We start from the raw sequence: 51,354 nt of genomic DNA on the forward strand, positions 1-51,354 counted from the left end.
CCGTGGATCACTTCGGAATTACGCGACGAGATGCCGGTGCCGATGGCCCCCTGCGCCTCCGCCACGATCACCGAATGGCCGCGCAGGGCCAGAGCCCGCGCGACGGCCAGTCCGACAATCCCGGCGCCGACGACCAGAACCTCCATCAGGGCCGCATCCGTCGGCATGAGAACGGCGCCGATCCGGCGTCAGAACGCGCTGCCATCATGGGAGCCGGCCCACTCTCACCTGAATATGCATCAGGGACTGAAGATCAGGACGAGATAGACGAAGAACACCGCGAGGTGGACCGCACCCTCCAGCACGGTGGTGCGAAGGCCCGAAAAGGTCAGAGTGCTGAGGATTAGTGTGACCACGAGCAGCGCCATCTCGGTGGGGGCGAGGCCCAGCACGACCTCCTGGCCGGAGAGCAGCCCGACGGCGAGGATCGCCGGTACGGTGAGACCCACCGTGGAGGTCGCGGCCCCGAGGCAGAGGTTGATCGCCCGCTGCAGCTCGTTGCGCGCCACCGCTTTCAGGGCACTGATACCCTCGGGGGTGAAAACGATGGCGGCGATCAGGACGCCGCCGAGGGCCGAGGGGGCACCGAGCGCCTCGATCCCGTGGTCGAGGATCGCGGCCAAGCTCTTCGACAGCAGCACGATGGGCAGGATATTGGCGACCAGCAACGCGACGTGCGTGAGGATCGGCGCGAGCTTGCTCGGGGCATCCGGGTCGGGCGCCCGCACAACCGCTTTCTCGGGCATTTCGCCTTCGTAGACGAAGAAGCTGGAATGCCGCTTGGTCTGGATCAACAGGAAGATGCCGTAGAGCACCACCGTAAAGACAGAGAACGAGATCGCCTGGAGCGGCGTCAGCGTGCCGCCATGGGTCGATGTCGTGAAGTTCGGGATGATCAGCGCGATGGTGGTCAGCGGAATGATCACCGACAGGAAGGCCGCGGCGCCCTGGAGATTGTAGGATTGCTGGTGGTGGCGCAGGCCGCCGATCAGTAATCCGAGACCGACGATGCCGTTGAGGACGATCATCAGCACGGCGAACATCGTGTCGCGCCCGAGGGTCGGCGCCGCCTTGGCCGAGAGCATCACCGCGGAGACCAGCACCACCTCGATGATCACGATGGAGAGGGTGAGGACGAGGGTGCCGAGCGGCTCGCCCAGGATCTCGGCGAGCTCCTCGGCTTCATGGACGACGCCGAAGGCCATCCACATGATGACGGCGAACAACCAGAGGAACAGCCCCGTGGCCCAGAGCGGTGAGGACAAGTCTCCGAGCCAGGATGGACCGAACACGAAGAAGGCGGCGACGCTCGCCCACCCCACCACCAGACGCAACGCAGCCGCCATCACCCGCCCTTGTTCGACCCATCGCCTTCGCCGGGACGATAGCCGCGGCGCCGGACTTGGTTGTGACACTCGCGCAGGCCGTGCAACAACCCACAAGCACGGCCAAGCGACAGGAATTCCGCTCAGCGGAGTTTGTCGTGCGAGGTCATGCCCCCATTGCACCAGGGGACATGGCGCCGGAGCCCGCTTCGGGCTAGAAGCATCCCTATCCGTAACCGTTCGAGGCCGGAATCACGTCCGGTCGAGTCGTTTCGCGCACACTGCGCGATCGCCGACCGGCGGGTTGTCCGCCTGTTTGCCTGCAAGGCTTCCGCTAAGTGCCATTTCCGACCCTGCCGGCCCCGCTCTCCCGAGCGCTGGCCGCGCGCGACTACGAAGACCCGACGCCGGTTCAGAGCGCCGTAATCGAGGCTGTCGCGCAAGGCCGCGACCTCCTCGTCTCGGCCCAGACCGGCTCGGGCAAGACGGTGGCCTATGGCCTCGCCTTTGCCGAGACCCTGCTCGACGGGCAGGAGCGATTCGGCCCGGCCGGCGCGCCGCTCGCCCTGATCATCGCGCCCACCCGGGAACTCGCCCTTCAGGTCGAGCGGGAGCTGGCGTGGCTCTACGCCGAGACCGGCGCACGGGTGATTTCCTGCGTCGGCGGCATGGATCCGCGCCGCGAGCGGAGCCAGCTCAACGACGGCGCCCACATCGTCGTCGGCACCCCGGGCCGCCTGCGCGACCACCTGGAGCGTCGTAACCTCGCGACCCAGGATCTGCGCGCCGTGGTCCTCGATGAGGCCGACGAGATGCTCGACCTCGGCTTCCGGGACGATCTCGAATTCATCCTCTCGGTGACCCCGAAGGAGCGGCGCACGCTGCTGTTCTCCGCCACCCTGCCGAAGGCCATCGCGACCCTCGCCGAGCGCTACCAGAACGACGCGCTGCGCATCGCCGTGAAGGGCCAGGAGCGCGGCCACTCGGACATCACCTACCGGGCGGTGCGGGTGGTTCCGCGTGAGCTCGAGCACGTGGTGGTCAACACCCTGCGCTTCACCGATGCGCCCACCGCCATCGTGTTCTGCAACACCCGCAACGCCGTGCGGCATCTCCAGGCCGTTCTGACCGAGCGTGGCTTCTCCGCTGTCGCCCTTTCGGGCGAACTTGGGCAGGGCGAGCGCAACGCCGCGCTCCAGGCGCTCCGCGATGGACGCGCCAAGGTGTGTGTCGCGACCGACGTCGCCGCGCGCGGTATCGATCTCCCCACCGTCAGCCTCGTCATCCACGCCGACCTGCCGCACGATGCCGAGGTGCTCCAGCACCGCTCGGGCCGTACCGGCCGCGCCGGGCGCAAGGGCACCAGCGTCCTGCTGATCCCGGCGTCCAAGCGCCGGCGCGCCGAGCAGATGCTGATGATCGCCAAGATCACGGCGGAATGGGCCGGCCCGCCGACCGCGGACGAGATCCGCCGCCTCGACGGCGAGCGCATGTGGCAGGATCCGCTGTTCACCGAGGCCCCGGCCGAGGAAGACGTGGCGATGGCCGAGACCTTGCTCGCCCAGCGCACGCCGCAGGAACTCGCAGCGGCGCTGGCCCGCATCTACCGCTCGCGCCTGCCCGAACCGGAGGAGGTCACCGATCCGGGTGCCGGCCCCGAGCGTAAGGCACGGCCACTGTACGACCCCGCCGATTCGGCGCGGATCGATGCGGAAGGCCCGTCGGTGTGGTTCCGGCTCAACCTCGGCCGGCGCGACAATGCCGATCCGCGCCGTCTGCTGCCGATGCTGACCCGTCGCGGCAATATCGGCCGCCAGGAGATCGGCGCGATCCGCATCTTCGATCGTGAGACCAAGTTCGAGGTTCGCGGCGGAGCGGCCTCCCGCTTCGCGCAGACGTTCGCCAAGAATGGCTCCCCGGAAATCCAGGTGGAGGCTCTGCTCGAAGGTGGCGAGTCCAGCCAGGACAACGAAGGCCCCAAGGGTTTCAAGAGCCCCCGCGCCAACCGGCACGAGCGGGAAATCACCAAGAAGCCGCGCCGGGTGAAGTGAGACACGCGCTCGGCTCTCCCTCCTGCGGAGATAGCCGAGCGTTTTCGGTCACAAACGGCACGGTGTCTCTCAGGGCCGCCCTGCTCGTCTGATACCGGATTCGACTAAACAGCTCGGATCGTCCGGGCACACCGGGCTCCCTCCCCCGTCGGGGTGAGGGCTGCGCACGCTCCGGATAGATCTCACACCTCAAACCAGCCCTCAGAGGGGCCTGTCGCGACGTCCCTATTGGGCCGATCAGCAGGAAGCCGTCTCGAAGGATGTGCGGGCGCGCTTGCCGTCAGAACTTGTCGGGCCAGCTCTTCACTGCGTCGCCGAGCGCCTGGACACCTTCGACGAACTTGCGGCCGGCCGGTGCCAGCGACGGCACTTTCATGCCGAAGACTTCCGTCTCTTCCGCTTCGGGCTCAGCGCTCGGCTGAGCACTCGGCGCGGCAGTGGCGACGTGCGTCGGTGGGGATACCTTTGCGCGGACGATGGCCGGAGCGGGCTTCTTGCGCGGGCTCGGGGTCTCGGCTGACGCCGGCTCTGGCGGCAGAGCGGCAAAACTCGTCGTGGTCGAGATCCGCGCGCGCTTGGTCTCACCGGACGACGGGACGACCAGAGCGGCCGTGCGTGCTGCGGGGATGAGCGGAGCAATCCGCGCAGGCGGCACCAGCGCGGCATTTTCGAGTGGTAGCACGCGCGCAGTTTTCGCCGGCAGGTCCGGCTTGGGCGCCTCTAGCGTGACAGGCCCAGTGCCGGGGCGATCGGGGACGATCGCCGCCAAGGTCGTGATCGGCGAGGCGGGACTGACTCCAGCCTGCAACGTAACGGGCTCGGATGGCGGCGGCGGTCGCGATGTGGTGACGATCGGTGCCAGGGCCGGAACCCCGTCGCGCAAATCAGGCATATCGACGGCCATCGGGCCGATCTTGATCCTTGCGGCCTGATTCTTGATCACCTGAGGACCCGCAAGCCCGGACAGCATGGCGTAACACCCGGCCGAGAGACCGACGAGGCCGACGCAGCCGAGCAGTGCCAGAGCGATCGGACGGCCCACCGCGCGGCGCGGAGCAGGCGCTTTGGCGGGACGTGCCGGAGCGCGCATTTCGGAAGGATCGATGGCGAGGGGCATCATCGGATGAGACATCTCGAACGCTTCGGAACGATACGATTGACCGTGTTGGGTCGATCACGAAGCATCGTTGGCGAAGACGGTCTTCAGCCTGTCGCAACCGATGCGCCGTGGTACCGAAAGAGGACTGTCAATGGGGCACGAAGATGTCTTCGTGCCTTGCGCCACTGAGGGAAGAAGCGGGCTACCGGCATATCTGAATACGGCTCACAGGTTTAACGTGTCGTATTCGGTCACGCTTCACGCCGTCCCACGCCGGAGCAAGGCCGATCTATCGTGGCTCGCCGGCCAGGGCTGCGGATTGCGCGCGCGCGATGCGGGCCAGTGCCCGCGTGCGGCGGTTGGCGTGAGACGGCGCGAGCGGCGCACCCATCAGGAGACTGTGTTTCAGGGCGACATGTTCGGGATCGCCCCAGCGTGCATAGAGGGCCTGGAAGGCTGCGTACCGCTCCGACTGGAACGGCATCGGGCGGCCTCCGCCGTCGCGGCAGGGATGGGGTGGCTGGAGGTAGGCGCAGGGTACGAGCCCGTGCGGAATCGGCGCCGTAGCCACATGGGTCCGGCGCGCGGCGAGGATCTGTGGAACCACGAACCCGCGCGGGGCGCCTGCTCGAATCGGAGCACGGCGCGCGAAAACCTCGATGCGACCGAGTGGGGTCACCACGACGAAATCCAGCGCACCGACCGCGAGGAGTTCCGCGACCGGGCTCGAGGGCGCATGCGCCGGGTGGCCGCAAACCCTGCGCAGTGACGCCAGATCGGCCGGATTTTCGGTGCGCAGATGAATATCGGCCTGCGGCAGTGCCAATCCGAGATCGAATAGGATCGCACCGGCATCCCGCGCCCGCAGCGCACCGTGATCCGGCCCGATCTCTGTGACGGTGAGCGGCCGGATGGCACTGCAGCGATCGTCGGGCAGGCAGAGCGCCACGGCATGACTCCATCCGCCCGGCAAAGCCGTCTCATAGGCGATGGGGACGATCGGGGCCCGGGGATCGAATGCGAGACCGCCGCGCGGGGTCACCAGGCCGAACCGCCCGCCGACGACGTGTTCGGTCGGTTCGTCGGCATCACGACGGAACTCCGCGAGGGCACCGAAGCCGCCGAGGGTCCAGACCGTCGCTGTATCGGCAAGCGCGGTGGCGAGGAGCGCGCGGACGTCGTCATTCATAAGGGCGACCCGATCCAGAGCACCCTGTCTCCGCGATCCCCTCGGGTATTTCAACGCCCTGCAACTTCGCTACAAGCAGGCCGGGTGGCCGCCAGAGTGCCGCTTTCAGTTCCTCAGCGGCGATCCTTGACAGAGATGACGCAGACCACAGGCCTTCTTGCGCTGGACGCCACTGCCCCATCGCGATGGGCGGGCTGGCCCACGCGCCGACGGATGATCGCCCTCGTCATCGCCATCGACGTGCTGGCAGCCCTGGTGTCCTGCGCGGTGATCGTGCTCAACGCACGCTCGGCCGTTGAGGTGGAGATGCGGGCCGCGCTCGCCAATGTCGAATTGCTGGTCTCAGACACCATCGACCTCGCGCAATCGGCTTCTCCCAGCAGTCTGCTGCAGACTCTCGACTTGCGGGTCCAGGGCCTACGCCACGTCAGGGTCGCGGTGCTGGATGCGGCGGACGCGCCCGTTGCCACGGCGCCGGCGCGCCGGCGGGGAGAGCACCATGCGGCGCCGGCATGGTTCGCCGCACTGATCGCCCCCGCGCCCCGGCAGCACGCCCTGCCGATCGTGGCTCAAGGCCGCCACATCGGCACCGCGCGCATCACCACCCAGCCCCTCGACGAGATCGACGAGGTCTGGGGCTACACCGTCTCGCTCTCGCTCGCGAGCCTGTGCGTCAGCCTCGGGCTGCTCGGTGCCCTGTATGTCGCTTTCGGCCGGGTTCTCGCCCCCCTCACCCAAGTCGCCGAGGGTCTGACCCACTTGGAGCGCCACGACTACACCGTCCGCATCACGCCACCGGCCTCGCGTGAACTCGCCGTCATCGCCACGCGGTTCAACAGCGTGGCGCAGGCCCTGGCGGAGGCGCGCGCCGCCAACGGTCGGCTCAACCGCCAGCTTCTCACCGCTCAGGACGACGAACGCCGCCGCACCGCCCTCGAACTGCACGACGAGTTCGGCCCCTGCCTGTTCGCCCTGGAAGCGAACGCCGCCTCGGTCACCCGCATGGCGGATGCGGACGCCCCCCTGGACCGGGACCGGCTACGGCAGCGCGCGCAGGACATCGGCAGCATCGTCGGGCAGGTCCAGACGCTGAACCGCGACCTCCTCAACCGGCTGCGCCCGCACGCACTCGGACAGGTACCGTTGGCCGATTGTCTTCGGCTGCTGCAGCGTGATTTTGGCCGGCGTCACCCCGGCACGATTTTCACGGGCGATTTCGACGGGCTCGGGCGTGGCTACGGCGATGTGGTCGACCTCACCGTGTTCCGTTGCATCCAGGAGAGCATGACCAACGCGGTGCGCCACGGGGCCGCGCCGCACGTGGCGGTGCGGGCGTCCGAAGAGGCCGATCCGACGGCGCACGGCGGCACGATCCTGCAGATCGCCGTGCAGGACGACGGCATCGGTGTGGCGCCCGGACACGGCGTCGGACTCGGTTTGTCGGGGATGCGCGAGCGCGTCGAGGCCCTGAGCGGCACTTTCGTGCTTGACAACAGCGTCCCTGGGACGGTTGTCCGGATCATGATCCCGCTCGACCACGAGCGGCCCGAGGATTCGAGCGCGATCCCCCAGGCATGAACGCGATAGCCACGACCACGACCCGGGCCCCTGCCCTCGTCATCGACGATCATCCGATCGTTCTCCAGGGCTGCCGCCGGGTGCTGGAGGATGCCGGTATCGAGCGGATCGCGGAGGCCACCAGCGTCGTGGCTGGCTACCGCGCCTTCCTGCGCCTGCGACCTTCGATGGTGATCTGCGATCTCACCTTCCAGGGCAGCGGGCTCGCCGGCCTGCATCTGATCCGGCGGATGCGCGGCGTGGATGCCAATGTCCGCATCCTCGTCTTCAGCATGCACAACGATCCGGTGATCGTCTCGCGCGCGCTGGAGGCCGGCGCGCTCGGCTATGTGCTCAAGGACCATGCCTCGGGCGAGTTGTTCGAGGCGTTCGAGCGGGTGCGGGCCGGGCAGGTCTATCTCGACCGGCGCCTGGCGACCGAAGTGGCGATGCTGCGCACCGATCCGCGCCGGACCCCGGAGGCCCAGCTCACCCCGCGCGAACAGCAGATCCTGTCGCGATTGGCGCAGGGCAAATCCTACGGGGCCATCGCAAGCGATCTGTCGGTGAGCTACAAGACGGTGACGAACGCCTGCTCGCAGATGCGCCAGAAGCTCGGCGTGCGCACTTTGGCCGAGTTGATCCACGTGGCGGTGACACAGGCGCAACGTCAGGGCTGAGCACAAGCTTCGGCGGCAATGCAAGCGACCGCCCGTCAATAACCGGAGCGTCCCCGGCGACAAGCCGATCAACGGGATTGCGGAAAATCAATAATCACGCGATCGCGCGTCAATCTGAATTGACACATCTGTCGGACGCCATAATATCCACGCGGTCCTTACCTCCATCGCTTCAATAAGTGCGGCGATCGACGTTCGGACATTGGTCTCCGTTGGCGGCCCTGCGAGGCGTTTCATGGTGGCGGGCGTTCTTCTCGTACCGATTGCTGAGGCAGCGGCGTTCACTGCCGGATGCGCGATGCTCCAGGCACAGGCCATTCACGCTGAGCGGATCGGCGTTGCCCTGATCGTCGCCATCGGAATCCTCCTATTGGTCTTCGCCGTCCTCGCCACCCCCGCGACCCTCATCGAGGCAGCACCCTTCGACGACGCGGCTACGTGGATGGGTGCGCCCTCACTGCTCCCGGCGCCCCCCGCGAATCACGGTTGACCCTTACGCATCGGAGGCTTCCCATGAGCGGCACCCCGCGTCTCGTCGTCTTGATCGCTCTGACGGCTTTGAGTTTTCTGGCGATTGCGGGCGCCTTGCCCGGCCGCGCGCTCGCCTGCGGCTTCGTCGAGGCACCCTCCGATTGTGACGAGGGCTCCGAGGGCGGAGGCGCGCGCTGGATGCTCAAGCGCGTCGCCGCTGCCGTGGCCGCCGACGAACCGAAGGCACTCCAGGATTTTACGAGGGGTGAGGCCGGGTTCCGCACGGCCGACAACTATGTCTTCTGCGTCGGCCCGACCGGCACGATGACCGCTCATCCCAACCCGATCCTGCGCGACCACGACGTGCGGGACCTGCATGACGAGACGGGCCACTACTTCATCGCCGACATGCTGCGGACGGCCAAACCCGGTGAGGTGTCGGAAATCCACTACCTGTTTCCGCGCCTCGGCAGCACCAAAGCGGTGCCCAAGACGACGTTCTACACCCGCGCCGGAGATCAGGTGTGCGCGGTGGGGAGCTATGACGGCGATGCGTCGGCGCATGACCAGACGGTCGAGACGAGTGCGGTTCAGTTGCGGGACCGCCTCGACAAGACCTTGCCGGTCGCGCTTCGTCCCACCTGGAACGCCTATCTCGAGGCCGTGGCACACGAGGCGGCCGAGCGGGACGCGACGATGGATCGCTTACGGGACAGCGTGCGCCGGACGCAAGCGCTCCTCGCGGGCACGTCGACCGGCGCAGCCTCGCCGGCTCCTTGAGAGCCGGGATTTACGGCGTTCACCTCAGAGGCCGCCCATCTCACGCACGATCGCCCATTCTGCGGCGCTCACCGGCTGCACCGAGAGCCGTGAATTGTTGGCCAGAACCATGTCCTTCAGGCGCGGCTCGGCCTTGATCGCCTCCAGGGTCACGGGCCGCCCGAGCGGCGCAACGGCACGCAGGTCGACCATGCCGAAGCGCCCGGTCTCGTCCGAATCGTCCGGGTAGTAGGGCCTGATCACCTCGACGATTCCGACAACCGCCTTGCCCTCGTTGGAATGGTAGAAGAAGCCGCGTTCGCCCACCTCCATGGTCTGGAGATGCTTCTTGGCGACGTGGTTGCGGACTCCGTTCCAATGGGTCCCGGTCGGTCCGGCTTCCACCTGCTGGTCCCAGGACCAGGTCGAGGGCTCGGACTTGTAGAGCCAGTAGGCCATGCGCTTCTCCATCGAAGCGGCGTCCTTACCACCGGTCCAGCCTGCCCGTCAGGCTCTGGCGCAGTCACCTTTGGCGAATTCGCTGACGCTCAGCGCAGCGCATCGGCCCAGTAGCGCAGGCTGTCCTCGTTGACCGGCGCGCCGGCGGCTCGGTTGCGGGCCGCGACGAAGGCGTGGAACTCGGTTGCCGTCCCAGTGCCGATGAGGTCGCGCACGGCCGAGAGAATGCGGGTGATCCGCAGATGGTTGTGGTCGTGCGCGCGCAACCAGCCCTCGGTCTCGGCATAGAATCGCGTCATCCGACCGAGCGCGGCGCGCAGGCCGGACAAGGCGGCGGGGTCGGAGCGGATCGCCTCGGCCTCGATGCCGGTGAGCACGGGCGTCCCCGGAACGGCCGCGCTCAGGGAATGGAGCGGGAAGCACCATTGGACGAAGTCGTGAATTCCCTCGATCTGCGCGTCGTCGAAGGCGAGGATCTGACGCAAGGTTCGGCCGGCGCCATCGTGTCCGGTGCCGGCGAGGAAGGCATGGAGCCGACCAGCGCTCACTCGGCCTCACCCTTCAGCGGCCGGGCCAGCAGAGCTGCCACCACCGCGTCGACACTGGCCTCGCCGGCGATGATGGCGGCCACGGCCTGCGCCACCGGCATCTCGACATTGCGAGCCCGGGCGAGGTCCACCAGGGCGGCGGCCGTGAAGGCACCCTCGGCGAGCTTGCCGCCGGACGCGTCCTGAGGCGAAGCCCCGGCGCCGAGCCGCTGGCCGAAGGCGAAATTGCGCGATTGCGGCGAGGAGGCGGTCAGCACGAGGTCGCCGAGGCCCGACAGACCCATCAGCGTCTCGGGCCGGCCGCCATAGGCGCGGGCGAACCGCATCAGTTCGGCGAAGGCACGGGCGATCAGAGCGGCGCGCGCGCTGTCACCGAGGCCGCGCCCGGCGACGATGCCGGAGGCGATGGCCAGAACGTTCTTGCCGGCGCCCCCGATCTCGACGCCGCGAACATCGTCGGTGTGATAGACCCGCAGGGTCGGCCCGGAGAGGGCGGCGGCGAGTCTGGCTGCGAGCGCCGCATCGGCTGCCGCGAGGGTCACGGCGGTGGGCAGACCGCGGGCGACGTCCACCGCGAAGCTCGGCCCCGACAGGATTGCCACCGGCGCCTCGGTGCCGCGAACCTCGGCGGCCACGGCGCTCATGAAGGCGTCGCTGCCGCGCTCGATCCCCTTGGCGCAGAGCACGATGGCGGCATCGCGAGCGATGACGTCACCAAGATCGGCCAGTACCCCGCGCAGGGTCTGGGCGGGCGTGACCATGAGGACGATACCGGCAGTCTCGAGAGCCTGCGCCCGGGCGGTCGCCCGGATCCGCGGGTGAAGCGGCACGCCGGGCAGGTAGCGCGCGTTCTCGCGGGCGCCTTCGAGGCATGCGGCGGCCTCGGCGTCGCGCAGCCAGAGGGTGACGTCGTGCCCGGCCGCGGCGGCCGCGTTGGCGAGCGCCGTCCCCCAGGCGCCACCGCCGACCACCGCGATCTGCGTGCTCATGCCGAACCTCCTCGCTGGCCCGACGGCGTCACGCGACGGCCGCCGGCTCCGCGAACGGCCAGCGGGCCCGGGCCGGAGCGGTGAGGTCGTCGACGAGGCCGAGGCGCAGGCGTTCGACGCCCGCCCAGGCGATCATGGCGCCGTTGTCGCCGCACAAGGCGAGTGGGGGGGCGACGAAGGCGAGGCCCGCCTCGCCGGCCTGGGTGGTGAGCGCGCGCCGGATGGCGCCATTGGCCGCCACGCCGCCGGCGGCGACCAGGGCGGTGGGATGGCCGGCGACGGCCGCGAAACCACGCATGGCCACACGCAGCCGATCGACCACCACGTCGACCACCGCCGCCTGGAAACTGGCGCACAGGTCGGCGACATCGGCGGACGAGAGCGGCGCCAGTTTCTCGGCCTCGATTCGGAGGGCGGTCTTGAGGCCCGACAGCGAGAAATTCGCCTCGCGCCGGCCGAGCATCGGCCGCGGCAACGCAAAACGCTCGGGATCACCGGTCTCGGCCACGCGCTCGACCTCGGGACCGCCGGGATAGCCGAGCCCCAACAGCTTGGCGACCTTGTCGAAGGCCTCGCCGATGGCGTCGTCGATGGTGGTGCCGAGACGAACGTAGTCGCCGACGCCCTTCACCGCCACGAGCTGGGTGTGGCCGCCGGAGGCCAGCAGCAGCAGGTAGGGGAAGGCGATCCCGTCGGTGAGACGGGCGGTGAGGGCATGCGCCTCGAGATGGTTGACGGCGATCAGGGGCTTGCGCGCCACCAGCGACAGGGTCTTGGCGGTCACGAGGCCGATGAGGACACCGCCGATGAGGCCGGGGCCTGCCGCCACCGCGATCCCGTCGACCTGCGCGAGGCGGAGGCCGGCACTGTCCAGCGCGCGGGCGATGAGCCGGTCGAGCACCTCGACATGGGCGCGCGCCGCGATCTCGGGCACGACGCCGCCATAGGCCGCATGCTCGGCGATCTGGCTCAGCACCTCGTTGGACAGGATACGCCCGCGCCCGTTCTCGCCGGGTGCGACGATGGCGGTGGCGGTCTCGTCACAGGTGGTTTCGATGCCGAGGACGTTCATGCGGAAAGGACGGTCATGCGGGGTGGGTCATCCGGCGGGCGAGCGCGTGCGATAGGTAGGGCTTCGTCGTATTCGAGTTCGGCGGACAGGACACCGTATCCGGCACGATGCACGAGCGTCTAAGAGTCGACGCGAGTGCCCGAAACCGAAAGGCCCGATTCCGTCTCCGAGGCTTCGGCTCCAGACTCACCCTAACCGGCCCGGCGGCATCAGGGCAAACGGGAGCGACGACGATGCGGATCTGGGTCGCGCGGCCCGAACCGGGAGCGACACGCACGGGCGAACGATTGGCGGCACTCGGCCATGTTCCTTTGGTCGCACCGGTGCTCACCGTCTCGGCAACCGGAGCCGCACTGCCGAGCGAGCCGTTCGGCGGCCTGCTCCTCACCAGTGCCGCCGCCGTGGCAGCGCTTGGTGTCACGGATCGCCTGCAGCTCGGCACCGTTCCGGTCTTCGCGGTCGGCACCCGTACGGCGGACCTGGCACGGAAGGCCGGGTTCGCCGATGTTCGCGACGCCGACGGAGACGCCGCGGCTCTAGCGGCCCTGGTACGCACGGCACTGCCGCCGGGCGCGCGGCTCCTTCATATGGCGGGAGCGGACCGCAAGACCGAGCCGGCGGCCTCGCTCCACGCGGCGGGGCACCACGTCGTGACCGTCGTGGCCTACGCCGCCGCGGCGATCCCGGTTCTACCCGCGGCGGTGGCCCGTGCCCTCGACGGCGCCGGGGAACCGCGCCTCCAGGCGGTGCTGCACTACTCACGCCGCAGCGCGGCGACAGCCCACGATCTCGCCGCTGCGGCCGGGCGAAGCGGAGCCTTCCGCGTGCTCAAGCATTACTGCTTGTCGGCGGATGTGGCCGTGCCCCTGGTCGCTGCCGGGATCGCGGTGCATTTTGTGCCCGATCGCCCTACGGAGGATGCTCTCCTCACGGGGTTGTCGGCGGACGATCCGGCCGGAACCTGACAAGGGTCTCGCTCCGGCGGCGGACGTGGTGCTAGGACGAATATCGCGAAGAAGCTGCCCCGCCGACATCGCACTGCCCAGGCGCCATCCGCGCCGGACGGTCCGGCCGAAGGCGGCAGCAGACGGAAGGGAGCGACGAGCCGTGACAGCCAGCAGCGACACCAATCGCCCGGGGACTCCGAGCGGCCCGCGCATACCGGATTCCACAAAAGCGGATACGCCCGTATCGACACCAAAGACGGCCGTCACCGGCACACCCGATCCCGTCAGGGATCCGGTCAAGGTCGAGCCTGCAAAGCCGGACGCTTCGAAGGTCGAACCCTCAAAGGTCGAGGCTGCCAAGCCTGAGATCGGAAAACCCGAGACCGGCAAGCCCGACGCGCCGAAGCCGGACGCTTTCAAGCCGGAGCCGATCAAGGGGGACATTCCCAAGGCAGAGCCGCTCAAGGCTGAGCCCGCCAAGGGCGAAGCGCCGAAACCGAGCGGCTTCTCCGGTGGCCCGCAACCCACGCCGCGCGCCAACCAGTCGGTCACAGAGGGCCCGATCATCGATCTCAAGGCCAAGCGCCTGCCCGATCCGGTTTCGGCGTCGAAGCCGTCGGCGACCGGTGCGGGCCTGACGCCCGGCGTTTCGATCAAGACGCCGGACGGCAAGCCAGCGGAATCCAAGCCATCCGACGTGAAGGGTACGGACGGTAAGCCAGCCGATACCAAGCCGGCCGATACGAAGGCCGGTGAAGCCCGCACGGTCCCCGGCGCGATCGATCCGGGCAAGGCGTCGGGCACCACCGCTCCGCGCATCGGACCGACCCCCGTCGCAGCGGTGCCGCCTGCCGCGCGCGGACCGGGATTCGGCTCGCTGGCAACCGCCGGGCTGCTCGGCGGTGTGATCGGCGCCGGCCTGCTTTTCGGCGTTCAGCGCGCCGGCATCCTGCCGCCCCAAGACGATGCGCGCCTGACCGCGCTCGACCAGCGGATCGCCGCTCTGGCGCCGCGTGATGCGCTCAGCGGCCTCGATAAGCGGGTCTCGGCCAACGAGGCGGCCCTAAAGGCCGTGCCCGAAGCCGTGGCGACCGCGAAGGAGGCGTTGCAGAAGGCCAGCGCCGCTCCTGCGCCAGCACCGGCCGACGGGTCCGCTGCTCCGTCGACCTCCGCTCCCACGATCCCGGCCGATCTTGTGGCCCGGCTCGACAGCCTCGATCAGCGGGTTTCGGCATTGCAGGAAGAACCCGGCCAGCAGGGTGGCGAGGCCCGGATGGCGATCGCCCCTGCGGGCGGCGACGCGGCCCAGGTCTCGGCCCTGGCCGTTCGCCTGAAGACGCTGGAAGGCAAACTCGATTCGGCACCGAAGGCCGAGCCCGATCTCGCGCCCAAGCTCGCGGCCCTTCAGAGCGACGTCGATGCGCGCGTCAAGGCCAATGCCCAGGCGGCAGAGGCCGTTGGTCAGAAGCTCACCACGGTCCAGCAATCCCTCGAAGCGCAGGTCAAGGCAGCCACCGAAGCGGTACAGACGGCGACGAATGCCAGTCAGCAGGCCGTCGACGCCAACAAGACCCAGGCCGCCGAGGCTGCCAAGACCGTGGAGCGCCAACTCAAGGCGCAGTCCGACAAGATTGCCGGCCTCGACAAGGCCGTGTCCGAGCGGGCTGAGACCAGCACGGTCCAGGCGGCCCTCCGGGTCGTCTCGGCCGATCGCATCGTCACGGCGTTGGCCAACGGCGCCCCCTACGCCGACGCCCTGGCGAGCCTGCGCGGCCTCGAACCGGGAGATCCGGCGCGCCTGACCGCGGTGGCAGTGTTCGCCGACAAGGGCGCGCCGACGGGGCGGAGCCTCGCTGCCGAGTTCAGGCCGATCGCCGAAAAGATCGCGGCGGCGCGGCGGGCAGCCCAGACCCGCTCCGTCGCCGAGAATGGCGATCTCAGCCAAAAGCTCATGAGCATGGCCGAATCGATCGTGCAGGTTCGCAAGGTCGATGCGCCGGCCGCGAGCGCGACGGCCTCCGCTGCCACCGACCCGCTGCCGGCGATCCAGGCGTCCCTCGAGAGTGGTGACATTCAGGGCGCGGCTCAGGCATTCGCCGGTCTTCCGGAGGATGTTCGTGCTCAGACGGGCGAGTTCGGCACCAAACTGAAGTCGCGTGCCGCTGCCGGCGTCGCAGCACAAGGGCTCCTGGCCGACGCCTTCAAGGCAATCCCCGCTTCGGGCCCGTCCCGGTGAAACTCCGGCTGCGCGACCAGCCCGCGCGCGGCTGCTTCGTCATCGTGCGGGAGCGGCAATCGCTCTCGTCCCTCGATATCGGTGTCGCCGCTACGGCCGACGCCACCCCCAGGAGTTTCTGATCTCATGTGGCGCGCCCTCGCCTTCCTGGCCCTTCTCGCCCTCGCCGCCTACGGGGCGACCTGGGTCGCCGATCATCCCGGCACCGTCACCATCGTCTGGAGCGGCTACGAGGTCGCCACCAGCCTCGCCATCGCGCTGATCGGCGTTCTCATCGCCGCCATCGTCGTCGGTTTCATCTGGGCCATCGTGCGGGGGATCATTACCCTGCCGGAAGCGCTGGTGCGCGGCTCGCGCGATCGGCGCCGGGCCAAGGGCTTCTCGGCCCTGTCGCGCGGCATGGTGGCGGTGGGCTCGGGCGATCCGCTCGCGGCCCGTCGCCACGCCAACGATGCCGAGCGCCTGCTCGGTGCCGAACCCCTCGCCCTGTTGCTGAAGGCGCAGGCCGCACAGATTTCCGGCGACCGCGAGGCCGCCGAGCAGGCCTTCCAACGCATGGTCGACGATCCCGAAACGCGGGTTCTCGGCCTGCGTGGTCTTTTCGTCGAGGCGAGGCGCCGGGAGGACGACGTCTCGGCCCGTGCCTACGCGGCAGAGGCGGCACGACTCGCCCCCAGCGTCACCTGGGCCAACGAAGCCGTGCTGGAGGCGCAATGCGCCGACGGCGATTGGGGCGGCGCCACCGAGACGGTGGAGCGGCGTGCTTCGCTCGGGCTCATCGAGAAGGGTCTCGCCCGTCGCCAGCGTGCGGTCCTCCTCACTGCCGCCGCCCAATCGCGCGAGGCCGGTGAACCCGAGGCTGCAACGGAACGTGTCCTGCGCGCGGTCAAGCTCGCCCCCGACCTCGTCCCGGCCGCATCCCTCGCCGGGCGTCTCCTCGCCCGCCGCGGCCATCTGCGCCAGGCCGCCAAGATCATCGAGACGGCATGGCGCGCCGGACCGCATCCCGATCTCGCCAAGACCTATCTGAACCTGCGACTCGGAGATTCCGTGCGCGACCGCCTGGCACGGGCCGACACGCTCGCGCGGATTTCGTCGTGGCATCCCGAGGCACGCCTCGCGATGGCGCAGGCCGCATCCGAGGCCCGGGAATTCGACAAGGCGCGAGAGGCGCTGGCTCCGTTGCTCACCGATCGTCCCACCGTCCGTGCCTGCCTCGCGATGGCGCATCTGGAAGAGGCCGAGCACGGTGCCGGCACCGGACGCGCCCGCGAGTGGCTCGCCCGCGCCGCTCACGCCCCGCGCGACCCGTTATGGATCGCCGATGGCGTCGCCACCGAACGCTGGGCTCCGGTCTCGCCCGTGACCGGCCGACTCGATGCCTTCGTCTGGAAAACTCCGATGGAGGTTCTGGCAGGCCACGACGAGCGGACGGATGACGGCAAGGGTTCGCCGGTAGAGTCCAAGCCGGAGCCGATGCCGAGCGCCGTGATCGCGCCGCCGATGCCTCCGAAATCGCCGACCGTCGTCAAGTCGGCGACGCCCGGTCCCCTGGCAGCCGGGACCGGTACGACGGTGGTCTTCCCGGACCCGAAGGCGGCGGAGAGCGCGAAGGCGGATCCGAAGCCGCAATTGGTGGGATAGGCTTCGACGGGATCGGGCCTGGAATGGCGCAGGAAGGGACGATCACGCGCGATCGTCCTTAAAGGTCGGTTCACGCAATCTGGCTAAACCTTCGGGAAGCGAGTTCTGCGTAACCGAAGTGCCATGTCCCCATCTGTCGACGATGTGCCGGACCTCTCCGGCCTCATCGAGTTGTCGCGCCTCGACAATCTCGATCTCAAGCCGGTGATCCTGCGGGTTCAGACGGATCTCTTTCTTTCGGCGTCGGTGCGGGACCGGAAGACGATCGCGGCCTTCGAGTCCCTGGCCGGCGGCCTCATCCCCATCGTCGACGACGAGACCGCCGAGATCGTCGCGCGCAAACTCGCTCCTTTCGCAGACACGCCGCCGGGTATCCTCGCGATCCTCGCGTCACGCGGCGGCACGACCCGAGACATCGTCGTCGGCGCGGCCCCGACACTCACCCCTGCGGTGATCGATGCGGCGCTGGCGGACGGTACCGACATCGCGACGGCCATTGCCGGGCGCCACGACCTCACCCGCAGCGTCATTGCCGAGATGATCGCGCGCGACGATCCGGCCATCGACCAAGCGCTTGCGGACAACTGGCATATCGCGCTGCAGGGCGAGAACCTGGCACGCCTCGTCGGTCGTGGCCGCCGGTCGCCCGATCTGGCGCGCGCCATCCTGGCCCGCGTCGACCTCTCTCCCGCCGATGCGGCACCGCTGTTCCTGTTCGCCGATCCGGCCCGCCGCGAGGCGATCGGGCAGGCGATGATCGCAACGGCGGCCCTGAGGCCCTGCCCGCCGCCACCGCGCGAGGCCGGGGCCGTGCTCACCGGCTTCTCGGGCCGCGGCGACATCGCCGGATTCGTGGCCTCGCTCGCCGAGATGCTGTCGCTGCCCAAGGGCTTTCTCGCCGCCACCCCGGACCCGTCGCTGCGCTACGAGCTGTTGACCCTGGCCCTCCGCACCGCCGGCCTGCACGAGGAGGAGGCGGTCTATGTGTTCCTCACCCTCAACGAGACCGTGGCGCGCTCGGTCGACCGGGTGTTCGATCTGGTGAAGCTGTTTCGGACGATCCCGCGCGCCGCCGCGCGCGATCTTCTCGCCGCGATCCTCGACGTCACCCTGCCGGAGCGCATGGGCGCGGCGAACGCGCATCAGCCCTACAATGCCCCCGACGCAGTCCGACCGCGCACGTCGCCGGCGGCCACAGAACGCCCGCCCCTGCGCACCACCCTGCCTGGTCGCCAGCGCCTGACCTCCTGAGACGCGGCGCGCGGGTTGACCCCCGCCTTATTCCGCCAGTTCGAGAGCGTGCCGGCCGGCCCGATCGTCGATCTCGATGATCCAGAGATCGTCGTCGAAGCGGATTTCCTTGCCGATCCGGACCTCAACATCTCCGGGAACCGCCCCGACGAGCAGGGCGACGAACCGGCGGTCGCTGTCGGTATCCATATCGACGAGGGATTGCGGCGCAGGCCCGTAGAAATCGGCGGTGCCGTCGAGACGGTCGACCTTCACGAAGATCGCGCCTGCCTCGGCCGCGCCGCGACGACGCTGCACGGCGGCGATCCCCTCGATACCGAGGCGGCGCAGATGGGCCGAGACCCAGAAATCCGAACGCAGGCGTGCCATCGGCCCGCCCTACAGCAAACCGATCCCGGTGTCCGCATGGGCTCTGAAACTAGCCCGGCGGGAATCCGGCGCGGGACGCGAGTTCGCGCAAAGTCCGCCCGGTGGGCTCGCCCTTCACCGGCAGCTTGCGGTCGTGCTCGAACTTCTCGATGGCGGCGCGGGTGCCGGCGCCGAGGACTCCGTCGGCCTTGAGCGGGCCGTAGCCGAGCTTGACCAGGGCGCGCTGGGCCTGGGCCACGGATTTGTCGGTCTTCGGCGTGACCGACGCGGTGGTCTCGCCGGCCTTGATGATCTCGCCGATGGTGTCGCGGCTGGTCGCGCGCGGCGCCGGCTCGGCTTTGGGGTCGTCGCTCCGCATCGGCTTGGCCACCTCGGCCTTCACGTCCGTCCTGGCGGGCTCGGGCTTCGCAACGATTTCCGCCACGGGCTTCACGGGCGCCGCCTTGGGCGCGGCGGCGGGGCGGGCGGCGACCTTGGGGAAGATCGGGGCCGGGTGCCGGCCCATCTGGTAGCCGAGGGCATTCATCGAAACGACGATGACCGCGCCCATAGCGAGCAGCGATCCGAACACGGCGCCGGGACGGCGCAGGGCGAGGCGGGCGGTTCCGACGGCCATCGCGCACAGATTCGCGAACCAGCCCTCCGGTGCGGGCGGCCCGCCGATCGGCCCACGCCGCGATCCCTGGCGCGGATCGCGGCTCTTGGCCGGGACGACGATCTCACGTTGATCGCGCCGTGCCTGCGTCTCGCGCATGGTGGCTCCTGTGGCTCAGCACCCCGCCCCGTGCCGCGCCTGGGCGGCGCACCGGGGGGAGGTGGTGTGGTTGACGCGCGCAGGGCGGTGACGCCGCACGCACGAGGAAGGCGTCGCCTCAGCCGGCACGGCGCAGGGGTACGTAGCTTTCGCGCACCGTCTCCGAGGCGGTGTCGAACAGCCCGATCGGGCGTCGCGATGCCACGGCGCCGTACGAAGCCGCCGACGCCACGAGGCTGTCCCCGGTGATCGGCGCCCGGATGGCGGTGCGGATCGGCGCCGCGGCGACGATTCCGGACGAAGGCGGGCAGTCGCGCGGCAAGGTGACGGTGATGGTGGTCCCCTGCCCTTCGGCGCTCTCGATCCGGATCCCGCCGCCATGGAGGCCGACGAGGCCCTGGACCACGGAGAGGCCGAGGCCGGTGCCCTCATGGGTGCGCTGGTAGCCACTCCCAGCCTGGAAGAACGGGTCGCCGAGACGCGGCAGGTCGGTCTCGGCGATGCCGATTCCGGTATCGGCCACGACGATGTCGAGCTGGGTCCCCGACCACCGCAACGCCACCTCGACCCGACCACCCGCCGGTGTGAACTTCACCGCGTTGGAGACGAGATTGATCAGCATCTGGCGGCAGGCCCGCAGATCGGCGTTGATCGGGATGACGGTCGCGTCGGCGGTGCGGACGAGCACGATCCCGGCCTGGTCGGCCTTGAGCTGCATCAGGTCGCAGCAGGTCCGCACCAGGGCGGTCATGTCGAAGGTCTCGGGCGCATAGTCGAAATGGCCGCTCTGGATGCGGGACATATCGAGCAACGTGTTGACCACCTCCAGGAGGTGCCGCCCCGAATTGCCGATGATGCCGGCATATTCGCGGGTGCGCTCGGGCTCGAGGTTCAGGGCGCCCTCGCCCGCCAGGACATCGGAAAAGCCGATGATCGCGTTGAGCGGCGTGCGCAGTTCGTGGCTGACCATGCCGAGGAAACGGCTCTTCACGTCGTTGGCGCGCTCGGCCTCGGCGCGGGCGTGCTCCAGCTCCTCGGCGTGCCGGCGGTGCTCGGTGACGTCACGGGTCACCGCGACCACGCTGGACCCGACCACACCGGACTTCGGACCTACGATGCGGTGCGCCCGCATCTCGGCGACGATCACCCGCGGCGCACCCTCATCGCGGATCGCGGCCGCATCGAGATGGAGGCGGAACTGGACGGTGGCCGGCACGCCACCGGCGGCGACGTCGCTGATGGTCTGCAAAAACGCTGGACGATCGCCGACATGAACCCGATCGAGGAGGCCGTGGCCGCGCAGGCGGGTCGGGTCGGCACCGACGAACTTGGCGGCGGAGGCGCTCGCTTCGAGGACGCGGCCATTGTGGTCGTGCCAGGTGACGAGGTCGTCGATGGCCGACAGGAGCATGCGGTCGCGCAACTCGTTATCCCGGACCCTGGCGAGCCAGCGGCCCTCGTGGCGCAGGTGCTCGATGGCCTGGGCCGCCACGTGGCCGATGGCAGTAATCGCGAAGACCGGCATCGCCAGCGCCCGCGACCATTCGAGGAACGGACTACCGACGGTCAGCGGCGGAAGGACGGCGACCGCGAGGGCGCCCAGCATGGCGACGATGGAGGCGGCCAACGTGGCGCGGCGGGAGCCGGAGACCACCGCCTCGAGGGGGATCGCCACCAGCCAGATCGCGGCGGCGGAATTGGCGCCGCCCGTCATCACCGCGAGGCAGACCACGAGTCCGGTGAGGCCCGCCGACGATATGGCATGGGCGACCCACAGGATACCGGTGCGCGACAGCAGCACGGCGGCGAAGACCGGCAGCATCAGGCTGGCGATCGCCAGGGCCTCGATGCCGGTGGGCACCCCGCGCAGGACGAGATAGGGCGGCAGGCCGAGCATCATCACGAGCCCGGTGGCGAGGCGCGAGACGAGGAAACGCTCATGCCTGAAGCGCACGGCAGCGTCGTCGATCACCGACTCGTGCACGAGACCCGCCAAGCGGGTATCGAATAGGGAAGCCAGTGCACCGTAAATACGCAATACTGACACGCACAGCGCGGACTCAGCCAGACTGGCCACCCGACGCCCCTTGGCTCGACTTGAACTCGACTGACCGGAGCCTCGCAGAGGCGACTTAAGCGAGTCTTGCGCGGACCCCTCCCGTTCTGTCGGGATGCTTTCCGGAGAGTAACCGGCCTTCGCGAAACGACGCGTCCTTTCGGATCAGATGCCGCGATCGCGCAGGCGAATGCGGCTCTGCCGAGTCTCGTTCACCATGCCGGCAAGTTCACCCCTCCCCGTCAGACGGGTTTTACCGTTGAGGCGGATGGTGTGCCTCCGAACGGCCGGGTCTCCACCGGCGAGACATTCAGGTCGGGCCATGTTCTTCATCCTTCGCGCCGGCCTCGTGATCGGTGCGCTGTCCTACCTCGCCATCAACCGGGACAGTCCCGGGCCGCCCGGTTCGCTGCTGGCAAGCGTGGTGATTCCGCGTCCGGAGGCGGCCCTCCCGAGCCTCGCTGCCGCCTGGGACACCCTGCCGGCGGCGACGCGCGAGCGCCTCATGCGGGACGGAGCCGCCGAAATCGGCCGCCGCGTCGCCGGTGCTCTCGTAACTTCACGCGACACTCTGGCGGAAGCCGATCGACAGCCGGTCTGGCGCGGGACCGACAACCGCTGACGCCGCGTCGACCCGATGGCGCTGGGGCGGTCGCCCCGCTACGGTAGCGTGCGCGGCGAAGGGAGGTCCGGAATGTTCGGCTTCGGCATGGAATATGAGGGCGCCGCGTTTTGGCTGCCAGTGGTCTGGGCCGCACTTCTGGCCCTTGCGGTGGCGATGTACGTCGTGATCGACGGGTTCGACCTCGGGGTCGGCATCCTGTTCACCTCGGCCCGCAAGGGCAATTGGCGCGACCGGATGATGCTCTCGGTGGCACCGATCTGGGACGGCAACGAAACCTGGCTGGTGCTCGGCGGCGGCGGCCTGTTCGCGGTGTTCAGCGTCGCCTACGCGATCCTGTTGCCGGCGCTCTACCTGCCGGTGATCCTGATGCTGATCGCGCTGATCTTCCGCGGCGTCGCCTTCGAGTTCCGGTTCAAGGCCGACCGCTCGCAATTCCTGTGGGACAACGCGTTCCACTACGGGTCGCTGGTGGCGACCTTCGCGCAGGGGCTGGTGCTCGGCGCCTTCGTCCAGGGCTTCAAGATCGAAGGTCGCGGCTTCACCGGCGGCACCATGGACTGGCTGACCCCGTTCAGCCTGATGACGGGCATCGGCCTCGTCTGCGGCTACGGTCTCCTCGGCGCCACATGGTGCGTGATGAAGAATTCCGGCGAACTCGAAATCTGGGCGAGGCGCAAGAGCCTGCAATTCCTCGTCGGCACCATCCTGTCGATGGCGATCGTCAGCGTCTGGGTGCCGTTCCTCGGCCTCGATATCCAGTGGCGCTGGGTCTCATGGCCGAACATCGCTTATGTGGCGCCGGTGCCCGTGGTGACGGCTCTGGTGTCCTGGGGGATCTACCACAGCATCGCCAGCGGCCGGCACGTCGCCCCGTTCCTTCTCACCATCGCGTTGTTTCTGCTCGGTTTTCTCGGGCTGGCGATCAGCCTTTTCCCCTACATCGTGCCGCCGCGCATGACGATCTGGCAGGCGGCCAACGCGGTCAGCGCCCTGCAATTCGCCCTGGTCGGCTACGCCGTCGTCATGCCGCTGACCCTCGCCTACACCGCCTATGCCTACTGGGTGTTCCGGGGGAAGGTGGCGGAAGACACCGATGCCGGGGGCTACGGCCATTGAGCACGCCGACCGGCAAGAGTTCGATTCGTAAGAGCCGGCGGCTCCTGTGGTTCGTGGCGTTCTACGCGGCGAGCCTGATCGTCTTCACGGCGCTGGTCTATACCCTGCGCGCCGTCGTGAAGGGGTGAGGCGACGGCTTCGGAAGCAGGGAGCGTTCGAATCAAACGCGCGTCAAAGCCGGTCTCTCCAATTCCGGGACATTTGGCGAGAGCGGAAGAAAGCCGTCGACACAGCACGGTGACAGGGCGGCATGCATCTTCGGCATCCCCAATCCGTGCTGAGCGGGCGAACCACGACTGATAATATCGAAATAAGAGTGGAAGTTAGTCTCACCTAGATTTATATTTTGATGATTGGTCAAATCCAAATCGACGGTACGCACATGCAAAAAGGGTGTAGGACTGATCCCCTGGAAACCATACATCCTGGCAGGCCATGTCGCATTTTTCGTCATGGTCGTGATGGTTCCACATACCCTGGTCGGGCCATTCATGAGTTTCAAATTCGGCGAAGAATGGCGAGCCGCCATTCCAAACTTCAGTCCACTAAACAGTCTCGATTCTTCTGTATTCCGGCTGACGCTTTTTGGATATCTGCTGTGTATCGGACTATCGCTGGCCGCCTGGACGATCGAGCATTATCGAGCCCGCCGTTTCGTACTCGAGAGAGCTAAGAAAAGCTGCAATTTATCGATTTCCTAGAGCCTGATTGGGTCTGGGCTGCCTCGCGTGTGGGTGTCGGATGGCGCCCCCCTCAGCCCCAAAGGTCGGCCGTCGGCGGGTGGATCAGGCTGCCCTCGAACACCAGGGCCGGATCGCGATCGCGGGCGAGCAGCAAGGGTCCGTCGAGATCGACGTAATCGGCATGGTGGGCGAGCAGCATCGCCGGCGCCATGGCGAGGGACGTGCCGACCATGCAGCCGATCATCACCAAAAAGCCGCGCGCCCGCGCCTCGTGGGCGAGCATCACCGCCTCGGTGAGACCGCCGGCCTTGTCGAGCTTGATGTTGATGGCATCGTAGCGTGCGGCCAGCGCATCGAGACCGGCGCGGTCGTGCAGGCTCTCGTCGGCGCAGATCGGGATCGGCCGCGCCATCGTGGCGAGGAGGTCGTCCTCGCCGGCCGGCAGCGGTTGCTCGATGAGCCCGACACCGGCGGCGATGCAGGCGGCGAGATTGGCCTCGATGGTGTCGGCGCGCCAAGCCTCGTTGGCATCGACGATGAGGCGCGAATCCGGCGCGCCTCGGCGCACGGCGGCGATCCGCTCGGGATCGCCCTCCCCGCCGAGCTTCACCTTGAGCAGCGGCCGGGTCGCGGCGCCTCGGGCCGCCGCCTCCATGCTCTCGGGCGTGCCGAGGCTGAGGGTGTAGGCGGTGGTGGCGACCTGTGGCGCGGTAAGCCCGGCGATCTCCCAGGCCGGCCGGCCCGCCTGCTTGGCTTCGAGGTCGAACAGCGCGCAATCGAGGGCGTTGCGGGCGGCGCCGGGTTTCATGCGGGTCAGGAGATCGGCCCGCGTGGCGCCGGCCGCGATAGCCTCGGCCTGATCGCGGATGAGGTCGCGGACGCTGTCGACGGTCTCGCCGTAGCGGGCATAGGGCACGCATTCCCCACGCCCGACATGACCGGCCTCGTCGGTCACGGTGGCGAGCACCACCACGGCTTCGGTGCGGCTCCCCCGCGCGATGGTGAAGGCGCCGGCGATGGGAAAACGCTCGATGATCGCGGTGAGGTGGCGGCTCATGCGGCCGAGGCCCCAGCGACCGGCGGAAATTCGGCGACGAGGCGATCGACGATGGACTCGACGCCGAACCGCACCGGATCGGTGGCCGGCAGGTCATGCTCACGCGCGAGATCGGCCAGCAGCGCGCGGGCGGCCCCCTCCTCCAGATCCTGCGTGTTCACGGCGATGCCGACGGGGCGGATGTCGGGGTTGGTGAGCCGGCCGAGGTTTACCGTGAGGTCGATCACCTCCTGAATCGTCGGCAGCTTATGCGCGACACCGCGCATGGTGGTGCGGGTCGGCTCATGGCAGACGATGAAGGCATCCGCCTGCGCCCCATGCAGCAGCCCGAGGCTGACACCGGCGAAGGAGGGATGGAACAGGGAGCCCTGGCCCTCCAGAAGGTCCCAATGGTCCGGGTCGGCGGCGGGCGCGATCCACTCGACGGCACCGGAGATGAAATCCGCCACCACCGCGTCGATGGCGACCCCGCGGCCGGAGATGAACACGCCGGTCTGGCCGGTGGCGCGGAAATCCGCATCGAGGCCGCGGGTCCGCATGCCGCGCTCCAGGGCCAGCACCGTATACTTCTTGCCCACCGAACAATCGGTGCCGACGCTGAGCAGCCGCCGGCCGGGGCGCTTCGTGCCCTTGCCGGTGGCGAAGGTCTCGGAGGTATGGCGCACGTCGTGGAGCTGCCGGCCGTTGGCCTCCGCCGCCCGGGCGATCTCCGGCACCGCACCGAGGCGGGCATGCAAGCCGCTGGCGATGTCGAGCCCGGCATTGAGCGCGGCCACGACCTCGGCGACCCAATGCTCGGGCAGGATGCCACCGGCATTGGCCACACCGATGACCATCGTGCGGCAGCCCTTCTCGACCGCCTCCGCGAGGGTGAGATCGGGAATGCCGAGATCGGCGGCGCAACCGGGGAGGCGCAACTGGCCGACGCACCATTCGGGGCGCCAATCCTTGATGCCGTAGGCGGTCTTGGCCGCGAGCCGGTCGGGCACATCGCCGAGGAACATCAGGTAGGGTGTTTCGATCTGCATCTTCACATCACCCGTCTGCTGAGTCGCCGCCCTGTCATCGCCGTCTATGCGATGATCTCGACACTGCCAAATGCAGGATCGCGACCAGAGCGGCCGGCGCGGATTTCTGCCACGCGAAAACGCGTCGCGCATGCCGAACCGGCTCTCCCCGTTCCAAGGGGGCTTGCGGCCAGCCGCGATGTCGGGTGTGGTCCGTCGAAAATGCGGACCGAGGCCGCTCGAACGGGTATTACGGATGCAACGGGAGACGACGCGCATGAGGATGTACGGCAACTGGCGCTCGGCGGCGGCATTCCGGGTACGGATCGCCCTCAACCTCAAGGGTATCGCCTGCGACGAGACCTTCATCGACCTCGATGCGGGCGACCAGTTCAAGCCTGAATTCCTGGCGATCAACCCGCAGGGCGCGGTACCGGCCTTCTTCGACGGCGAAGGGCCGCCGATCACCCAATCCCTCGCGATCCTCGACTATCTCGAGGACGTGCATCCGGCCGTCCCGCTGCTGCCGAGCGATCCGCGGGACCGCGCGCGGGCGCGCTCGCTCGCCCAGGTGGTGGCCTGTGATACCCATCCGCTCTACGTGCCGCGGGTGCGCAACTACCTGATGGCGACCTACGACATCCCCAAGGACCGGATGATGGGCTTCGTGCGCCACTGGTTCGAGACCGGCCTGAAGACCCTGGAGACACGCCTGACCCAGGAGGCCGGTACCGGCCGCTACGCCCAGGGCGACGCCATCAGCCATGCCGATCTCTGCCTCGTCAGCCTGTGGGTCGGCACCGGCATCTTCGGCGTCGAGACCGCGCCCTACCCGACGGTTCGGCGCATCGCCGAGGATTGCCTCGCGCAGGAGGCGTTCGCCAAGGCCCATCCGCTGAAGCAGCCGGGCGCGCCGGCCTGACGATCGCGACGCGACGGTCGAGACTTGCCGATAATCCACGGATAGAGTTGCCGCATCGGCCGCTTACGAGCGGCCGATGCGGCTGGACAGAACGACGACTTTGAGGACGAGGGACGTATGGTACCGGGCGAAACCGTGGACAACCTGCACCGCATCGTAGTCGTCGGCGGAGGAGCGGCGGGCTTGCAGCTCGCGACGAAGCTCGGCGACACATTGGGCAGATCGGGCAAGGCCCACGTCACCCTCGTCGACCGGGCCCGCACCCACATCTGGAAGCCGCTGTTGCACGAGGTCGCCGCCGGCAGCCTCGACGTCGGCCACCATGCGGTGGATTACCTCCACCACGCCCACCGGCACAATTTCCGCTATCGCATCGGCGAGATGACCGGCCTCGATCGGCAGGCGCGCACGATCCAGCTCGCCGCGAGCCACGATACGGAAGGCCGCGAGGTCACCCCCGTGCGCGCGATCCCGTACGACACCCTGGTGATGGCGGTGGGCTCGACGACAAACGATTTCGGCACGCCCGGCGTGAAGGACAACGCCATCGCGCTCGATACGCAGGGCCAGGCGGTGCGCTTCCACCAGCGCCTCGTGAACGGGATGCTGCGTGCCCACACCCAGGTCGGCCCGGTGCGGCCGGGCCAGCTCCACGTCACGGTGATCGGGGCCGGTGCCACCGGCACCGAGCTCGCGGCCGAGCTTCACCGCACCACCCGCGACGTGGCCTCCACCGGCCTCGACAAGATCGACCCGGCCAAGGACCTGAAGATCACCCTCGTGGAGGCGGCCCCCCGCATCCTCCCCGCCGTGCCGGAGCGGCTGTCCCGTGACGTCATGGTGCTGCTCGGCAAGATCGGCGTCGAGGTCCGGACCCAGGCCCGCGTCACCGAGGTCCGGGCCGATGGCGTACAGCTGGCCGATGGCGGCTTCATCCCGTCCGAGCTCGTGGTCTGGGCGGCGGGTGTGAAGGCCCCGCCGTTCCTGCAGGAGATCGGCGGCCTGGAGACCACGCGCAACAACCAGCTCGTGGTGACTCCGACGCTGCAGACCACCCGCGACCCCGACATCTTCGCGCTCGGCGATTGCGCCTATCTCGTCGAGAAGGGCTCGGACACCCCGATACCGCCGCGCGCCCAGGCCGCGCACCAGCAGGCGACCCACCTCATCAAGCAAATTCCGGCCAAGATCGCCGGCAAGCCGCTAAAACCCTTCAAGTATCGCGATTTCGGCTCGCTGGTCTCGCTCGGCGAGTACACCACCGTCGGCAGCCTGATGGGTTTCGTGCGGGGCAAGAACATGTTCATCGCCGGGCTGTTCGCCCGGATGATGTACCGCTCTCTGTACAAGATGCATGAGCGGGCGCTGCACGGCACGGTCAAGACGACCCTCGACGCCGTGGCGCGCGCGTTGACCCGCCGCACCGAGTCGCGGGTAAAACTGCACTGATGCGTAAACTGACCAATCGCGACACGACACGAGTTCAACGATGATCGACATCATCCAGGCGCTGCAGCACCGCAATCCGGGGCTCGGCCCCTATGTCCTGGTGCTGCGCGCCGATTCGCGGGCCCGCGACCTCGCCGAGCCGGCGCGCCTCAACGCGGAGGCGGAGGCGTGGATCGCGCAGCACACGCCGGGCGCACGCCTAAGCATGGAGAAGGTGCTGATCGCGCCCTATCCGGGGGCGATGCCGGCGGATCGCGACGTCACCGTGATGGCCTTCGCCGATGCGCGGCAGCTTGCGGCCTTTGCCACGGCATGGACCGGCGAGATCGAGCCGGACGAGGCCTGACGCCGTCTCCGGCTCAGCGTGAGTCCGAAGCGGTGCGGTTCGCCATCCAGCGCAGCCGGGCGGCCTCGAGCCCCCAGACGATCCCCAGCATCATGTAGACGTGACGCCACTTCTCGATGTCGATCTGCACCGCCTGCAGAAAGAACATCAACAGGGCCGGCCAGACGATCTGCGCATGGCGCCGGAACGGGGTGTCCAGCCTCATCAGCCGGAAACCGACGAAGCCGGTCGCCAGTACCAGGCCGATGAAGGCGACGCCGCCGAGCCAGCCGCCGTTGGAGAAGCTGCCGATATACGAATTGTGCGGCTCCAGCCCGAAGACGAGGCGCCAGCGCAGCGGCCCCATCCCGAGGGGTTCCTCCACCAGCATGCCGATTCCGCGCAGCTGGTTGCCGAAGCGCCCGGTTTCGCCCTCGTCGTAATCCTGGGTGACCGAAGCGCGCTTGGAAAACATCTCTGCGGTGTCGCCGATCGACATCAGGCCGACGATGGCGAGGACGGCGCCCACCGTCGACAGGGCGAGCAGGCCGACGATGCGCCGGCGCAGGGCCGTCGATGGCGTCGCGCGATAGACACTGGCCGCCATCAGGCCGGTGGCGATGAGGGAGCCGCCCCAGGAGCCGCGCGAGAACGACAGGAAGATGCCGGCCACGATGAGCAGCAGCATCGCCAGCGACAGCATCGGGCGCTTCGTCGTACCGAGCAGGAGCCCGTGCATCAGGTAGAGCGCGCCGAGCGTCAGGAACGAGCCGAACACGTTCGGGTCCTGGAAGGTGCCCGAGGCGCGCCCGTATTTGTAGAACAGGTCCTCGGTGGGGATGAACCCGAAATAGCCGACGATGCCGAAGGCGCCCGAGAGCAGGCAGCTCGCCACGTAGGTCTTCAGGGCGAGCTCCACCCGCGCCTGGGTGTCGTCGGCGAACAGCATCGAGAAGAAGATGCCGGTGATGGCGAGGTAGGCGAGCTGGATCGTCCAGGTCACCGGTAGCGGCTGGTCGAGATACGGCGTCAGCGCGATCACGATCGCGGAAACGTAGAGGATCAGCAGCCAGACCAGCGGCAGCATTCCGCGATGAAACCGCAGGCCGAGGCACAGCCACAGCAGGATCGTCGGGATCGCCACGATGTCGTAGGGCGAGGTATCGGAGAAGGCGAAGCACGCAAAGAAGATGAACGCCACGAGGAGCAGCGTCGCGAAGCGCCTCAGGACGGTGAGGACCGGAATCCGGCTCCAGGCCCCGGCCCGCCATGGCGATGCGGAGGCTGCGATCGTGGACGCCATACCGAGAACCACTCCGCGCGCCGCGAGGACGGCGCCTTACCGGCCGCCATCAGGCACGAGAATGGTTGAGATTTGGCGAAGGCCTTTTCAGCCCAGCGCCCGCACCAGCGCCCGGAACTGGTCGCCGCGATCCTCGAAGCTTCGAAACTGATCGTACGACGCGCAGGCGGGCGAGAGCAGGACGACGGGCTCGGGCGCCTCCGAAGCCGCCGCGGCCTGCGCCGCCATGGCGGTGGCGATGTCGAGGGTGCCACAACGGGTGTAGGGCACCACGCCGTCCAGGGTGGCTGCGAAGGCGTCGGAGGCCGCACCGATGAGATAGGCGTGGGCGACGCGGCCGAAGAGCGGCGCGAGCGGTTCGATCCCGCCCTCCTTGGCCTTGCCGCCGAGGATCCAATGCACGTCGTGGAAGGCGGTGAGCGCCTTCTCGGTGGAATCGGCGTTGGTCGCCTTGGAATCGTTGACGAAGAGCACGCGGCCGCGCCGGCCGACCTCCTCCATGCGGTGGGGCAGGCCGGGGAAGCTCTTGAGGCCGGCGGCGATCGTGGCCGGGGGCACGCCGAGGGCGCGCACCACGGCGAGGGCCACCGCGGCGTTCTGCCAGTTATGGGCGCCCCGCAGGGTGCCGATGCCGGTGAGATCGGCCAGGGGCGTCCCGTCGGCCGCGAACACGGCGGCCTCGCGCGCCGTCAAGTCCGCGCTGCCGGTTTCGTCGCCCACATGCACACGGATGACGGCACCGGTGAGCTCCGCCGCAATGGCCCGGCTCGGAGTGTCGTCGACGCCGATGATCGCGAGGTCCGCCCTCGCCACCAGCCGGGCCTTGATGCCGGCATAATCGGCCATGGTGCCGTGGCGGTCGAGATGGTCGGGGGTGATGTTGAGCAGCACCCCGATGCTCGGGGCGAGGGACGGCGTCAGGTCGATCTGGAACGAGGACAGCTCGATCACGTGGACCCGGTCTGGCGACGGCGGGGCCAGCGACAGGATCGCGGTGCCGATATTGCCGCCCATCTGCACGTCGCGCCCCGCTTGGCTGAGCACATGGGCGATCAGGGCGGTGGTGGTGGATTTCCCGTTGGTGCCGGTGATCGCCACGAAGGGGGCATCCGGCGCGATCCTGGCACGCTCGCGGCAGTACAGTTCGATGTCGCCGATGATCGGAATGCCGGCGGCTTTCGCGCGCTCCACCGTCCAGTGCGGAACCGGATGGGTCAGCGGCACCCCAGGGGCCAGGATCAGCGCGGCGAAATCCGACCAGTCGGCGTCGCGAAGATCAGAGGTGGTGATGCCCTGGTCCCGCGCGCGGGCGACGCTCTCGGGACTGTCGTCCCAGGCGCGCACCACTGCGCCGCCGGCGATCAGCGCCCGCACCGTGGCGAGCCCCGAGCCGCCCAGGCCGAACAGGGCGAGCGTACGGCCGGCGTAGGTGGTGGCGGGCGTCATCAGCGCAGCTTCAGCGTGGCGAGGCCGGCCAGCGCCAGGATCACGGCGATGATCCAGAACCGGATCACGACCTGCGGCTCCTTCCAGCCCTTCTGCTCGAAATGGTGGTGGATCGGCGCCATGCGGAAGACGCGCTTGCCGGTGAGCTTGAACGAGGCGACCTGGATGATCACCGACATGATCTCCAGCACGAACAGGCCGCCGACGATGGCGAGCACGATCTCGTGCTTGGTGGCAACCGCCACGGTGCCGAGCAGGCCGCCGAGCGCCAGCGAACCGGTATCGCCCATGAAGATCTGCGCGGGCGGAGCGTTGAACCACAGGAAGCCGAGGCCCGCCCCGATCACGGCGCCGCAGACCACCGCGAGTTCGCCGGTGTCGCGGATGTAATTCACCTGAAGATAGTTCGCATAGAACGAGTTGCCGACGAGGTAGGCGATGACGCCGAAGGTGCCGCAGGCGATCATCACCGGGACGATGGCGAGGCCGTCGAGGCCGTCGGTGATGTTCACCGCATTGCCGGCACCGACGATGACGAAGCCGGCGAACAGCAGGTAGAACCAGCCAAGGTTCAAGAGCGCGTCCTTGAACACCGGGAAAGCGAGCTGGTTCTGCAGGGCGGGAGCCGAATAGATCGAGATCAGCAGGCAGGCGGCGATCGCGATGGCGGCTTCGAGCGCGAGGCGGAACTTGCCGGAGAACCCCTTGTGCGACTGCTTCGTCACCTTGAGGAAATCGTCGTAGAAACCGATGGCGCCGAACCCGAGGGTCACCGCGAGCGTCACCCAGACATAGTGGTTGCGCGGGTTGGCCCAGAGCAGGATCGCCACGATGGCGCCGGCCAGGATCATCAGCCCGCCCATGGTCGGCGTGCCGCGCTTGATCAGGTGGCTCTGCGGGCCGTCTTCGCGGATCGGCTGGCCCTTGCCCTGGCGCAGGCGCAGCAGGGAGATGATCAACGGCCCGAACCAGAACACGAACAGGCCGGCGGTGAACAGCGCGCCGCCGGTGCGGAAGGTGATGTAACGGAACACGTTGAGGGCCGAGACGGTGCCGCTCAGATCCGACAGGAGATACAGCATCCAGCACCCGGCCGCGGTTTTACAAGGAATCTCTCCGGGCATGGGACAGGCCGCGTGCCTGTTCCCTCCCGGCCGTTCGGATCCGCGTCGGCGTCACAGCGCCAGCGACGGCTCGTTCTGATCGTTGGCGCCCGCGTACCGGGCTTTGAGAGCTTCGACAATCCGGCCCATGCGGATGCTGTTCGATCCCTTGATCATCACGGCATCGCCAGCACGCAACGTGGCAAGCACGGAATCGAGGAGTTCGCCGGAGGTCGCGGCCGCGACGCCGCGCCGGCTGAGCGGCATGGCCTCGAACAGGTGGCGCATCAGCGGACCGGCCGTGAAGACGAGATCGACCTGCGCGGCGTCCACCGCCGCGGCGAGATCGCGGTGGTGCGCCTCGGCGCTTCCGCCGAGTTCCAGCATGTCGCCGAGCACTGCGATGCGGCGCCCGCGCGGGCCGGTCTCGATGGTCGATAGGGTCGCCAGGGCGGCGCGGATCGAGGCCGGGTTGGCGTTGTAGCTTTCGTCGACGAGGAAGGCTTCGCCCGTGCCGATCCGCAAGGCGGTACGCTCGCCGCGTCCCACCGGCGGCTTCAGCGCCGCCAGCGACAGAGCGGCCAGGGCGAGATCGGCGCCGAGGGCATGGACCACCGCCATGACGCCGAGCGAGTTCATCGCCGTGTGCCGGCCGGGCGTGCCGAGCTGATAGGTGACCGGAATGCCCATCACCGTAGCGTCGACCACCGACAGGTCGGGGCGCAGGACGATACGCGAGGCACGGACATCGGCGTCGGGATGTTCGCCGAAGGTGACGACACGGCCCGCCTTCGAGGCCTGCGCGTGGGCGAGCAACCGCGAAAAGCTCGGATTGTCGCGGTTGAGGATCGCCGTACCGCCCGCGCCGAGCCCCGAAAAAATCTCGCCCTTGGCGTCGGCGATGGCCGACAGCGACGCGAAATGCTCGATATGCACCGGCTCGACCGTGGTGATCAGCGCGATGTCCGGCCGGACCATGGCGGTGAGCGGCACGATCTCGCGGGGGTGGTTCATGCCGATCTCGAACACGCCGTAATCCGTATCGGCCGGCATCCGCGCGAGGGTCAGGGGCACGCCCCAATGGTTGTTGTACGAGGCGATGGAAGCGTGCGTCCGGCCTTGGGCGGACAGGACATGGCGCAGGGCCTCCTTGGTTCCGGTCTTGCCCACTGAACCGGTGACCGCGACGATGCCGGCATGGCTGCGGGCCCGGGCGGCGAGTCCGAGTTTTCGCATGGCATCGAGCGCCGGGTCGTCGTCGCCGCCCGCGACGGCCAACACTGCGCCGGCCCCGGCGAATTCGTCCGCGCGATCGGCCGCCACCACGGCCGCGCCCGCGCCGCGTGACAGGGCATCGCGCACGAAGTCGTGCCCGTCCCGCGCCTCGCCCCGGATGGCGAAGAACAGGTCGCCGGGCGCCAGGGTGCGGGTATCGATGGAGGCGCCGCGGATCGGCTTCGGAACGCCGTGCAGGGTCCCACCGGTGGCGGCCTCGAGGGATTCCGCCGTCCAGAGGGGTGCGGGGGTCTGGGCGTTGGTCATGAGGTGCGTTCCGCGATCGCCGCCCGGAGCACGTCGTGGTCCGAGAAGGGCAGAACGCTTGTGCCGACGATCTGGCCGGTTTCATGGCCCTTGCCGGCCACGACGAGAACGTCGCCGGGCGCCAGCGACCGGACCGCGGTGCGGATCGCCTCGGCACGGTCGCCGATCTCTATGGCCCCCGGGGCAGCGGCCAGGATCGCGGCGCGGATCGCGGCCGGGTCCTCGCTGCGCGGGTTGTCGTCGGTGACGATGACGGCGTCGGCGCGAGCGGCGGCGATGGCGCCCATCAGCGGGCGCTTGCCGCGGTCGCGGTCACCGCCGCAGCCGAAGACGAGGTGGAGCCTGCCGGACGCAAAGGGGCGCAGCGCGGTAAGTACGCTGTCGAGAGCCTCGGGCTTGTGGGCGTAGTCGACGAGGCAGAGGGCGCCGTTGACCTCGCCGATGCGCTCCATGCGGCCCGGCACCCCGATGAGGTGTTCGAGGGCGGCGATGACGCCGACGCGATCGGAATTGCCCGCCGGGGTCGCCAGCACGAGGCCGGCGGCCAGCAAGGCGTTCTCGACCTGGAAGGCGCCGACGAGGGGCAGCCGGACCGCATAATCCTCGTCGAGCTGGCGATGCAGGCGGCCGGGCGCACGCAGGTGCAGCCGCTGGTGAAAACCGTCGGTCTCGGCATCGAGAAGCTTGATCGTCTCGCCCTTGCGGCCGGTGGTCCGGACGAGAAGCTTGTGCGCGAAGGCCGCCGCGATCACCCGATCGGCATAGGCGCCGTCGGCATTGATCACCGCGGGAATGCCGGGCTCCGCCAGGGTCGTGAACAGCCTGAGCTTGGCGGCGAGATACTCCTCGATCGTCGCATGATAATCGAGGTGGTCGCGCCCGAGATTGGTGAAGCCCACCGCCGTGAGCCGCACCCCGTCGAGACGGCGCTGCTCGATGCCGTGCGAGGACGCTTCCATGGCGAGATCGGTGATGCCGTCGCGGGCGAGGCCGGCGAGGGTCCGGTGCAGGGTGACCGGGTCCGGCGTGGTGAGCGAGCCGTAGCTGGCGCCCCGATTGGTGACGATGCCGACGGTGCCGAGGCTCGCCGAGTCCCGACCGATCCGGCTCAGGATCTGGCGTACGAAATCCGCCACCGAACTCTTGCCGCTGGTGCCGGTGACCGCGACCACGCTCTCGGGCTGGCCGGGATGGAAACGCGCCGCACCGAGCGCGAGGGCGCGCCGCACGTCCGGGACGGTGAGATACGGAACGGCGGCGTCGAGATCGTCCGGCCGCTCACCCTCGCCGACCACGGCGACGGCGCCGGCTGCCGCAGCCTTGGCGGCGAACAGGCGCCCGTCGGCCACGGTCCCGGGCACCGCCACGAACACGCATCCGGGCGCGACATTCCGCGAATCCGCCGTCAGCCCGGTGACGGGCCATGTCGCGAAGGCGGCCTCGGCCTCCGGGAACAGCTCGCCAAGGGTCGGCGCGTTCATCGCCCGTCGACCTTGTCGGCGTGATAGGCGCCGAGTTTCACCATCAGCGGGAACGGCTTCACCGGCGGATCGAATTGCGGCGGCAGGCCGAGGATGGGGGCGACGCGCTGAATGACCCGACCGGTGACGACGCCTGAATTCCAGGCGGCGGTGGCGTAGTGACCGGACTCCGCGGCAACCGCCTGCGGCTCGTCCATGATGGTGACGAACAGGTATTTCGGCTTGTCCATGGGGGCGGCCGCCATGAAGGTCGTGAACAGGCGATTCTTGCTATAGCGGCCGTGGATCACCTTCTCGGCGGTGCCGGTCTTGCCGCCGACATAGTAGAGCGGGATCGCCGCCTTCTTGGCCGAACCTTCGGTGGCATTGAGGCGCATGATGAAGCGCATCGCCTCGCTGGTCTCGGGCTTGAGGACGCGGGTCGCCTTCTTCAGTGCGTCGGCCTCGGTGGTCTTGAGGAAGGTCGGCACGATGAGGTTGCCGCCGTTGGTGATGGCGCCCACCGCCGCCGCCGCTTGGAGCGGTGCCACGGCCAGACCGTGGCCGAACGCGATGGTGATGGTGTTGATCTCGGTCCAGCGCGACGGGACGATCGGCTCGGCGCTCTCGGGCAGTTCCGTCCGCATCCGGTCGGTGAGCCCCATCTTCTTCAAGAAGGCCTTGTGGCCGGTCACGCCGATGCCGAGCGCCATCCGGGCCGATCCGATGTTGGACGAGTGAACAAACACCTCCGGCATCGTGATGATCCGGTTTTCCGGGTGATAATCGTGGATCTTCTGGCGCCCCCAATTGAGCACGCCGCCACGGGTGTCGAATGTCGAGTTGACGTTGTACTTGCCGGAATCGAGCGCCATGGCCAGCGTCATGGCCTTGAAGGTCGAGCCCATCTCGTAGACGCCGACGTTCATGCGGTTGATGCGGTCGGGGGTCAGCGCCTCGGCCGGATCGTTCGGGTCGAAATCGGGCAGAGACGCGAGCGCGATCACCTCACCGGTGGTCACGTCGAGGATCATGCCGGCGGCGGCCTTGGCCTTGAAGTGGTCGATGCCCCAGGCGAGTTCCTCGCGGAGCGCGAATTGCGCCCGCAGGTCGAGGGAGAGCTGCACCGGCTTGAGGTCGGTCTGCTTGGCCACCAGGCCGAAATCGTTGAGCGCCTTGTTGCCCTGCGTGTCGATGTATTTCTCGATGCCGGCGATGCCGATATTGTCGAGGTTCGAGAAGCCGAGTACGTGCGCGGCGGCGACACCGTTGGGGTAGACGCGCTTGTGATCGGGCAGGAAGCCGATGCCGGGGATGCCCAGGCGATGCACCTCGGCCTGCTGCTTCGGGGTGATCTCACGCTTGACCCAGACGAAGCCCTTCTTCGTCGAGAGCTTGGCGCGCAGCTCCGTGGCGTTGAGCTGCGGCAGAACGGCGGTGAGGAGTTCCACCGCCTCGTCCTTGTCGTAGATGTTGCGCGGTTCGGCGAAGACCGAGACCGTGCGGATATCGGTGGCGAGGATCTCGCCGTTGCGGTCGACGATGTCGGGCCGGATGGCGGTGGTGGCCGCCGCGGCGACGCGGTGTTCGCCGTTATCCGCATCCGGGAACGCGGCCATCGACATCAGGCGCACGCCGATGGTGGCGAACACCACGGCAAAGCCCAAGCCGACGAGGCCGACGCGCGCATAGGAGCGCTCGATCGCGAGATGGAACATCGCGCGGATCGCGACGGCGAACCGGTTGGCCACCTTCGGCGACTGGGGCACGGCGTCCACCACAATGGGCTCGGCCTCGACCTCGGCCGGCTGCGAATCGTGGGACGGGGTATCGTGGGATACGTCTTGCGACACGGATGACTACCTCGAAGCCGTGGTCGGTGTTCTGGTGGTGGTCGTGCGGGGCGTGACGCTGCCGGTGGTGCGCGGCTCGTCGCCACTGCGACCGGCCACGGGCTTCTCCTTGGGCGTCGCGGTGGCCGCGAGCAGGCGGCCGATCTCGTCGCCGCGGTCGGGCCGCACCGGCAGGTCCGAGAACCGGCCGAGATGGGCGGTGCCGATGGGCTCCAGGGCGAGATGGCGCTCCACCGCCGCCTGCAGGCGGTCGGGCCGGGTCAGCAATTGCCATTCGGCGCGCAGCACCGCGATGGCCTGACGCTCCCTGTGGAGCTGGCTCGTCGCCTTCGAGACCTGGCTCGACTGATACAGCGTGTCGTATTTGATCGAGTAGGCGTAGATCGCCGAGCCGATGAGGCCCATCACCGCCAGAAGGTTGAGCAAACGGATCACCGGCGCGCTCCTCCGCTTCTGCCCGTCCGCTCCGGCAGGGCGGCGAGGGTCTCGATGGCGGCCAGAGGTGCCGGCGCGGGCGTGTCCGTGCGCTCCACCGCGCGCAGCTTGGCCGACCGGGCGCGCGGGTTCCTATGGATCTCGGCGTCGGAGGGCAGCACCGGCCCCTTGGTCACCGCAGTGAAGCTGCGTGGGGTCGGCATCGCGACGCTCGGCACGTGGCGCGAGGCCTGGGCGGCCCGGCCGCTGCGCGCCGAGAAGAACTGCTTCACGATGCGATCTTCGAGGGAGTGGAACGTCACCACGGCGAGCCGGCCGCCGGGCTTGAGGATGCGTTCGGCGGCATGCAGCGCCTGGACGAGCTCGCCGAGTTCGTCGTTCACCGCGATGCGCAGGCCCTGGAAGGTCCGGGTCGCCGGGTGGATGCCGCTCGCCGGGTCGGCCCAGACCACGCTGCCGACGATCTCGGCCAGCGCTCCGGTGGTCTCGATCCGGCCCTTGCGACGCGCTTCGATGATGGCGCGGGCGACGGCGCGCGAACGGCGCTCTTCGCCATAGTGATAGATGATGTCGGCCAGATCGGCCTCGTCGGCCTCGTTGACGAGGTCGGCGGCGCTCTGCCCGTCACGCTCCATGCGCATGTCGAGGGGACCGTCGTTGCGGAACGAAAAGCCGCGCTCGGGCTGGTCGATCTGCATCGAGGAGACGCCGATATCGAGAACGACGGCGTCGGCCTCGGCATGGCCCTCGGCACGTACGGCGGCATCGAGGCTGCCGAAGCGGCCCGGCACCAGGGTCAGGCGCCCTTGGGCCGATTCCACGAGGGGGGCGCCCCCGGCGATGGCGCCGGGATCGCGGTCGATGGCGATGACGTGCACGTTCGGATCGGCCTCGAGCATCGCGCGGGTGTAGCCGCCCGCGCCGAAGGTGCCGTCGACGGCGAGCGCCGAACCGGAGAGATCGAGGGCTGCCAGCACCTCGGCGAGCAGCACCGGGACGTGCGGGGCGCCGGGCACGGGCCGCGGCGGACGCGGAGCGCGCGTCATCGCACCGATTCCGGGATCAGATGAGTGAACATCGACAATTCGACCGTGATGGTGCGGCGCATGCGTCCCTTCCACGAGGCTGGGCCGCCGAGGTGCGGCGCGGAGAGACGGAACCGGGCGAGACCGGCGCGGAACGCAGCCGCGCGCACGGACGGCTGGCCCACGATCGCGGACTGCGTCCGTCGATCCGAAAATCGCCGCTGACGGGATGAATCGGGGTACCATGGGCCTCTGAGCGCCGTCAACGAACCAGGCCGCACGGGTCGGCCAGGGTCGATCAGACCTCAGCAAGGTTAACCGAGGGTAAGTTTTCGGAGGGAATGACGGCCTGCTGTGGCAACGTGATTCCTCAAAGGTCGAGGTCGCGAAGCCCTGCGCCGTTTCGATCCGGCAGGTCGTCGTCTACCAGCGGAGACGCGGCCAGAAGGCGCCCCCGGCTCGGTCCCGGCGACAGGTTCTTCCCGTCGGACCAGCACACCGGCATGGCGTCCTTGCAGCCATTGGGCGTGGTCGGGAATTCTTCTTCGCTCAGCGCTTCGTCGGTCGCGTCCGAGAGTTTGGCCCGGGCATCTTTGAAGCGGATTTCACGCATGGACCCCGATCCCCGTTCGATCGCCGTGACCACAGCGACCGGCTTCCGGATCACGAAATCGGATCGACCGTCGCCCGGCCTCGGTCACCCCGGACGTCGGCCAGGTGGCGCATTCGCGACCAAGGGAAAAGTGGATCAGCCGGCCTATAAGCCGGGTTCTGTAGGGCCGGGAGCACGGGGCTCCCGACGTGGCGGCCATTCCTCTGGGACGATCGTTGCCGATACGCCTCGAGCAACCAACCCGGGCGACGGGCCTGGAGAGAGGGCCTGACGGGCCGTGAGGCCTGCCGTGTCGCCCCTATTCGGTCTTGCTCCCGGTGGGGTTTGCCGTGCCGTCCGCGTTGCCGCGTCCGCGGTGCGCTCTTACCGCACCCTTTCACCCTTACCTTGCAAGCAAGGCGGTCTGCTCTCTGTGGCACTGTCCCTGGGGTCGCCCCCGCCGGACGTTATCCGGCACCGTCTCTCCATGGAGCCCGGACTTTCCTCCCCGGACCTGACGTCCGGAGCGGCCGCCCGGCCGACTGATCCGGCGCGGATGTGCGCCGCCGACGAAGGTCAGGTCAAGCGCGCCGAGGCCTTTCCGGACGCGACGTGGAGATTTCGGCGACCCGGTTGCGGCGCGGACGGCCCGGATCGGATGGCTGGTCTCGGCCGAGGGCAGCCAAACTGGGATCACGCCAGCCCCGAGGCAGACGCGCACCGACCATGACCATCCAGGGAGGCCGGGACCGGCCTCCCTGGATGGTTTCCGACTACCAGGAGCCGGTGTTTTCCATCGACTTCCAGGGCTCCTGCGGCGGCTTGGCATCGCCCTTCTGGAGCAGCTCGATGGAGATGCCGTCGGGCGACTTCACGAAGGCCATGTTTCCGTCGCGCGGCGGCCGATTGATGGTGATTCCGGCCTCGTGCAGCTTGGCGCAGAAGGCGTAGATGTCGTCGACCTCGTAGGCGAGGTGGCCGAAGTTGCGGCCACCCGAATAGCTCTCCGGGTCCCAATTGTGGGTGAGCTCGATCACCGGCGCCTGGGTCTCCTGGGCCGTGGCGGCATCGCCGGGGGCAGCGAGGAAGACCAGGGTGAAGCGGCCCTTGTCGTTGTCGACCCGACGGATTTCGGTCAGGCCGAAGGTGTCGACATAGAAGGCGAGCGCCCGGTCGAGGTCGGCCACGCGGACCATGGTGTGCAGGAATCGCATCGTTTCAAACTCTCCGGTTGCTGCGGGCTATGTGGTCGCCCTCACCTGTCAGTCAACGCCGAGCGGGCGGGTCGCGGTGGCGTTGCGCGCGCCACCGAAGCGATCCAAGAGAAGCCTCCCGAGACAAAGGCGTCAAAGGCGAGGCTTCCATGCGCACCGAAAACCCGATCCTGATCCAGCTCGCCGATTATCGTCCGAGCGACTATCTGATCGATCGGGTCATCCTCGACGTGGACCTCCATGCGCATGAGAGCCGGGTCAAGGCCGAGTTGACCCTGCGCCCGAACCCGGCGGGCATCGCCGGAGCGCCGCTGGTGCTCGACGGCGAGGACCTCACGCTCCTGTCGCTCGAACTCGACGGCCGGGCCCTGGCATCCGACGCCTACGCGATCACGGCCACCGCCCTCACCCTGGCGCAGCCGCCGAACCGACCCTTCAAGCTCACGATCCGGACGCAGGTCGACCCGACCGCCAACACGCGGCTGATGGGGCTGTATCGCTCGGGCGGGGTCTACTGCACCCAGTGCGAGGCCGACGGCTTCCGGCGGATCACCTACTTCCTCGACCGCCCCGACGTGATGGCGGTCTACACCACGCGGATCGAGGCGGACCGAGACGAGGCGCCGGTGCTGCTCGGCAACGGCAACCTGCTCGAATCCGGTGAGGCCGCCCCGGGCCGGCACTTCGCGGTGTGGCACGATCCCCACCCCAAGCCCGCCTATCTCTTCGCCCTCGTGGGCGGCCGGCTCGACCGGCTCGGCGGCCACTTCACAACCAGCGAGGGCCGCAGCATTGAACTCGGCGTCTATGTCGAGCCGGGCAAGAGCGCCCGGGCCGCCTACGCGCTCGACGCCACCCTGCGTGCGATGGCCTGGGACGAGACCGCGTTCGGGCGTGCCTACGACCTCGACGTGTTCAACGTCGTCGCCGTGTCGGACTTCAACATGGGCGCGATGGAGAACAAGGGCCTCAATATCTTCAACGACAAATACGTCCTCGCGAGTGCGGAGACCGCCACCGACAGCGATTACGCCGGTATCGAGACCGTGATTGCGCACGAATACTTCCACAACTGGTCGGGCAACCGCGTCACCTGCCGCGACTGGTTCCAGCTCTGCCTGAAAGAGGGCCTCACGGTCTTCCGCGATCAGGAATTCTCGTCCGACATGCGCTCGCGCGCCGTCCACCGCATCGGCGAGGTCCGCACCCTGCGCGCCCGCCAATTCCCCGAGGATGCCGGGCCTCTCGCGCATCCGGTGCGCCCGAAGCACTATGCCGAGATCAACAACTTCTACACGGCCACGGTCTACGAGAAGGGCGCCGAGATCGTCCGGATGCTGCGCACGCTGATCGGCGCATCCGCCTTCCGCGCCGGCATGGACCGCTACTTCGCCGAGTGCGACGGGACCGCCGCCACCGTCGAGGATTTTCTGGACGCCTTCGCCGCCGTGACGGGGCGCGATTTGTCGGACTTCGCCCGCTGGTACGAACGGCCGGGTACGCCGAAGGTCTCGGTGACCGGCACCTACGATGCAGGCGCGCAAACCTACCGGCTCGACTTCAGCCAGAGCCTGGCGGGATCGGACGACACCACGCCCCTGGTGATCCCCGTGGCGCTCGGCCTCGTCGGCCAACAGGGCCCGATCGACGCGGCCAGCGACCGGGTGCAGGACGGCGTCTTCGTTCTGTCCGAGAGCGCCGACACGCTGACCTTCACGAACGTGCCGGAGGCGCCGGTCCCGTCGCTGTTCCGCGGGTTCTCGGCCCCGGTGCGGATCGTCATGACGCTGAGCGATGCCGACCGCCTCACGTTGCTGCGCCACGATTCCGATCCGTTCAACCGCTGGCAAGCCGGACAGAGCGTCGCCATGCGCCTCCTCACCGAGCGGGCGATGGCCGGCGCTGCCGAGGCCGACTCGGCCGGACCGGACGCGAGCGCCTTCGTCGATGCGCTCGGCGGCTTTCTCGATGCGGAAGCCTTGGCCGATCCGGCCTTCGCGGCTCTGATGCTCGGCCTTCCCGGCGCGGGCGATGTCGCCGGCGAGATCGGCGCGAACATCGACCCCGATGCGATCCATGCCGCCCGCCTGACCCTGCGGCGCCATATCGGTCACGGTCTCATGGGGCGTCTGCACGGCCTGCGCGACGCCCTGGCCGACCCGGCCGATGCGGCGTTCAGCCCGGACGCCGCGGCCGCGGGCCGGCGTTCGCTGCGCAATGTGGCCCTCGACCTGATCGCGGCCGGAGATCCCGCCTCGGGTGCCGACCTCGCCGCGGAACAGATCGCAGCGGCGACCACCATGACCGACCGCCTCGCCGGGCTTTCGGTCCTCGCCACGATTCCCGGGCCGCAACGGGAAGCGGCGCTCGCGGCCTTCGCCACGCGGTATCGTGACGAGCCCCTCGTCCTCGACAAATGGTTTGCGATTCAGGCCGGCATCGCGGAGGCGGACACACCGCAGCGTATCGCCGCGCTGCAACAGCATCCGGCGTTCGCGATGACCAATCCGAACCGGGTGCGGGCGCTGATCGGGGGCTTCAGCATGGGCAATCCGACCCAGTTCAACCGGCCCGACGGCGCCGGTTATGCCCTTGTCGCACAGGCGATTCTCACCATCGACAAGAGCAATCCGCAGCTTGCTGCGCGGCTCCTCACGGCCTTCGGATCGTGGCGCATGCTGGAGCCTGTCCGGCGTGATCGGGCCGAAGCCACAGTGCGGGAAATTCATGCCGCGCCCGGCCTGTCCCGCGATGTCGCCGACATCCTGGCCCGGACTCTGGCCGGCTAGGCAAGCCCTTCCAGAACAACGCCTTTCCCGAATCGGTCGGCTGGCGCGTTTCGCGTCTGCGGGCACGCGGCTGTCAATGATTCGCGCAAGAAAGCCGTGGACAAATCCTCTGTGGAAATGTTGATATGAATACGATTCGAAGCGTGACTCGTTAGGGCGAATTTCAGCCCGTTTTCACCGACTCACTTCCTAGCCGCGGGGTTTGACCATGCTGGAGGCGGATTCCGCTTCCCTCTCCGCGCGTGCGGATACGATTCTTGGCATTCACCGGCCTCAGGAGGCCGCGCATGTCAGGTTCGTGCGAGCCGAGACTTGGCTCCGCTACGCGCTGCCGGCCCTGTTCGCGACGTTCCTCATCTGCCTCGCCGCGGTGTCGACCCTTCTTCTGCAGTCCCAGCGCGAGGAGGTGATCCGAGCCGCCATCACCGACGTCGAGGCCTTCACCCGGCTGTCCGTCGCCGCTTTGTCCGACGCCGAGACCAGTGGCGCGAACGCCGCGTCGGGCATCCATCGCCGGCTCGGTGAGCTCCTTCCCGCGGGGCTGATCCATACCGGGAGGCAGATCCTGGTGGTCTCGCCGGCCGATACCATCGTGGCGGCCAATCCTCCGATGTCCGGCCCGGCCCATACGCTGACGGACCATATCGGCGAGATGCAGGCCCTGACCACGCTCGGCGAGCGCGCCGGGGTGATGACCCTCACCCTCGCCAACGGCCAGACCGCCATCGGTGCCATCCGCAACCTTCCCGACGGAAGGGGACAGGTCGCCGTGTTCCAGCCGTTGGCGGACATCACCGCCGCGTGGACCGCGCGCATGCGCAACCAGGCGATCCTGCTCGGCGCCGCCGCCCTCGTGATCATCGGCACCGGCGTCGCCTATGCGCTGCAGACCCGCCGCGCCCATGCGGTGGACCGCGTCTGCGAAGCGATCAAGCAACGCCTCGACACCGCACTGGGCCGCGGCCGTTGCGGCCTCTGGGACTGGGACATCCCGCGCGGGCGCATCTACTGGTCGGACTCGATGTACGCGCTGCTCGGGTACAACCGCGAGCGCGAGTTCCTGTCCTTCGGCGACGTCAACGCATTGGTGCATCCCGAGGACGGCGACCTCTACAGCCTCGCCCGCCATCTCGCCGCCAGCCAATCCACCGTCGACCACGAGTTTCGCGTGCGCGGCGCCTCGGGTAGCTGGGTCTGGATGCGGATGCGGGCCGAGATCGTGCCCGATTCCATCGATGGCGGGCGCCACCTCGTCGGCATCGCCCTCGACGTCACCGAGCAGCGCAATCTCGCCGAGCAGAATGCCACCGCCGACATGCGCCTGCGCGATGCGGTGGAGGCGATCTCGGAAGCCTTCGTGCTGTGGGACACCGGAAACCGCCTCGTCCTGTGCAACTCGAAGTTCCGGCATCTGCACGCCCTCAGCCCCGAGGATGCGGTTCCGGGCAAGGGTTACGGCGAGATCATGGGCCGGGGCGTCCTGCCTCCGATCCGCCGCGAGCTGCGCGACAGCGAGACCACTGCCGGCGCCACGTCCCGGACCTTCGAGGCCGAGCTGACCGACGGGCGCTGGCTCCAGATCAGCGAACGCCGCACCAAGGACGGCGGCTACGTCTCCGTCGGCACCGACATCACCAGCCTCAAGCAGCACCAGGAGCGGCTCGTCACCTCCGAGCGCGAGTTGATCGAGACAGTGCGCGACCTGAAGCGCTCGCGCCGCACCCTCGAACTCCAGACCCAGCAGCTCGCCGATCTGGCCGAGCGCTACCTCGACCAGAAGGCCCAGGCCGAAGGCGCGAACCAGGCGAAATCCGAGTTCCTCGCCAACATGAGCCACGAGTTGCGCACGCCGCTCAACGCGATCATGGGCTTTGCCGAACTCATGGAGAGCGAGGTCTACGGCGCGCTCGGTTCGCCGCGCTACACCGACTATTGCCGCGATATCCGGTCGAGCGGCGACTATCTGCTCTCGGTCATCGACGACATCCTCAACATGTCGCGCATCGAGGCGCACAAGGTGAAGCTCGCCAAGCGCGAGATCGCGGTGGACACCGCCATCGAGGGTGCGCTCAAGCTCGTCGCCGAAGCGGCACGGGCGAAATCGCTCACCGTGAACGTCGACGTGGTGGAAGGGCTGTCGGTCCTCGCCGATGAGCGAGCCCTGCATCAGATCCTGGCCAACCTCATCCAGAATGCGGTGAAGTTCACGCCCAGCGGCGGCGATGGACGGATCATCGTCAAGGCGCGCCCGGCCGGCGACACCGTCCATATCTACGTCGAGGATACCGGGATCGGCATCCCGAAATCGGCCCTGCGCCGGCTCGGTGCGCCGTTCCAGCAGGTGGAGACCAACCTGACCCGGAGCCACAAGGGCTCGGGCCTCGGCCTCGCCATCGCCCGCTCCATGGCGGAACTGCACGGAGGCGCCCTGCGCATCCGTTCGCAGGAGGGCCTCGGCACCATCGTTCTGGTGCGTCTTCCGGTACCGACCCCGGAGCGCCTGCGGGACGTCGCCGCCGAGACGACGCAGGATACGGTCGCCTCGCTGCGCGAGGCCGTCGGCGCCACGGCCCGGCGACTGGAGCTCGAGCCGGCTCCGGTCTGATCGCCGCGGGATCAGCCGAGCAGCCGGTCGAACAAAGTCCGTATGTCGGCACGGCGCTCGTCGAGCAGTGCCGCCAGGCGGCCCGCTTCGGGCAGCCCCATGGCGACGGCGAGCCGGGTCATCGCCACTGTCGAGGCCTGGGCCGGATCGCCCTCGACCATCAGCCGCTGCCAGTGGATCACGTCGTCGAACAGCCGATAGGCACCAGCGAGCCGTTCCGCCGCGTCGGTCGCGAGAAGCTCGGCATTCGCCGCATAGGCAAAGACCTCCACCGCATTCAGATCGACGAGCCCCGGATGGCGGCTGCCATGGCCGAGGACGAGGGCCTGGGCGAGGAAGTCGAGGTCGAGCAGACCACCGGGCGCGAGCTTTAGGTCGAGGGGGCCGGAATAGCCTTTCTCGCTCTCGACCACGTCGCGCATCGCCCGGACGGCGCGGTTGACGTCGGCTACCTCCCGCGGTTGCGCCACGATGGTGCGGATCAGGGCGTTCAGATCGGCGCCGAGGCCGGCATCACCCGCCACCACCCGCGCGCGGGTCAGCGCCATATGCTCCCAGAGGTCGGCCTCGCCATCGTGATAGGCGCGAAAGCTGCGCACTTGCACCGCCACCGGCCCCTGGCCGCCGCCTGGGCGCAGGCGCAGGTCGACCTCGTAGAGATGTCCACGCCGGGTCGGTACCGTCAGCGCAGCGACGACCCGCTGGGTCAGGCGATTATAGGCCACCGCCGCATCGAGCGGCTTGGGGCCGGCGCTCATGCGGTCGTCATTGTCGAAATCGTAGACCACCACGAGATCGAGGTCGGAATCGGCGGTGAGCTGCCAGGCGCCGAGCCGCCCGAGGCCCAGGATGGCGAGGCGCCCGTTCGGCACGGCCCCGTGATCGGCAAAGAAGGCATCGGACACCTGCGCCAGCGCTGACGCGACCACGGTATCGGCGATGACCGCATAGGCGCGGCCCGCCTCCACCGGCGAGAGGATGCCGGAGAGCAGCCGCGCGCCGGTGAGGAAGCGCATCTGCCGGGCGGCGTCGCGGCTGCGGTCGAGGAAGTCCTCGTGGTCGGACGGGCGCCCGAGCAGGGCCCGGTAATGCGCGCCGATACTCTCGGGGTCGATGGCGGCGTCGGCGAAATCCCGGTCGATCACCGCATCGAGGACATGCGGGCTGAAGGATACGGTCTCGGCCAGACGCGGCGCGGTGCCGAGGAGGTCGGCGAAGAGCAGGCGCAGGCGCTCGTTGGATTTCAGGATGGTGAGGAGTTCGAGGGCCGCCGGCATCCGGCCGAAGGCCCGGTCGAGGGTGTCCAGGGCCGTATCGGGCTCGGCGGTGCCGCCCAAAGCCTGCATCAGCGCCGGAACGAGTTCGGTCAGCACCTCGCGCGTCCGTGCCGTGCGCACGGCGGGCCGGCGCCCGAAATGCCAGCCGCGCACGGTCTCGGCAGCCTGCTCGGGGTTGCGAAAGCCGAGCTTGGCCAAAGTCGCGAGGGTGGCCGGATCGTCGCCGGTGCCGCTGAAGACGAGATCACCCACCGCCGAGGACAGGTCGGGCTCCGCCTCGAACAGCAGTGCGTAATGCGCCTGGACCCGCCGGGCATGGTGCAGCAGCGCCGCCTCGAACGCACCCAGCGTGGCGAACCCGGCGAAGCGGGCGAAGCCGTCCAGCTCGGCCGCGTCCGCCGGCAGGCGCTGGGTCTGCTCGTCGCGCACCATCTGCAGCCGGTGCTCGATGGTGCGCAGGAAATCATAGGCCGCCGTGAGTTCGTCACGGGCCTCCGCATCGATCCAGCCATCGGCGACGAGGCCGGACAGCATCGCCACGGTGCCCCGGCCGCGCAGATCGGGTCGGCGGCCGCCGAAGACGAGTTGCTGGGTCTGGACGAAGAACTCGATCTCGCGGATACCGCCGCGCCCGAGCTTGATGTCGTGACCCGCCACCGCGATGGTGTCGTGCCCGCGCACCGCATGGATCTGGCGCTTCATCGCATGCACGTCGGCGATGGACGCGAAATCGAAATACTTCCGCCAGACGAACGGTTTCAGGTCGGCGAGGAAGCGCTCGCCGGCCGGGATGTCGCCGGCCATCGCCCGCGCCTTGATGTAGGCCGCCCGCTCCCAGTTCTGCCCGAGGGTCTCGTAATAGAGGTAGGCCGAGTTCAGCGAGAGCGCCGTGGGGGTCGAGCCGGGGTCCGGCCGCAGACGGTAATCGACGCGGTGGACGTAGCCATCGGCGGTGCGCTCCTGGAGGAGCTTGGCCATCCCCTGCGCCAGCTTGGTGAAGAACGGGGTCGGCTCGAGGCCCGGCTTCAGGGGCGCCGTTTCGGGATCGAAGAACACCACCAGGTCGATGTCGCTGGAATAGTTCAGCTCACCCGCCCCGTGCTTGCCCAGCGCCAGAACGATGAGGCCGGACCCGGTCTGCGGATCCGTCGCATCCGGCAGCACGAAGCGGCCGGCGGCGGCGGCCTGGAGCAGCATCGCATCGGCGGCAGCCCGCACCGACGCATCGGCGAAATCCGACAGCGCCGCCGTCACCGTGGCGAGCGGCCATACTCCGCCGATATCGGCCAGCGCCACCAGCAGCGCATGCTCGGCGCGGTTTTGGCGAAGCACCGCTGCGATCGCGGGCAGATCGGGTTCGGCAGCGGTCCGGCCCGCATCCCTCTGGCGCGCCACGAGGTCCGCATTCGACACCTCCGGCGCTTGTTCCATGAGGGCGACCAGTCGCTCGGGCGCCCGCGCCACCAGCTGCCATAGGAACGGAGAATGGTCGGCGATCCCCAGGAGAAGCGCGCGCAGGGGCGGGTCGAGGAAGCCATCGGGAAACGCCACGTCGGCCAGCCGCGCAGCCGCCGCTTCGGGATCGGACAAAACCGGGGCCCGGGTCAGTCGAGCGCGAAGGCTGCCCTGCGGATTCATGGGGGATCTCCGGCGACAAGGGCCGGCAAGGTTATCACGGCACGCAGGCCCGGCGCATGGTCCTCCAGCGTCAGGGAGCCGTGGTGCAGGCGCACCACCGCATTGACGAGGCTGAGGCCGAGGCCGAATCCGGGCCGCGAGCGCGCCTCCTCCAATCGGACGAAGCGATCGAGGACCCGCCCACGTTCCTCCGGTGCGATACCGGGGCCACGATCCGCGACGCTGAGGCGAATGGTTTCGCCCACGCGCTCGGCGGCGACGTGGACCGCACCACGCTCCCCGCCATACTTCACCGCATTGTCGACGAGGTTGGCGAGCGCCTGCCCGACGAGTTCGCGATTGCCGCGCAGCCTCAAGCCGTCCGACGCTTCCACCGTGAGCGACAGTCCCTGCTCGGCGGCGAGCGGTTCGTAGAGTTCGGCGACCTCATGCGCCACATGGCCCCCGTCGAATTCCGACAGGCCCTCAGCGGCATTGCCGTCCTCCAGCCGCGCGATCATCAGGAGCGCGTTGAACACCCGGATCAGGCCGTCGCTCTCCTCGATCACCCCCTCCATCGCTGCGCGCAGAGCGTCGGGCGTTGCGGCGGTCCGGAGCGCCTCCTCGGCCCGATTGCGCAGGCGGGTGAGCGGCGTCTTGAGGTCGTGGGCGATGTTGTCGGAAACGTCGCGCAGCCCCCGCATCAACTCACCGATGCGCTCCAGCATCTCGTTGAGATTGCGGGCGAGACGATCGAGCTCATCGCCGTTGCCCGCCACCGCGAGACGCCCGTCGAGATCGCCGGCCATGATCCGCCGGGTGGTCTCGGTCATCGCATCGACGCGCTTGAGGACGCGGCTCGCCACGAACCAGCCGCCGACGACGCCGAGCAGCACCACGAGCCCCACCGACGAGCCGAAGGTGCGCCCGATCACCGAACGCAGGCGGTCGCGCTCCTCGACATCGCGGCCGACGATGAGGCGAAAGCCACCGGGCAGCACGAAGATCCGCATGATCGCGCGATGGTCGAGGCTCTTGGATTCGCCGTTGCGGGCATAGGCCGATTCGGTCTGGCCCGGCTCGGCGATCACTCCCGCGGGCAAAGTTCCGACATTGCCGACGACACGCTCGCCGGCCGCCGTGGTGACGAGGTAGAGCGAGGCACCGGGTTCGCCGGCCCGTCGCTCGACCACGGCGATGAGCCGCCGCAAGCCGCCGGCATTGTATTGCTCGGACAGGCCGTTGATCTCGGCCTCGATGGTGGAGACCATCTGGTCGTCGAGCACACGGCTGGCGTTCCAGGCGACGTAGCCGAGCGCCAGGAACGCGAACGTGGCGAACACCACCAGATAGGCGAAGGACAGCTTGAAGGCCGTCGTCCGGAACAGGTTGAGAAGACGCCCGGGCGCCTGCTCGTCGCGGATCGCCGAGCGTCCGGCCTTCGGGATCACGCGGTTCCTGCCGGACTGCGCGTCTCGTCGACACGAAGCACGTAACCGGTCCCGCGCACCGTATGCAGGATGGGCCGGTCGAAATCCTTGTCGATCTTGGCGCGCAGACGCGAGACGTGGACGTCGATCACGTTGGTCTGTGGATCGAAATGGTAGTCCCAAACATGCTCGAGCAGCATGGTTCGGGTCACCACCTGCCCGGCATGGCGCATGAGGTATTCGAGCAGGCGGAATTCGCGCGGCTGCAGAACGATCTCCTGGCCGGCGCGGCTGACGCGGTGCGACAGCCGATCGAGTTCGAGGTCGCCGATGCGGTAGGCGGTGGATTCACCGGTCCCGCCGCCGGCGCCACGGCGCCGCGCCAGGATTTCGGCCCGGGCGAGCAGTTCCGAGAACGCATAGGGCTTGGGCAGGTAATCGTCGCCGCCGGCGCGCAAGCCCTTCACCCGGTCGTCGACCTGACCCAGTGCCGAGAGGATCAGGACCGGCGTCGTCACCTCCTGCTCGCGTAGGGAACGGATCAGGGACAGCCCGTCGAGCTTCGGCAGCATCCGGTCGACGATGAGCATGTCGTAATCGCCCTCCCGCGCCAGCGCGTAGCCGTCGAGCCCATCATGGGCCTGATCGGGAACGTGACCGGCCTCGCGAAAGGCCTTGACGAGGTAGGACGCCGCCTCGCGGTCGTCCTCGATGATGAGCAGGCGCATGGGGCCGGACGATACGGTGTCGACGGCCCTCGGGAAACCGGATTGTCCTGTCGGCATCATTGGCCCCTCCCCTTTCGGTGGCGAGGAACAGCCATGGGACAAACGGCCTTGCACCATCCTGGCGCGATCATGACCATTCGGTAATACGCATACGCCGAACGCAAAAATGCCGCCTCGGAAAGAGGCGGCCTTTTTGATGCGACGTATCGTTCAGGGTAATGTGTTGGTTGGTTGGTTGGTTGTTGTTCTTGTCCTGTGCAGGTCTGGCGGCGACCGACTCTCCCGTGTCTTGAGA

The 51,354-nt window shown here is 68.6% G+C and carries 45 protein-coding genes and 1 other RNA gene (1 of these 46 running past the window's edge); 18 read left to right on the forward strand and 28 right to left on the reverse strand.

The genetic code is table 11. The features are described 5' to 3' along the window. On the reverse strand, positions 1–146 hold the 5' portion of the coding sequence (locus tag G3T14_RS06695) for an NAD(P)/FAD-dependent oxidoreductase (protein ID WP_163641353.1). 934 nt of this gene lie to the left of the window's left edge; only the first 146 of its 1,080 coding nucleotides appear in the window; the start codon lies at positions 144–146; its stop codon lies off the left edge, out of view. 93 nt (positions 147–239) lie between these two features. Beyond that, positions 240–1,346, reverse strand: a complete 1,107-nt coding sequence (locus G3T14_RS06700; protein ID WP_163641271.1) for a calcium:proton antiporter — start codon at positions 1,344–1,346, stop codon at positions 240–242. A 317-nt stretch (positions 1,347–1,663) separates the two neighbouring features. Here G3T14_RS06700 and G3T14_RS06705 point away from each other — a divergent pair, with 317 nt between their 5' ends. Next, positions 1,664–3,376, forward strand: a complete 1,713-nt coding sequence (locus G3T14_RS06705; protein WP_163641273.1) for a DEAD/DEAH box helicase — start codon at positions 1,664–1,666, stop codon at positions 3,374–3,376. 280 nt (positions 3,377–3,656) lie between these two features. Here the strand turns inward: G3T14_RS06705 and G3T14_RS06710 are convergent, their stop codons facing one another. Further along, positions 3,657–4,508 carry a hypothetical protein gene (locus G3T14_RS06710; protein WP_246732998.1) on the reverse strand — a complete coding sequence of 284 codons (852 nt, stop codon included), beginning with the start codon at positions 4,506–4,508 and terminating at the stop codon, positions 3,657–3,659. 256 nt (positions 4,509–4,764) lie between these two features. Beyond that, positions 4,765–5,664 carry a hypothetical protein gene (locus G3T14_RS06715; protein ID WP_163641275.1) on the reverse strand — a complete coding sequence of 300 codons (900 nt, stop codon included), beginning with the start codon at positions 5,662–5,664 and terminating at the stop codon, positions 4,765–4,767. Positions 5,665–5,799: 135 nt separating this feature from the next. Here G3T14_RS06715 and G3T14_RS06720 point away from each other — a divergent pair, with 135 nt between their 5' ends. The 4 genes from G3T14_RS06720 (at position 5,800) to G3T14_RS06735 (ending at position 9,152) form a co-directional block, all read left to right on the forward strand. Next, positions 5,800–7,242: an ATP-binding protein gene (locus G3T14_RS06720; RefSeq protein WP_163641277.1), complete on the forward strand. Its 1,443-nt coding sequence runs from the start codon at positions 5,800–5,802 to the stop codon at positions 7,240–7,242. Next, positions 7,239–7,901 (forward strand): response regulator transcription factor, encoded by a 663-nt coding sequence (locus tag G3T14_RS06725; RefSeq protein WP_163641279.1) that lies wholly within the window; start codon positions 7,239–7,241, stop codon positions 7,899–7,901. The genes G3T14_RS06720 and G3T14_RS06725 overlap by 4 nt, the downstream gene beginning before the upstream one ends. Before the next feature lie 298 nt (positions 7,902–8,199). Next, positions 8,200–8,391, forward strand: a complete 192-nt coding sequence (locus G3T14_RS06730) for a hypothetical protein (RefSeq protein ID WP_163641281.1) — start codon at positions 8,200–8,202, stop codon at positions 8,389–8,391. Positions 8,392–8,414: 23 nt separating this feature from the next. Beyond that, positions 8,415–9,152 (forward strand): cache domain-containing protein, encoded by a 738-nt coding sequence (locus tag G3T14_RS06735; protein ID WP_163641283.1) that lies wholly within the window; start codon positions 8,415–8,417, stop codon positions 9,150–9,152. A gap of 24 nt (positions 9,153–9,176) precedes the next feature. Here the strand turns inward: G3T14_RS06735 and G3T14_RS06740 are convergent, their stop codons facing one another. From G3T14_RS06740 to tsaD, 4 genes are all read right to left on the reverse strand, one after another. After that, a complete protein-coding gene (locus G3T14_RS06740) occupies positions 9,177–9,590 on the reverse strand; it encodes an EVE domain-containing protein (protein WP_163641364.1) in 414 nt (137 codons plus the stop codon). An 89-nt stretch (positions 9,591–9,679) separates the two neighbouring features. Beyond that, a complete protein-coding gene (locus tag G3T14_RS06745; RefSeq protein WP_163641285.1) occupies positions 9,680–10,138 on the reverse strand; it encodes a hypothetical protein in 459 nt (152 codons plus the stop codon). Then, positions 10,135–11,127: an NAD(P)H-dependent glycerol-3-phosphate dehydrogenase gene (locus G3T14_RS06750; protein ID WP_163641287.1), complete on the reverse strand. Its 993-nt coding sequence runs from the start codon at positions 11,125–11,127 to the stop codon at positions 10,135–10,137. The genes G3T14_RS06745 and G3T14_RS06750 overlap by 4 nt, the downstream gene beginning before the upstream one ends. A gap of 28 nt (positions 11,128–11,155) precedes the next feature. Continuing rightward, complete coding sequence (gene tsaD, locus G3T14_RS06755; RefSeq protein ID WP_163641289.1) at positions 11,156–12,199, reverse strand: tRNA (adenosine(37)-N6)-threonylcarbamoyltransferase complex transferase subunit TsaD; 1,044 nt, start codon at positions 12,197–12,199, stop codon at positions 11,156–11,158. A gap of 233 nt (positions 12,200–12,432) precedes the next feature. Here tsaD and G3T14_RS06760 point away from each other — a divergent pair, with 233 nt between their 5' ends. The 5 genes from G3T14_RS06760 (at position 12,433) to G3T14_RS06775 (ending at position 18,277) form a co-directional block, all read left to right on the forward strand. Then, positions 12,433–13,164, forward strand: a complete 732-nt coding sequence (locus G3T14_RS06760; RefSeq protein WP_163641291.1) for a uroporphyrinogen-III synthase — start codon at positions 12,433–12,435, stop codon at positions 13,162–13,164. Positions 13,165–13,306: 142 nt separating this feature from the next. Then, a complete protein-coding gene (locus G3T14_RS06765) occupies positions 13,307–15,382 on the forward strand; it encodes a translation initiation factor 2 (RefSeq protein WP_348645221.1) in 2,076 nt (691 codons plus the stop codon). Then, positions 15,379–15,504, forward strand: a complete 126-nt coding sequence (locus tag G3T14_RS25380; protein WP_281409793.1) for a hypothetical protein — start codon at positions 15,379–15,381, stop codon at positions 15,502–15,504. The genes G3T14_RS06765 and G3T14_RS25380 overlap by 4 nt, the downstream gene beginning before the upstream one ends. A gap of 4 nt (positions 15,505–15,508) precedes the next feature. Then, a complete protein-coding gene (locus G3T14_RS06770; protein WP_163641293.1) occupies positions 15,509–17,026 on the forward strand; it encodes a heme biosynthesis HemY N-terminal domain-containing protein in 1,518 nt (505 codons plus the stop codon). 123 nt (positions 17,027–17,149) lie between these two features. Further along, on the forward strand, positions 17,150–18,277 hold the full coding sequence (locus G3T14_RS06775; protein WP_163641295.1) for a DUF2336 domain-containing protein: 1,128 nt from the start codon (positions 17,150–17,152) through the stop codon (positions 18,275–18,277). Positions 18,278–18,304: 27 nt separating this feature from the next. Here the strand turns inward: G3T14_RS06775 and G3T14_RS06780 are convergent, their stop codons facing one another. From G3T14_RS06780 to G3T14_RS06795, 4 genes are all read right to left on the reverse strand, one after another. After that, a complete protein-coding gene (locus G3T14_RS06780; protein ID WP_163641297.1) occupies positions 18,305–18,646 on the reverse strand; it encodes a DUF1491 family protein in 342 nt (113 codons plus the stop codon). A gap of 49 nt (positions 18,647–18,695) precedes the next feature. Continuing rightward, positions 18,696–19,400 (reverse strand): peptidoglycan-binding domain-containing protein, encoded by a 705-nt coding sequence (locus G3T14_RS06785; protein ID WP_163641299.1) that lies wholly within the window; start codon positions 19,398–19,400, stop codon positions 18,696–18,698. Positions 19,401–19,518: 118 nt separating this feature from the next. After that, positions 19,519–21,447 (reverse strand): ATP-binding protein, encoded by a 1,929-nt coding sequence (locus G3T14_RS06790; protein ID WP_163641301.1) that lies wholly within the window; start codon positions 21,445–21,447, stop codon positions 19,519–19,521. A gap of 174 nt (positions 21,448–21,621) precedes the next feature. Further along, positions 21,622–21,780: a hypothetical protein gene (locus G3T14_RS06795; RefSeq protein WP_163641303.1), complete on the reverse strand. Its 159-nt coding sequence runs from the start codon at positions 21,778–21,780 to the stop codon at positions 21,622–21,624. On the opposite strand from G3T14_RS06795, the gene G3T14_RS06800 reads away from it, so the two are divergent. The 3 genes from G3T14_RS06800 to G3T14_RS25385 all read left to right on the forward strand — a co-directional run bounded on the left by G3T14_RS06800 (position 21,779) and on the right by G3T14_RS25385 (position 23,325). Then, positions 21,779–22,078, forward strand: a complete 300-nt coding sequence (locus G3T14_RS06800) for a hypothetical protein (protein ID WP_163641305.1) — start codon at positions 21,779–21,781, stop codon at positions 22,076–22,078. The genes G3T14_RS06795 and G3T14_RS06800 overlap by 2 nt on opposite strands. 72 nt (positions 22,079–22,150) lie before the next feature. Then, positions 22,151–23,197 (forward strand): cytochrome d ubiquinol oxidase subunit II, encoded by a 1,047-nt coding sequence (cydB, locus tag G3T14_RS06805; protein ID WP_163641307.1) that lies wholly within the window; start codon positions 22,151–22,153, stop codon positions 23,195–23,197. Then, a complete protein-coding gene (locus G3T14_RS25385) occupies positions 23,194–23,325 on the forward strand; it encodes a hypothetical protein (protein ID WP_281409795.1) in 132 nt (43 codons plus the stop codon). Before cydB ends, G3T14_RS25385 begins: the two co-directional genes overlap by 4 nt. Positions 23,326–23,950: 625 nt before the next feature. On the opposite strand, the gene dgcA is transcribed toward G3T14_RS25385, so the two are convergent. After that, positions 23,951–24,937 carry an N-acetyl-D-Glu racemase DgcA gene (gene dgcA, locus G3T14_RS06810; RefSeq protein ID WP_163641308.1) on the reverse strand — a complete coding sequence of 329 codons (987 nt, stop codon included), beginning with the start codon at positions 24,935–24,937 and terminating at the stop codon, positions 23,951–23,953. Then, on the reverse strand, positions 24,934–25,965 hold the full coding sequence (gene dgcN / locus G3T14_RS06815) for an N-acetyltransferase DgcN (RefSeq protein ID WP_163641309.1): 1,032 nt from the start codon (positions 25,963–25,965) through the stop codon (positions 24,934–24,936). Before dgcN ends, dgcA begins: the two co-directional genes overlap by 4 nt. A 256-nt stretch (positions 25,966–26,221) precedes the next feature. Between dgcN and maiA the strand changes: the two genes are divergently transcribed. The 3 genes from maiA to G3T14_RS06830 all read left to right on the forward strand — a co-directional run bounded on the left by maiA (position 26,222) and on the right by G3T14_RS06830 (position 28,661). After that, positions 26,222–26,866: a maleylacetoacetate isomerase gene (gene maiA, locus G3T14_RS06820; RefSeq protein ID WP_163641310.1), complete on the forward strand. Its 645-nt coding sequence runs from the start codon at positions 26,222–26,224 to the stop codon at positions 26,864–26,866. A gap of 117 nt (positions 26,867–26,983) precedes the next feature. Then, positions 26,984–28,315, forward strand: a complete 1,332-nt coding sequence (locus G3T14_RS06825; RefSeq protein WP_163641311.1) for an NAD(P)/FAD-dependent oxidoreductase — start codon at positions 26,984–26,986, stop codon at positions 28,313–28,315. A gap of 40 nt (positions 28,316–28,355) precedes the next feature. Further along, positions 28,356–28,661, forward strand: a complete 306-nt coding sequence (locus tag G3T14_RS06830; protein ID WP_163641312.1) for a hypothetical protein — start codon at positions 28,356–28,358, stop codon at positions 28,659–28,661. A 13-nt stretch (positions 28,662–28,674) separates the two neighbouring features. Here G3T14_RS06830 and G3T14_RS06835 read toward each other — a convergent pair whose 3' ends face one another. The 11 genes from G3T14_RS06835 to gloA form a co-directional block, all read right to left on the reverse strand. Next, positions 28,675–29,943: an O-antigen ligase family protein gene (locus G3T14_RS06835; protein WP_163641313.1), complete on the reverse strand. Its 1,269-nt coding sequence runs from the start codon at positions 29,941–29,943 to the stop codon at positions 28,675–28,677. A gap of 87 nt (positions 29,944–30,030) precedes the next feature. Continuing rightward, a complete protein-coding gene (gene murD, locus G3T14_RS06840) occupies positions 30,031–31,389 on the reverse strand; it encodes a UDP-N-acetylmuramoyl-L-alanine--D-glutamate ligase (protein ID WP_163641314.1) in 1,359 nt (452 codons plus the stop codon). Next, complete coding sequence (mraY, locus tag G3T14_RS06845) at positions 31,389–32,471, reverse strand: phospho-N-acetylmuramoyl-pentapeptide-transferase (protein WP_163641316.1); 1,083 nt, start codon at positions 32,469–32,471, stop codon at positions 31,389–31,391. Before mraY ends, murD begins: the two co-directional genes overlap by 1 nt. A gap of 93 nt (positions 32,472–32,564) precedes the next feature. Then, on the reverse strand, positions 32,565–34,034 hold the full coding sequence (locus G3T14_RS06850) for a UDP-N-acetylmuramoylalanyl-D-glutamyl-2,6-diaminopimelate--D-alanyl-D-alanine ligase (protein ID WP_163641318.1): 1,470 nt from the start codon (positions 34,032–34,034) through the stop codon (positions 32,565–32,567). Continuing rightward, positions 34,031–35,515: a UDP-N-acetylmuramoyl-L-alanyl-D-glutamate--2,6-diaminopimelate ligase gene (locus G3T14_RS06855; RefSeq protein WP_163641320.1), complete on the reverse strand. Its 1,485-nt coding sequence runs from the start codon at positions 35,513–35,515 to the stop codon at positions 34,031–34,033. The genes G3T14_RS06850 and G3T14_RS06855 overlap by 4 nt, the downstream gene beginning before the upstream one ends. Continuing rightward, positions 35,512–37,275: a penicillin-binding protein 2 gene (locus tag G3T14_RS06860; protein ID WP_348645222.1), complete on the reverse strand. Its 1,764-nt coding sequence runs from the start codon at positions 37,273–37,275 to the stop codon at positions 35,512–35,514. The genes G3T14_RS06855 and G3T14_RS06860 overlap by 4 nt, the downstream gene beginning before the upstream one ends. A 78-nt stretch (positions 37,276–37,353) precedes the next feature. Beyond that, positions 37,354–37,782 (reverse strand): hypothetical protein, encoded by a 429-nt coding sequence (locus tag G3T14_RS06865; protein ID WP_163641322.1) that lies wholly within the window; start codon positions 37,780–37,782, stop codon positions 37,354–37,356. Next, positions 37,779–38,828 carry a 16S rRNA (cytosine(1402)-N(4))-methyltransferase RsmH gene (gene rsmH, locus G3T14_RS06870; protein WP_163641324.1) on the reverse strand — a complete coding sequence of 350 codons (1,050 nt, stop codon included), beginning with the start codon at positions 38,826–38,828 and terminating at the stop codon, positions 37,779–37,781. Before rsmH ends, G3T14_RS06865 begins: the two co-directional genes overlap by 4 nt. A 349-nt stretch (positions 38,829–39,177) precedes the next feature. Next, positions 39,178–39,420 (reverse strand): type II toxin-antitoxin system prevent-host-death family antitoxin, encoded by a 243-nt coding sequence (locus tag G3T14_RS06875; protein ID WP_163641326.1) that lies wholly within the window; start codon positions 39,418–39,420, stop codon positions 39,178–39,180. 131 nt (positions 39,421–39,551) lie between these two features. Next, positions 39,552–39,945: RNase P RNA component class A (gene rnpB, locus G3T14_RS06880), an RNA gene on the reverse strand. 227 nt (positions 39,946–40,172) lie between these two features. Beyond that, positions 40,173–40,613: a lactoylglutathione lyase gene (gloA, locus tag G3T14_RS06885; protein WP_163641328.1), complete on the reverse strand. Its 441-nt coding sequence runs from the start codon at positions 40,611–40,613 to the stop codon at positions 40,173–40,175. 149 nt (positions 40,614–40,762) lie between these two features. Here gloA and pepN point away from each other — a divergent pair, with 149 nt between their 5' ends. Next, positions 40,763–43,402: an aminopeptidase N gene (gene pepN / locus G3T14_RS06890; RefSeq protein ID WP_163641330.1), complete on the forward strand. Its 2,640-nt coding sequence runs from the start codon at positions 40,763–40,765 to the stop codon at positions 43,400–43,402. A gap of 208 nt (positions 43,403–43,610) precedes the next feature. Beyond that, entirely contained in the window at positions 43,611–46,007 is a 2,397-nt protein-coding gene (locus tag G3T14_RS06895) for a PAS domain-containing sensor histidine kinase (RefSeq protein ID WP_163641332.1), read from the forward strand. Between the two features lie 11 nt (positions 46,008–46,018). Here the strand turns inward: G3T14_RS06895 and G3T14_RS06900 are convergent, their stop codons facing one another. Genes G3T14_RS06900 through G3T14_RS06910 form a run of 3 tightly spaced genes read right to left on the reverse strand, consistent with a single transcriptional unit; the run spans position 46,019 to position 51,059 of the window. After that, on the reverse strand, positions 46,019–48,922 hold the full coding sequence (locus G3T14_RS06900; protein WP_163641334.1) for a bifunctional [glutamine synthetase] adenylyltransferase/[glutamine synthetase]-adenylyl-L-tyrosine phosphorylase: 2,904 nt from the start codon (positions 48,920–48,922) through the stop codon (positions 46,019–46,021). After that, positions 48,919–50,349 carry a HAMP domain-containing sensor histidine kinase gene (locus tag G3T14_RS06905; protein WP_348645223.1) on the reverse strand — a complete coding sequence of 477 codons (1,431 nt, stop codon included), beginning with the start codon at positions 50,347–50,349 and terminating at the stop codon, positions 48,919–48,921. Before G3T14_RS06905 ends, G3T14_RS06900 begins: the two co-directional genes overlap by 4 nt. Continuing rightward, positions 50,349–51,059, reverse strand: a complete 711-nt coding sequence (locus tag G3T14_RS06910; protein ID WP_163641377.1) for a response regulator transcription factor — start codon at positions 51,057–51,059, stop codon at positions 50,349–50,351. Before G3T14_RS06910 ends, G3T14_RS06905 begins: the two co-directional genes overlap by 1 nt. Positions 51,060–51,354: the final 295 nt, after the last annotated feature.

This window comes from Methylobacterium sp. BTF04 (assembly GCF_010692745.1).
GTDB lineage: Bacteria > Pseudomonadota > Alphaproteobacteria > Rhizobiales > Beijerinckiaceae > Methylobacterium.

Coding starts and splice junctions, on each gene's coding strand:
- G3T14_RS06700 (WP_163641271.1), bottom strand. CDS start 1,346: ATGGCGGCTGCGTTGCGTCTGGTGGTGGGGTGGGCGAGCGTCGCCGCC.
- G3T14_RS06710 (WP_246732998.1), bottom strand. CDS start 4,508: ATGTCTCATCCGATGATGCCCCTCGCCATCGATCCTTCCGAAATGCGC.
- G3T14_RS06715 (WP_163641275.1), bottom strand. CDS start 5,664: ATGAATGACGACGTCCGCGCGCTCCTCGCCACCGCGCTTGCCGATACA.
- G3T14_RS06720 (WP_163641277.1), top strand. CDS start 5,800: ATGACGCAGACCACAGGCCTTCTTGCGCTGGACGCCACTGCCCCATCG.
- G3T14_RS06725 (WP_163641279.1), top strand. CDS start 7,239: ATGAACGCGATAGCCACGACCACGACCCGGGCCCCTGCCCTCGTCATC.
- G3T14_RS06730 (WP_163641281.1), top strand. CDS start 8,200: ATGCTCCAGGCACAGGCCATTCACGCTGAGCGGATCGGCGTTGCCCTG.
- G3T14_RS06735 (WP_163641283.1), top strand. CDS start 8,415: ATGAGCGGCACCCCGCGTCTCGTCGTCTTGATCGCTCTGACGGCTTTG.
- G3T14_RS06740 (WP_163641364.1), bottom strand. CDS start 9,590: ATGGCCTACTGGCTCTACAAGTCCGAGCCCTCGACCTGGTCCTGGGAC.
- G3T14_RS06750 (WP_163641287.1), bottom strand. CDS start 11,127: ATGAGCACGCAGATCGCGGTGGTCGGCGGTGGCGCCTGGGGGACGGCG.
- tsaD (WP_163641289.1), bottom strand. CDS start 12,199: ATGAACGTCCTCGGCATCGAAACCACCTGTGACGAGACCGCCACCGCC.
- G3T14_RS06760 (WP_163641291.1), top strand. CDS start 12,433: ATGCGGATCTGGGTCGCGCGGCCCGAACCGGGAGCGACACGCACGGGC.
- G3T14_RS06770 (WP_163641293.1), top strand. CDS start 15,509: ATGTGGCGCGCCCTCGCCTTCCTGGCCCTTCTCGCCCTCGCCGCCTAC.
- G3T14_RS06775 (WP_163641295.1), top strand. CDS start 17,150: ATGTCCCCATCTGTCGACGATGTGCCGGACCTCTCCGGCCTCATCGAG.
- G3T14_RS06780 (WP_163641297.1), bottom strand. CDS start 18,646: ATGGCACGCCTGCGTTCGGATTTCTGGGTCTCGGCCCATCTGCGCCGC.
- G3T14_RS06785 (WP_163641299.1), bottom strand. CDS start 19,400: ATGCGCGAGACGCAGGCACGGCGCGATCAACGTGAGATCGTCGTCCCG.
- G3T14_RS06800 (WP_163641305.1), top strand. CDS start 21,779: ATGTTCTTCATCCTTCGCGCCGGCCTCGTGATCGGTGCGCTGTCCTAC.
- G3T14_RS06795 (WP_163641303.1), bottom strand. CDS start 21,780: ATGGCCCGACCTGAATGTCTCGCCGGTGGAGACCCGGCCGTTCGGAGG.
- cydB (WP_163641307.1), top strand. CDS start 22,151: ATGTTCGGCTTCGGCATGGAATATGAGGGCGCCGCGTTTTGGCTGCCA.
- dgcA (WP_163641308.1), bottom strand. CDS start 24,937: ATGAGCCGCCACCTCACCGCGATCATCGAGCGTTTTCCCATCGCCGGC.
- dgcN (WP_163641309.1), bottom strand. CDS start 25,965: ATGCAGATCGAAACACCCTACCTGATGTTCCTCGGCGATGTGCCCGAC.
- maiA (WP_163641310.1), top strand. CDS start 26,222: ATGAGGATGTACGGCAACTGGCGCTCGGCGGCGGCATTCCGGGTACGG.
- G3T14_RS06825 (WP_163641311.1), top strand. CDS start 26,984: ATGGTACCGGGCGAAACCGTGGACAACCTGCACCGCATCGTAGTCGTC.
- G3T14_RS06830 (WP_163641312.1), top strand. CDS start 28,356: ATGATCGACATCATCCAGGCGCTGCAGCACCGCAATCCGGGGCTCGGC.
- G3T14_RS06835 (WP_163641313.1), bottom strand. CDS start 29,943: ATGGCGTCCACGATCGCAGCCTCCGCATCGCCATGGCGGGCCGGGGCC.
- murD (WP_163641314.1), bottom strand. CDS start 31,389: ATGACGCCCGCCACCACCTACGCCGGCCGTACGCTCGCCCTGTTCGGC.
- mraY (WP_163641316.1), bottom strand. CDS start 32,471: ATGCTGTATCTCCTGTCGGATCTGAGCGGCACCGTCTCGGCCCTCAAC.
- G3T14_RS06850 (WP_163641318.1), bottom strand. CDS start 34,034: ATGACCAACGCCCAGACCCCCGCACCCCTCTGGACGGCGGAATCCCTC.
- G3T14_RS06855 (WP_163641320.1), bottom strand. CDS start 35,515: ATGAACGCGCCGACCCTTGGCGAGCTGTTCCCGGAGGCCGAGGCCGCC.
- rsmH (WP_163641324.1), bottom strand. CDS start 38,828: ATGACGCGCGCTCCGCGTCCGCCGCGGCCCGTGCCCGGCGCCCCGCAC.
- G3T14_RS06875 (WP_163641326.1), bottom strand. CDS start 39,420: ATGCGTGAAATCCGCTTCAAAGATGCCCGGGCCAAACTCTCGGACGCG.
- gloA (WP_163641328.1), bottom strand. CDS start 40,613: ATGCGATTCCTGCACACCATGGTCCGCGTGGCCGACCTCGACCGGGCG.
- pepN (WP_163641330.1), top strand. CDS start 40,763: ATGCGCACCGAAAACCCGATCCTGATCCAGCTCGCCGATTATCGTCCG.
- G3T14_RS06895 (WP_163641332.1), top strand. CDS start 43,611: ATGCTGGAGGCGGATTCCGCTTCCCTCTCCGCGCGTGCGGATACGATT.
- G3T14_RS06900 (WP_163641334.1), bottom strand. CDS start 48,922: ATGAATCCGCAGGGCAGCCTTCGCGCTCGACTGACCCGGGCCCCGGTT.
- G3T14_RS06910 (WP_163641377.1), bottom strand. CDS start 51,059: ATGCGCCTGCTCATCATCGAGGACGACCGCGAGGCGGCGTCCTACCTC.